At 71.7% G+C, this 54,436-nt stretch carries 58 protein-coding genes; 23 read left to right on the plus strand and 35 right to left on the minus strand.

The features are described 5' to 3' along the window. Nucleotides 1-518 precede the first annotated feature (518 nt). Entirely contained in the window at nt 519-1,160 is a 642-nt protein-coding gene (locus tag ACFY0I_RS23725) for a DNA-3-methyladenine glycosylase (protein WP_388899200.1), read from the minus strand. A 118-nt stretch (nt 1,161-1,278) separates the two neighbouring features. Here ACFY0I_RS23725 and ACFY0I_RS23730 point away from each other — a divergent pair, with 118 nt between their 5' ends. The 3 genes from ACFY0I_RS23730 to ACFY0I_RS23740 all read left to right on the plus strand — a co-directional run bounded on the left by ACFY0I_RS23730 (nt 1,279) and on the right by ACFY0I_RS23740 (nt 3,288). Then, a complete protein-coding gene (locus ACFY0I_RS23730; RefSeq protein WP_388899202.1) occupies nt 1,279-2,061 on the plus strand; it encodes a sporulation protein in 783 nt (260 codons plus the stop codon). 40 nt (nt 2,062-2,101) lie between these two features. Beyond that, nucleotides 2,102-2,635, plus strand: a complete 534-nt coding sequence (locus ACFY0I_RS23735) for a YbhB/YbcL family Raf kinase inhibitor-like protein (protein ID WP_388899205.1) — start codon at nt 2,102-2,104, stop codon at nt 2,633-2,635. 149 nt (nt 2,636-2,784) lie between these two features. Continuing rightward, on the plus strand, nt 2,785-3,288 hold the full coding sequence (locus ACFY0I_RS23740; RefSeq protein ID WP_362878067.1) for an HNH endonuclease: 504 nt from the start codon (nt 2,785-2,787) through the stop codon (nt 3,286-3,288). 60 nt (nt 3,289-3,348) lie between these two features. On the opposite strand, the gene ACFY0I_RS23745 is transcribed toward ACFY0I_RS23740, so the two are convergent. From ACFY0I_RS23745 to ACFY0I_RS23760, 4 genes are all read right to left on the minus strand, one after another. Continuing rightward, the gene (locus tag ACFY0I_RS23745) at nt 3,349-4,119 is read right to left on the minus strand and encodes a sulfite exporter TauE/SafE family protein (RefSeq protein ID WP_388899875.1); all 771 of its coding nucleotides are present in this window, start codon (nt 4,117-4,119) and stop codon (nt 3,349-3,351) included. A 95-nt stretch (nt 4,120-4,214) separates the two neighbouring features. After that, on the minus strand, nt 4,215-5,192 hold the full coding sequence (locus ACFY0I_RS23750; RefSeq protein WP_388899208.1) for an SPFH domain-containing protein: 978 nt from the start codon (nt 5,190-5,192) through the stop codon (nt 4,215-4,217). A gap of 85 nt (nt 5,193-5,277) precedes the next feature. Then, on the minus strand, nt 5,278-5,706 hold the full coding sequence (locus tag ACFY0I_RS23755) for an NfeD family protein (RefSeq protein WP_388899210.1): 429 nt from the start codon (nt 5,704-5,706) through the stop codon (nt 5,278-5,280). A gap of 57 nt (nt 5,707-5,763) precedes the next feature. After that, nucleotides 5,764-6,564 carry an ABC transporter ATP-binding protein gene (locus ACFY0I_RS23760; RefSeq protein ID WP_388899213.1) on the minus strand — a complete coding sequence of 267 codons (801 nt, stop codon included), beginning with the start codon at nt 6,562-6,564 and terminating at the stop codon, nt 5,764-5,766. A gap of 134 nt (nt 6,565-6,698) precedes the next feature. Between ACFY0I_RS23760 and ACFY0I_RS23765 the strand changes: the two genes are divergently transcribed. Next, nucleotides 6,699-7,481, plus strand: a complete 783-nt coding sequence (locus tag ACFY0I_RS23765; protein WP_388899216.1) for a hypothetical protein — start codon at nt 6,699-6,701, stop codon at nt 7,479-7,481. A gap of 154 nt (nt 7,482-7,635) precedes the next feature. Here the strand turns inward: ACFY0I_RS23765 and ACFY0I_RS23770 are convergent, their stop codons facing one another. From ACFY0I_RS23770 to ACFY0I_RS23780, 3 genes are all read right to left on the minus strand, one after another. Continuing rightward, nucleotides 7,636-7,881, minus strand: a complete 246-nt coding sequence (locus ACFY0I_RS23770; protein WP_388899878.1) for a chaplin — start codon at nt 7,879-7,881, stop codon at nt 7,636-7,638. Between the two features lie 171 nt (nt 7,882-8,052). After that, nucleotides 8,053-8,703: a response regulator gene (locus tag ACFY0I_RS23775; RefSeq protein ID WP_388899218.1), complete on the minus strand. Its 651-nt coding sequence runs from the start codon at nt 8,701-8,703 to the stop codon at nt 8,053-8,055. Next, the gene (locus ACFY0I_RS23780) at nt 8,696-9,850 is read right to left on the minus strand and encodes a GAF domain-containing sensor histidine kinase (protein ID WP_388899220.1); all 1,155 of its coding nucleotides are present in this window, start codon (nt 9,848-9,850) and stop codon (nt 8,696-8,698) included. The genes ACFY0I_RS23775 and ACFY0I_RS23780 overlap by 8 nt, the downstream gene beginning before the upstream one ends. Before the next feature lie 481 nt (nt 9,851-10,331). On the opposite strand from ACFY0I_RS23780, the gene ACFY0I_RS23785 reads away from it, so the two are divergent. Continuing rightward, a complete protein-coding gene (locus ACFY0I_RS23785; protein WP_388899223.1) occupies nt 10,332-10,979 on the plus strand; it encodes a transglycosylase SLT domain-containing protein in 648 nt (215 codons plus the stop codon). A gap of 108 nt (nt 10,980-11,087) precedes the next feature. Here the strand turns inward: ACFY0I_RS23785 and ACFY0I_RS23790 are convergent, their stop codons facing one another. Continuing rightward, the gene (locus tag ACFY0I_RS23790; RefSeq protein WP_388899226.1) at nt 11,088-13,607 is read right to left on the minus strand and encodes an FHA domain-containing protein; all 2,520 of its coding nucleotides are present in this window, start codon (nt 13,605-13,607) and stop codon (nt 11,088-11,090) included. Between the two features lie 315 nt (nt 13,608-13,922). On the opposite strand from ACFY0I_RS23790, the gene serB reads away from it, so the two are divergent. The 5 genes from serB to ACFY0I_RS23815 all read left to right on the plus strand — a co-directional run bounded on the left by serB (nt 13,923) and on the right by ACFY0I_RS23815 (nt 19,277). Next, on the plus strand, nt 13,923-15,122 hold the full coding sequence (serB, locus tag ACFY0I_RS23795; protein WP_281208310.1) for a phosphoserine phosphatase SerB: 1,200 nt from the start codon (nt 13,923-13,925) through the stop codon (nt 15,120-15,122). Nucleotides 15,123-15,423: 301 nt separating this feature from the next. Further along, nucleotides 15,424-16,236 carry an SDR family NAD(P)-dependent oxidoreductase gene (locus ACFY0I_RS23800; RefSeq protein WP_388899229.1) on the plus strand — a complete coding sequence of 271 codons (813 nt, stop codon included), beginning with the start codon at nt 15,424-15,426 and terminating at the stop codon, nt 16,234-16,236. Continuing rightward, the gene (locus ACFY0I_RS23805) at nt 16,233-17,537 is read left to right on the plus strand and encodes an aminotransferase class I/II-fold pyridoxal phosphate-dependent enzyme (protein ID WP_388899232.1); all 1,305 of its coding nucleotides are present in this window, start codon (nt 16,233-16,235) and stop codon (nt 17,535-17,537) included. Before ACFY0I_RS23800 ends, ACFY0I_RS23805 begins: the two co-directional genes overlap by 4 nt. Then, nucleotides 17,534-18,481: a diiron oxygenase gene (locus ACFY0I_RS23810; RefSeq protein ID WP_388899234.1), complete on the plus strand. Its 948-nt coding sequence runs from the start codon at nt 17,534-17,536 to the stop codon at nt 18,479-18,481. Before ACFY0I_RS23805 ends, ACFY0I_RS23810 begins: the two co-directional genes overlap by 4 nt. Then, a complete protein-coding gene (locus ACFY0I_RS23815; protein ID WP_388899237.1) occupies nt 18,474-19,277 on the plus strand; it encodes a tryptophan 2,3-dioxygenase family protein in 804 nt (267 codons plus the stop codon). The genes ACFY0I_RS23810 and ACFY0I_RS23815 overlap by 8 nt, the downstream gene beginning before the upstream one ends. A gap of 127 nt (nt 19,278-19,404) precedes the next feature. On the opposite strand, the gene ACFY0I_RS23820 is transcribed toward ACFY0I_RS23815, so the two are convergent. The 5 genes from ACFY0I_RS23820 to ACFY0I_RS23840 all read right to left on the minus strand — a co-directional run bounded on the left by ACFY0I_RS23820 (nt 19,405) and on the right by ACFY0I_RS23840 (nt 22,713). Beyond that, nucleotides 19,405-19,926, minus strand: a complete 522-nt coding sequence (locus ACFY0I_RS23820; protein ID WP_388899240.1) for a SixA phosphatase family protein — start codon at nt 19,924-19,926, stop codon at nt 19,405-19,407. 88 nt (nt 19,927-20,014) lie between these two features. Then, nucleotides 20,015-20,245 carry a hypothetical protein gene (locus tag ACFY0I_RS23825; RefSeq protein ID WP_388899243.1) on the minus strand — a complete coding sequence of 77 codons (231 nt, stop codon included), beginning with the start codon at nt 20,243-20,245 and terminating at the stop codon, nt 20,015-20,017. Nucleotides 20,246-20,390: 145 nt separating this feature from the next. Beyond that, nucleotides 20,391-21,235, minus strand: a protein-coding gene (locus ACFY0I_RS23830) for an IS5 family transposase (RefSeq protein ID WP_388899245.1) whose coding sequence is annotated in 2 segments (ribosomal slippage) — nt 20,391-20,905 and nt 20,905-21,235 — 846 coding nt in all. Because the reading frame shifts where the segments join, the coding sequence is not laid out codon by codon here. Between the two features lie 69 nt (nt 21,236-21,304). Next, nucleotides 21,305-21,424 carry an SGM_5486 family transporter-associated protein gene (locus ACFY0I_RS23835; RefSeq protein ID WP_281208317.1) on the minus strand — a complete coding sequence of 40 codons (120 nt, stop codon included), beginning with the start codon at nt 21,422-21,424 and terminating at the stop codon, nt 21,305-21,307. 5 nt (nt 21,425-21,429) lie between these two features. Further along, a complete protein-coding gene (locus ACFY0I_RS23840) occupies nt 21,430-22,713 on the minus strand; it encodes a CynX/NimT family MFS transporter (RefSeq protein WP_388899247.1) in 1,284 nt (427 codons plus the stop codon). Nucleotides 22,714-22,919: 206 nt separating this feature from the next. On the opposite strand from ACFY0I_RS23840, the gene ACFY0I_RS23845 reads away from it, so the two are divergent. Next, the gene (locus ACFY0I_RS23845; RefSeq protein WP_362878084.1) at nt 22,920-23,591 is read left to right on the plus strand and encodes a FadR/GntR family transcriptional regulator; all 672 of its coding nucleotides are present in this window, start codon (nt 22,920-22,922) and stop codon (nt 23,589-23,591) included. Between the two features lie 16 nt (nt 23,592-23,607). Here the strand turns inward: ACFY0I_RS23845 and ACFY0I_RS23850 are convergent, their stop codons facing one another. From ACFY0I_RS23850 to fabG, 3 genes are all read right to left on the minus strand, one after another. Continuing rightward, the gene (locus tag ACFY0I_RS23850) at nt 23,608-24,045 is read right to left on the minus strand and encodes a hypothetical protein (protein WP_388899249.1); all 438 of its coding nucleotides are present in this window, start codon (nt 24,043-24,045) and stop codon (nt 23,608-23,610) included. A gap of 220 nt (nt 24,046-24,265) precedes the next feature. Continuing rightward, nucleotides 24,266-25,036, minus strand: a complete 771-nt coding sequence (gene fabI, locus ACFY0I_RS23855) for an enoyl-ACP reductase FabI (protein ID WP_281208321.1) — start codon at nt 25,034-25,036, stop codon at nt 24,266-24,268. A gap of 4 nt (nt 25,037-25,040) precedes the next feature. After that, nucleotides 25,041-25,760, minus strand: a complete 720-nt coding sequence (fabG, locus tag ACFY0I_RS23860; protein WP_362878087.1) for a 3-oxoacyl-[acyl-carrier-protein] reductase — start codon at nt 25,758-25,760, stop codon at nt 25,041-25,043. A 146-nt stretch (nt 25,761-25,906) separates the two neighbouring features. On the opposite strand from fabG, the gene ACFY0I_RS23865 reads away from it, so the two are divergent. The 3 genes from ACFY0I_RS23865 (at nt 25,907) to tyrS (ending at nt 30,269) form a co-directional block, all read left to right on the plus strand. After that, entirely contained in the window at nt 25,907-27,469 is a 1,563-nt protein-coding gene (locus ACFY0I_RS23865) for a TldD/PmbA family protein (RefSeq protein WP_388899251.1), read from the plus strand. A gap of 91 nt (nt 27,470-27,560) precedes the next feature. Further along, entirely contained in the window at nt 27,561-28,952 is a 1,392-nt protein-coding gene (locus ACFY0I_RS23870; protein ID WP_388899253.1) for a metallopeptidase TldD-related protein, read from the plus strand. 51 nt (nt 28,953-29,003) lie between these two features. Beyond that, nucleotides 29,004-30,269 carry a tyrosine--tRNA ligase gene (gene tyrS / locus ACFY0I_RS23875; protein ID WP_388899256.1) on the plus strand — a complete coding sequence of 422 codons (1,266 nt, stop codon included), beginning with the start codon at nt 29,004-29,006 and terminating at the stop codon, nt 30,267-30,269. An 88-nt stretch (nt 30,270-30,357) separates the two neighbouring features. On the opposite strand, the gene ACFY0I_RS23880 is transcribed toward tyrS, so the two are convergent. Next, nucleotides 30,358-30,633, minus strand: coding sequence for a GlsB/YeaQ/YmgE family stress response membrane protein (locus ACFY0I_RS23880; protein ID WP_281208326.1), 276 nt, complete (start codon nt 30,631-30,633; stop codon nt 30,358-30,360). Nucleotides 30,634-30,864: 231 nt separating this feature from the next. Here ACFY0I_RS23880 and ACFY0I_RS23885 point away from each other — a divergent pair, with 231 nt between their 5' ends. Together ACFY0I_RS23885 and ACFY0I_RS23890 are read left to right on the plus strand one after the other, a co-directional pair. Further along, nucleotides 30,865-31,143: a DUF3099 domain-containing protein gene (locus tag ACFY0I_RS23885; RefSeq protein ID WP_388899881.1), complete on the plus strand. Its 279-nt coding sequence runs from the start codon at nt 30,865-30,867 to the stop codon at nt 31,141-31,143. A gap of 157 nt (nt 31,144-31,300) precedes the next feature. After that, nucleotides 31,301-31,555 carry a hypothetical protein gene (locus tag ACFY0I_RS23890; protein WP_388899259.1) on the plus strand — a complete coding sequence of 85 codons (255 nt, stop codon included), beginning with the start codon at nt 31,301-31,303 and terminating at the stop codon, nt 31,553-31,555. A gap of 75 nt (nt 31,556-31,630) precedes the next feature. Here the strand turns inward: ACFY0I_RS23890 and moaA are convergent, their stop codons facing one another. The 3 genes from moaA to ACFY0I_RS23905 form a co-directional block, all read right to left on the minus strand. Further along, nucleotides 31,631-32,620, minus strand: coding sequence for a GTP 3',8-cyclase MoaA (gene moaA, locus ACFY0I_RS23895; RefSeq protein ID WP_388899262.1), 990 nt, complete (start codon nt 32,618-32,620; stop codon nt 31,631-31,633). A 176-nt stretch (nt 32,621-32,796) separates the two neighbouring features. Then, nucleotides 32,797-34,422, minus strand: a complete 1,626-nt coding sequence (locus tag ACFY0I_RS23900) for a cation acetate symporter (protein ID WP_388899265.1) — start codon at nt 34,420-34,422, stop codon at nt 32,797-32,799. Next, on the minus strand, nt 34,419-34,784 hold the full coding sequence (locus tag ACFY0I_RS23905) for a DUF485 domain-containing protein (RefSeq protein ID WP_388899268.1): 366 nt from the start codon (nt 34,782-34,784) through the stop codon (nt 34,419-34,421). The genes ACFY0I_RS23900 and ACFY0I_RS23905 overlap by 4 nt, the downstream gene beginning before the upstream one ends. Before the next feature lie 258 nt (nt 34,785-35,042). Between ACFY0I_RS23905 and ACFY0I_RS23910 the strand changes: the two genes are divergently transcribed. Next, the gene (locus tag ACFY0I_RS23910) at nt 35,043-36,596 is read left to right on the plus strand and encodes a S8 family serine peptidase (RefSeq protein ID WP_388899271.1); all 1,554 of its coding nucleotides are present in this window, start codon (nt 35,043-35,045) and stop codon (nt 36,594-36,596) included. An 88-nt stretch (nt 36,597-36,684) separates the two neighbouring features. Here ACFY0I_RS23910 and ACFY0I_RS23915 read toward each other — a convergent pair whose 3' ends face one another. The 7 genes from ACFY0I_RS23915 to ACFY0I_RS23945 form a co-directional block, all read right to left on the minus strand. Continuing rightward, nucleotides 36,685-37,728, minus strand: coding sequence for a zinc-dependent alcohol dehydrogenase family protein (locus ACFY0I_RS23915; protein WP_388899275.1), 1,044 nt, complete (start codon nt 37,726-37,728; stop codon nt 36,685-36,687). A 40-nt stretch (nt 37,729-37,768) separates the two neighbouring features. Next, a complete protein-coding gene (locus tag ACFY0I_RS23920) occupies nt 37,769-38,470 on the minus strand; it encodes a lysoplasmalogenase (RefSeq protein WP_388899278.1) in 702 nt (233 codons plus the stop codon). Further along, nucleotides 38,467-39,414, minus strand: coding sequence for a sterol desaturase family protein (locus ACFY0I_RS23925; protein ID WP_388899281.1), 948 nt, complete (start codon nt 39,412-39,414; stop codon nt 38,467-38,469). The genes ACFY0I_RS23920 and ACFY0I_RS23925 overlap by 4 nt, the downstream gene beginning before the upstream one ends. A 170-nt stretch (nt 39,415-39,584) precedes the next feature. Continuing rightward, entirely contained in the window at nt 39,585-40,805 is a 1,221-nt protein-coding gene (locus ACFY0I_RS23930) for an amidohydrolase family protein (RefSeq protein ID WP_388899284.1), read from the minus strand. Next, nucleotides 40,802-42,142 (minus strand): amidohydrolase family protein, encoded by a 1,341-nt coding sequence (locus ACFY0I_RS23935; protein ID WP_388899287.1) that lies wholly within the window; start codon nt 42,140-42,142, stop codon nt 40,802-40,804. Before ACFY0I_RS23935 ends, ACFY0I_RS23930 begins: the two co-directional genes overlap by 4 nt. Before the next feature lie 10 nt (nt 42,143-42,152). Continuing rightward, nucleotides 42,153-43,037, minus strand: a complete 885-nt coding sequence (locus ACFY0I_RS23940; RefSeq protein ID WP_388899289.1) for an SDR family NAD(P)-dependent oxidoreductase — start codon at nt 43,035-43,037, stop codon at nt 42,153-42,155. A 1-nt stretch (nt 43,038) separates the two neighbouring features. Beyond that, entirely contained in the window at nt 43,039-43,836 is a 798-nt protein-coding gene (locus ACFY0I_RS23945; protein WP_388899292.1) for an acetoacetate decarboxylase family protein, read from the minus strand. A 113-nt stretch (nt 43,837-43,949) separates the two neighbouring features. Here ACFY0I_RS23945 and ACFY0I_RS23950 point away from each other — a divergent pair, with 113 nt between their 5' ends. The 6 genes from ACFY0I_RS23950 to ACFY0I_RS23975 all read left to right on the plus strand — a co-directional run bounded on the left by ACFY0I_RS23950 (nt 43,950) and on the right by ACFY0I_RS23975 (nt 50,530). Then, on the plus strand, nt 43,950-44,573 hold the full coding sequence (locus ACFY0I_RS23950; RefSeq protein ID WP_388899295.1) for a TetR/AcrR family transcriptional regulator: 624 nt from the start codon (nt 43,950-43,952) through the stop codon (nt 44,571-44,573). Between the two features lie 215 nt (nt 44,574-44,788). Continuing rightward, entirely contained in the window at nt 44,789-47,401 is a 2,613-nt protein-coding gene (locus ACFY0I_RS23955) for an MXAN_6230/SCO0854 family RING domain-containing protein (RefSeq protein WP_388899298.1), read from the plus strand. 49 nt (nt 47,402-47,450) lie between these two features. Beyond that, nucleotides 47,451-48,419 (plus strand): DEDDh family exonuclease, encoded by a 969-nt coding sequence (locus tag ACFY0I_RS23960; protein ID WP_388899301.1) that lies wholly within the window; start codon nt 47,451-47,453, stop codon nt 48,417-48,419. 118 nt (nt 48,420-48,537) lie between these two features. After that, a complete protein-coding gene (locus ACFY0I_RS23965) occupies nt 48,538-48,798 on the plus strand; it encodes a hypothetical protein (RefSeq protein ID WP_388899304.1) in 261 nt (86 codons plus the stop codon). Nucleotides 48,799-48,966: 168 nt separating this feature from the next. Beyond that, nucleotides 48,967-49,764, plus strand: coding sequence for an SURF1 family protein (locus ACFY0I_RS23970; RefSeq protein WP_388899306.1), 798 nt, complete (start codon nt 48,967-48,969; stop codon nt 49,762-49,764). Nucleotides 49,765-49,774: 10 nt separating this feature from the next. Next, nucleotides 49,775-50,530: an SDR family oxidoreductase gene (locus tag ACFY0I_RS23975; protein ID WP_388899309.1), complete on the plus strand. Its 756-nt coding sequence runs from the start codon at nt 49,775-49,777 to the stop codon at nt 50,528-50,530. 55 nt (nt 50,531-50,585) lie between these two features. Here the strand turns inward: ACFY0I_RS23975 and amaP are convergent, their stop codons facing one another. The 7 genes from amaP to ACFY0I_RS24010 form a co-directional block, all read right to left on the minus strand. Next, the gene (gene amaP, locus ACFY0I_RS23980) at nt 50,586-51,152 is read right to left on the minus strand and encodes an alkaline shock response membrane anchor protein AmaP (RefSeq protein ID WP_388899312.1); all 567 of its coding nucleotides are present in this window, start codon (nt 51,150-51,152) and stop codon (nt 50,586-50,588) included. Then, nucleotides 51,149-51,724 (minus strand): DUF6286 domain-containing protein, encoded by a 576-nt coding sequence (locus ACFY0I_RS23985; protein WP_388899315.1) that lies wholly within the window; start codon nt 51,722-51,724, stop codon nt 51,149-51,151. The genes amaP and ACFY0I_RS23985 overlap by 4 nt, the downstream gene beginning before the upstream one ends. Beyond that, nucleotides 51,721-52,065 carry a hypothetical protein gene (locus ACFY0I_RS23990; RefSeq protein WP_388899318.1) on the minus strand — a complete coding sequence of 115 codons (345 nt, stop codon included), beginning with the start codon at nt 52,063-52,065 and terminating at the stop codon, nt 51,721-51,723. The genes ACFY0I_RS23985 and ACFY0I_RS23990 overlap by 4 nt, the downstream gene beginning before the upstream one ends. A gap of 82 nt (nt 52,066-52,147) precedes the next feature. Continuing rightward, a complete protein-coding gene (locus ACFY0I_RS23995) occupies nt 52,148-52,351 on the minus strand; it encodes a hypothetical protein (protein WP_388899321.1) in 204 nt (67 codons plus the stop codon). 18 nt (nt 52,352-52,369) lie between these two features. Continuing rightward, complete coding sequence (locus ACFY0I_RS24000) at nt 52,370-52,801, minus strand: Asp23/Gls24 family envelope stress response protein (protein WP_388899324.1); 432 nt, start codon at nt 52,799-52,801, stop codon at nt 52,370-52,372. Between the two features lie 206 nt (nt 52,802-53,007). Continuing rightward, nucleotides 53,008-53,787 (minus strand): enoyl-CoA hydratase/isomerase family protein, encoded by a 780-nt coding sequence (locus tag ACFY0I_RS24005; RefSeq protein ID WP_388899327.1) that lies wholly within the window; start codon nt 53,785-53,787, stop codon nt 53,008-53,010. Nucleotides 53,788-53,970: 183 nt separating this feature from the next. Further along, nucleotides 53,971-54,192 carry a helix-turn-helix domain-containing protein gene (locus ACFY0I_RS24010; RefSeq protein ID WP_007263382.1) on the minus strand — a complete coding sequence of 74 codons (222 nt, stop codon included), beginning with the start codon at nt 54,190-54,192 and terminating at the stop codon, nt 53,971-53,973. Nucleotides 54,193-54,436 lie beyond the last annotated feature (244 nt).

Here is a 54,436-nt window from a genome sequence, read left to right on the forward strand (position 1 = left end):
CTCATCCACCGAAGTGGACGGGGTATCAACTTTTGGCGTTGATTTTTGGCACGCTGTTGAGTTCTCAAGGAACGGACGCTTCCTTTGTACTCACCTCAGTAACACTTACTGGGGCTTTCCTCCGGGCTTCGTTCTGTTCTGTTCTTGCGTTTCCGACTCTATCAGACTCTTTCGGGCCCGATTTCCTCGGCGCTTTCCAGGTCCTGCGCTTTCGCGCTTTCCCTTTCCGGCGATTCCAACTCTACCAGATCATTTCCCGGCCCTGCTTCTCGAAAGTCGCAGTCGGCTTGGATTTGAATTCGGTGACCATTGGGGGTCTTTGGCCTTTCGGCGCTCCGCTACGTTAGCGCTTTCCCCTCGCGGCTCATAATCGAGCCGGCCGGCGAGTAATTCGGGCATGCCGAACAGGACCCCGCCAGGGGTAAGTCGTAGGTAGTGGTTTGGCCGTTCTGGGGGTCTGCTGAGGCAGTGCCCCGTTCAAGCGGCTCGGGCTACGTTAGGCGTCCGGAAGGGCTGAGTCAAGTTGTCCGTCGGCGTGGTGCGTGGGCGCGGTACGGGCTGACCGTCGGGTCGTCCGTGATCCAGTAGCGGTACGGGTGGGCCGCGCCGGCGCCGCCCACTCCCGTGCGCGGGCCGTTGCTCACCAGGTCGGCCGGGGTGGCCGTGCCGGTGAGGAGGGACAGGGGGGAGTCCGGGCCGGCGCAGAGGTCGGTGCCGTCGAGTGAGCGGTCCACGTCCAGGGCGGTGGCCAGACGGGCCGGCCCCTTGGCCAGTTCACGCGGGTACTTGGCAGAGAGTCGACGTTTGGCGGCCAGGTCGGCTCCGGCGGTGATCTCGCCGGCCCGTAGGAGCACGCCGCTCGCATGGCCGGGCGGGCCGCAGACCAGGTTGAGGCTGAACCACATGCCGTAGATGAAATAGACGTACGCGTGTCCGGGCGGACCGAACATCGATGCGTTGCGGGCGGTGGGGCCGCGGTAGGCGTGGGAGCCGGGGTCGGCCCGGCCCTCGTACGCCTCAACCTCCGTGATGCGCAGTTCGAGGGGGCCTTCCGCGGTGCGGCGGACCAGGGTGCGGCCCAGCAGGTCCGGGGCCACCGTGCGGACCGGGCGGTCGAAGAAGGAACGGGGCAGGGGCGTACGGTCGGGACGCGCGCTCATCCGGTCGAGCGTAACGGAACGCTCCGCCCTGCAACCGGGGCCTAAGGTTCCGCGTTGGTAAAAGGGGTAGGCGCGTGAGTCGCCACATCCTTCGTACAGCCTTAAGGGGAGTTTGAGCATGGGGTTCAGGAAGCTGTTCGCGAGCCTGGGTGCCGGCGGTGCCTCGGTGGACACGATCATCACCGAGCCGAACGTGGTGCCGGGCGGGATCGTCCAGGGTGAGGTGCGGATCCAGGGCGGGTCCGTGGAGCAGCAGATCGAGGGGCTGTCCGTCGGGCTGCAGGCGCGGGTCGAGGTGGAGGGCGGCGACCAGGAGTACAAGCAGGACGTCGTCTTCTCGAAGCAGCGTCTCGGGGGTGCCTTCCAGGTGCAGGCCGGCGCGCTGCACGTGGTGCCGTTCGGGCTGGAGATCCCGGCGGAGACGCCGATCACCCACTTCGGGGGCCAGCCCCTGCACGGGATGAACATCGGGGTCAGCACCGAGCTGGAGATCGCGCGCGCGGTCGACGCGGGTGACCTCGACCCGATCAACGTGCACCCGGTGCCCGCGCAGCAGGCGATCCTGGACGCGTTCCGGCAGCTGGGCTTCTCGTTCCGCAGTGCGGACATGGAGCGCGGGCACATCCGCGGGACCCGGCAGACGCTGCCGTTCTACCAGGAGATCGAGTTCCTGCCGCCGTCGCAGTACCGCGGGCTGAACCAGGTCGAGCTGACCTTCGTCTCCGACGGGCGCGAGATGGACGTCGTGCTGGAGATGGACAAGAAGCCGGGGCTGTTCAGCGAGGGCAGCGACACCTACCGCTGCTTCCAGGTGGGGCTGCAGTCGTACCAGGAGACCGACTGGGCCGCGTACCTGAACCAGTGGATCGCGTCCGTCGGTTCGCAGCGCAACTGGTTCTAGGCTCGGGCCGGTACGCGCATTTCGATCAGGAGGTTCAGCAGTGGTTGAGCAGCACAGGGCGCCCCTCCCCCACGCCTTCCACCCGGAGGTCCCTTCCTTCACCGTGACGAGCGCCGATCTGGCGCCCGGCGCGGAGTTGGGCGGGGATCAGGTGTTGTCGGGCGGGAACGTCTCGCCGGCGTTGCGGTGGGAGGGCTTCCCCGAGGGGACGAAGAGCTTCGCCGTGACGTGCTTCGACCCGGACGCGCCGACGGGCAGCGGGTTCTGGCACTGGGTGCTGTTCGACCTGCCTGCCTCGGTGACCGAGCTGCCGGCCGGGGCGGGCGGCGGCCCGTTCGAGGGACTGCCCGCCGGGGCCGTGCACGTGCGCAACGACTACGGCACGAAGGACTTCGGCGGCGCCGCTCCGCCGGCCGGGGAGCGGCACCGGTACGTGTTCACGGTGTACGCGGTGGATCAGGAGAAGCTCGGGCCGGACGGGGACGTCTCTCCTGCCGTGGTCGGGTTCAATCTCCGCTTCCACACCCTCGGGCGGGCCCACCTGATCGGTGAGTACGAGGAGCCCGCGGGCTGATCGTTCGCCGAGCGTTTGCCCGGTCCTGGTCTAAAGACGGCCAGGACCGGGCATTTTTATTGCGTTGTCCCGCGTGGCGCGCGCGGCCAGAGTGGTGACGGGCCCTGCCGCCGGTGTGGTCGCGGGCCTGCACACGGGAGGTGGGCGAGATGCGGGACACGCTGGTGCTGAATGCGAGCTTCGAGCCGCTGTCGACGGTGACCTTGAACCGGGCGGTGGTGCTCGTGCTCCAGGACAAGGCCGTGGTCGAACAGTCGCATCCCGAGCTGCGTGTGCGGGCTGCCACCATGGAGCTTCCGATGCCGCGGGTGATCAGGCTCTGCCGGTACGTGCGGGTGCCCTTCCGAAGACATGCTCCCTGGTCACGGAGGGGGGTGTTGGTCCGGGACCAACACCGTTGCGCGTACTGCGGGAAGCGCGCGACGACCGTGGACCACGTACTGCCGCGTGCCCAGGGCGGTGGGGACTCCTGGCTGAACACGGTGGCCTCCTGCGCCGAGGACAACCACCGCAAGGCGGCGCGGACTCCCGAGGAGGCGGGGATGCCTCTGCTGCGCAAACCCTTCGTACCGTCACCCGCGGACGCGATGCTGCTCGCGCTGGGAGTGGGCGGGCGGGACCCGCTGCCGGAGTGGCTGTCGCGGTCCGCCTAGTCGACCGCCCCGCGCGCCCGGTTGCCGGGTGCGCGGGGCGACGTATTTCCCCTACGTCGTTCAGCGGAGCAGGATCTGGACGATGGCGAGGATTCCGACCGTCACGATGACTCCGCGCAGGACGGTCGGCGAGAGACGGCGTCCGACCTTCGCGCCGATCTGTCCGCCGAGGGTGGAGCCGACGGCGATGAGGAGGACGGCCGTCCAGTCGAACTCCGCGACGAAGAGGAAGAAGACGGCGGCGATGCCGTTCACGAGGGCGGCGATGACGTTCTTGACCGCGTTGACGCGTTGCAGGTCCTCGTGGAGCAGCAGACCCATGAGTCCGAGGTAGAGCACGCCCTGGGCGGCCCCGAAGTAGCCTCCGTACGCGCTGGAGAACAGCATGCCGGTGAGGAGGGCGGGGCCGCCCTCGCGTTCCGTCGTGTCGACGCCGGCGGCTTCCCGGCGGCGGCGCAGGGACGCGGCGAGGCGGGGCTGGAGGACGACGAGGACGAGGGCGAGTCCGATGAGGACGGGCACGATCGTGTCGAAGGACTCCGGGGGCAGGACGAGGAGCAGGACCGCGCCCGCGAGGCCGCCCACGAGGGAGACGGCGCCGAGGCGCAGGATGCGGTCGCGCTGCCCCTTGAGTTCGTTGCGGTAGCCGATGGCGCCGCTGATGGAACCGGGCACCAGGCCGAGGGTGTTGGAGACGTTGGCGGTGACCGGGGGCAGGCCGGTGGCGAGGAGCACCGGGAAGGTGATCAGGGTGCCGGAACCGACGATGGTGTTGATCGTGCCGGCGCCGATTCCGGCGGCGAGGACCGCGAGCGATTCCCAGATGGACATGGACATGGACGGAGCCATCCCCTTTGCGTGAGTGAGTCGCCTCCCCGCCATGAAGGTCGAGGGGCCTCACCGATCATGCACGAGGGGAGGGCGGCTCAGTCGATGGGGGGCTGTTCGCGCCGGTCACCGGCGCTCGTCGTGTCGTTGCCGCCCTTGCCGGCGTTCTGCGGGTTGAAGCCGCTCGGGCTGCCGCCGCCCATGGGGCCGAAGTTGCCCATGGCGCCCGAGAGGCCCTTGAGCGCGTCCCCGATCTCGCTGGGCACGATCCAGAGCTTGTTGGCGTCGCCCTCGGCGATCTTCGGGAGCATCTGGAGGTACTGGTAGGCGAGGAGCTTCTGGTCGGCGTCGCCGGCGTGGATGGACTCGAAGACCGTACGGATGGCCTGGGCCTCGCCCTCGGCGCGCAGGGCGGCGGCCTTGGCATCACCTTCCGCGCGCAGGATGGAGGACTGCTTCTCACCCTCGGCGCGCAGGATCTCGGACTGCCGAACGCCTTCGGCCTGGAGGATGGCGGCGCGCTTGTCGCGGTCGGCGCGCATCTGCTTCTCCATCGAGTCCTGGATGGAGGTCGGCGGCTCGATGGCCTTGAGCTCGACGCGGTTGACGCGGATGCCCCACTTGCCGGTGGCCTCGTCGAGGACCCCGCGCAGGGCCGCGTTGATCTCCTCGCGGGAGGTGAGGGTCCGCTCCAGGTCCATGCCGCCGATGATGTTGCGGAGGGTGGTGACGGTGAGCTGCTCGATGGCCTGGATGTAGCTGGCGACCTCGTACGTCGCGGCTCGGGCGTCGGTCACCTGGTAGTAGATGACGGTGTCGATGTTGACGACCAGGTTGTCCTGGGTGATCACCGGCTGCGGCGGGAACGGCACGACCTGCTCGCGCAGGTCGATGCGGTTGCGGATGGAGTCGATGAACGGGACGACGATGTTGAGGCCCGCGTTGAGGGTGCGGGTGTAGCGGCCGAAGCGTTCGACGATGGCGGCGCTGGCCTGCGGGATCACCTGGATCGTCTTGACCAGGGCGATGAAGACCAGAACCACCAGGATGATCAGGACGATGATGATCGGTTGCATGCGGTTCCCCGTGCCCTTCCGGCTGTCTGTGCTGCCCCGTTGAGCGGAGTCTCGCAGACCCCGGGGCCGCGGGTCGGCTGCTTTCTCACATCACGACGGCGGTCGCTCCGTCGATGTCGACGACGTCGACGGACTGGCCGGGTTCGAAACTCGTGTCCGCGTCCAGGGTGCGGGCGGACCAGACCTCGCCGGCCAGTTTGATCCGGCCGCCGCTGCCGTCGACGCGTTCCAGGACGACGGCGGTCCTGCCCTTCAACGCGTCGATGCCGCTGCGGTGTTGGGGTCGTTGGTTGCGGTGCCGGTTGGCGATCGGACGGACCACGGCGATGAGCGCCACGGACACGATCACGAACACCAGGACCTGGGCGACCACTCCCCCGCCGAGGGCCGCCGTGACGGCGGCCGCCACCGCGCCGACGGCGAACATGCCGAACTCCGGAAGGGCGGTGAGGACCAGGGGGATGCCCAGTCCGACCGCGCCGATGAGCCACCACACCCATGCGTCGATGTCCACATGGTCATGGTAGGTCGGGTGGGCGCGGTCGGGACAGGGCGCGAGCGGTACGGACCGCTAGCGCAGGGGCAGGCCCTGGGCGGTCCAGCGGTCGTGGTCGTTGCGCTCGACGACCAGCGGGAGGCCGAAGCAGAGCGAGAGGTTGCGCGAGGTGAGTTCGAGGTCGATGGGTCCGGCGGCGACCACCTTGCCCTGACGGATCATCAGGACGTGGGTGAAGCCGGGGGCGATCTCCTCGACGTGGTGGGTGACCATGATCATGGAGGGGGCGAGCGGGTCGCGGGCGAGGCGGCCGAGGCGGCGTACGAGGTCCTCGCGCCCGCCGAGGTCGAGGCCGGCGGCGGGCTCGTCGAGGAGGAGCAGCTCGGGGTCGGTCATCAGGGCGCGGGCGATCAGGGTGCGCTTGCGCTCGCCCTCGGAGAGCGTGCCGAACTTGCGCTCCAGGTAGTCGGTCATGCCGAGGCGGTCGAGGAAGGCGCGGGCGCGCTGCTCGTCGATGTCCTCGTACTCCTCCTGCCAGGTCGCGGTCATGCCGTAGGCGGCGGTGAGCACGGTCTGCAGGACGGTCTGCCGCTTGGGCAGCTTGTCGGCCATGGCGATGCCGGCCACACCGATGCGGGGGCGCAGCTCGAACACGTCGGTACCCGGCTTGCCGAGGGTGCCGCCGAGGATCGTGGTGGTGCCCTTGGTGGGGTACAGGTAGCTGGAGGCGAGGTTCAGCAGTGTGGTCTTGCCGGCGCCGTTGGGGCCGAGGATCACCCAGCGCTCCCCCTCCTTCACCGACCAGGAGACCTGGTCCACCAGAGCCCGGCCCTCGCGGACCACGGATACGTCCACCAGCTCCAGAACATCGCTCATGAGCGTGTTGTCACCCCTTGCAGTCACGGTTCTCTGTGCGCCGGCAGGCGCAGCCCCTGGGGGAAAACCTACGCCACTCGGGGAGGGGTCCGGTTCCGGGGCCGGGTGCCGGGCCCGATCCGTAAAGTGGGGGGATGCTTTTCGAACCACGTTCAGGGCGGCTGGCCGCCTGGGGGAACGCGCTGCTGGCCGGTTTGGTGTCGCCCGACGAGGCCGCGTCGTCGATCGTCGGTGAGGACGCCGTGCACCGGGTGTCCGGTCTGCCGGGGGAACCCGGTCCGGTGGGGCTCACGCTGGCGCTCGGCCGGTTGCGGGTGCTGGGGGTGAGCGGACTGCGGGTGGCGCTGCCCGCCCCGGGGCACCCGTTGGGGCTGAGCGGGCCGGCGGAGTTCAACGCGCGGGCGTTGGAGGCCGAGGAGGCGGTGGTCGCGGTGGGGGCGGCGTTGGGGCTGGTGCCGGAGGTGGCGGAGGCCGGGCCGGCCGGGGACCTGCACGTCTCGGTGACCTGGCACTGCCTGCCGGTACGGGAGGCTCCACCGGCGGACGTGCCGTCGCTCGGTGAGGCGGAGCGGGAGCTGGCGGAGGCGCTGCGCGAGGCGACGGGCGTACTGACCCGGCTGGACGTGGCGGGGTCGGGGCCGGTCGCGGAGGCGGCCCTGTCGGCGTACCGGGCGCGGGCCGAGGCGGGGCGTGACGTGCTGGCCCCGGGGTATCCGCCGCGGGCGGTGCGGGTGCTGGCGCTGGCGCAGCGGGTGGACCTGATGGTGTCGCTGGCGTACGAGAACGGGCCCGGGGGCGCGGTGGCCGCCTCGGAGATGGCGGCGCGGTCGGAGGCCCTGCGCCCGGTGGAGCGGGTGGCGCGGCGGGCGCTGGTGGCGGCGTACAACGCGGCGGTCGAGGAACGCGAGCGGGGCTGACGCGGAGCCCGGGCCCGGGAGCGGTGGGGTCGGCCGGTGGGGTCCGGGGTCCGGGTGGGTCGGGGCCGGTGCCGGGGTGGGGGTGGCGATCGGGGGCGAACGCCGCGGCCCCGCTTCCCGGGGAGAGGTGGGGAAGCGGGGCCGAGGGGGTGGGTCAGTGGTTGACGCCGAAGTTGCCGAAGGCGGGGTTGAGCAGGCCGATCACGTTGACGGTGTTGCCGACGACGTTCACGGGGACGTGGACGGGGACCTGGAGCAGGTTCCCGGAGGCCACGCCGGGCGAGTGCTGGGCCACGCCCTCCGCGGACGCACCGCCGTGCGCCGAGGAGACACCCGCGCCGGCGGCGACGAGGCCGCCCGCGATCATGGTGACGGCTGCGGCCTTCTTGAAGTTCTTCACGTTCTCGTCCTCCAGTACGTCTGCCGCGACCAGCCGCCGCGACACGCCATGGAGAACGCCCCGCCCGACGGTCGGGATACGCCATGTGGGCTACATACACCCGACCGTATGAATCTCTGTTGAATCACGGCGCGCACACAGATGATCTGATGAGCGCGCCGACGTGCCCTCCTACTCCACCATTCCGTGCCTGACCGCCCACAACGCGGCCTGGGTCCGGTCGGAGAGGTCCAGTTTCATCAGGATGTTCGAGACGTGCGTCTTGACCGTCTTCTCCGACAGCACCAGCGCCCGGGCGATCTCCCGGTTGGAGCGGCCGTCCGCGATGAGGCCGAGGACCTCGCGTTCGCGGTCGGTCAGCGACCCGGGGCGGCCCGCGGAGGAGGGCTGGTCCTCCTGGGCGAGGAGGACCTGTGCCACCTCGGGCTGGAGCAGGACGTGGCCCGCGTGGACGGAGCGGATCGCTCCGGCCAGCGCGTCGGGGTCGATGTCCTTGTAGACGTACCCGGCCGCGCCGGCCCGCAGGGCGGGGACGACCGTGCGCTGCTCGGTGAAGCTGGTGACGATCAGGACCCGTGCCGGGTTGCCCAGGGCGCGCAGCCGGCGCAGGGCCTCGACGCCGTCGGTGCCGGGCATCTTGACGTCCATCAGGATGACGTCGGGCCGCAGCTCCTCGGCGCGCTCGATGCCCTCCTCGCCGTCACCGCCCTCGCCGACCACCTCTATGTCGTCCTGGACCTCCAGGAACGTGCGCAGGCCGCGCCGGACCACCTGGTGGTCGTCGACCAGCAGGACGCGGATGCGGGCCGGGTTGTCAGCCACCGGGTACCTCCATCTCGATCGTGGTGCCCTTGCCGGGCTCGGAGTGGACCTCCAGCCGTCCGCCGGAGCCGCTCGCGCGGTCCCGCATGGAGACCAGTCCGAGGTGTCGGCCCGCCCTGCGGACCGTGGACGGGGAGAAGCCGCACCCCCAGTCGCGCACGCGCAGGACCGCGCCGCCCGCGGGGGTCCGGGCGAGGGCGACCTCGACGCGGTCCGAGCCGGAGTGCCGCAGGGCGTTGTGGAGGGCTTCCTGGGCGACGCGCAGGAGTGCCTCCTCCTGGGTCGCGGGCAGGGCCCGTACGCCGTCACAGGTGAAGGAGACGTGCGCGGCGTGGGCCCGGTCCAGGACGCGGACGTGGTTGCGCAGGGTCGCGACGAGGCCGTCCTCGTCCAGTGCGGCGGGGCGCAGCTCGGTCACGGCGGCGCGCAGTTCGTCGGCGGCCTCCGCGGCCAGTACGGCGACCTGGTGGAGTTCGCCCTTGGCGCGGCCGGGGTCGCGGTCCACGAGGGCGGCGGCGGCCTGGGCGGTCAGGCGCAGGGAGAACAGCTTCTGGCTGACGGCGTCGTGCAGCTCGTGGGCGAGGCGGGAGCGCTCCTCGGCGATGGTGAGCTCGCGGCTGCGCTCGTAGAGGCGGGCGTTGGTGAGGGCGATGGCCGCGTGTTGGGCGAGGAGGGAGAGGAGCTCCTCGTCCTCGTCGGTGAAGCCGGTACGGGCGACCCCGCCGGCGGGGTCGCGGCGCTTGTTGGCGAGGAAGAGGGCGCCGAGGGTCTCCTCGCCGTCCTTGATGGGCATGCCGAGGAAGTCGGACATGTCGGGGTGCGCGGCGGGCCAGCCCCCGAAGCGCGGGTCCTGGCGTACGTCGGCCAGCCGCTCGGGGGCGTCCTTGTGGAGCATCGCGGCGAGGACCCCGTGCTGGCGGGGCAGGGGGCCGATGCGGCGCCACTGTTCCTCGCTGATGCCGTCCACGACGAACTGGGCGAAGCCCCCGTGGTCGTCGGGGACGCCGAGGGCGGCGTATTCGGCGTCGAGGAGCTCGCGGGCCGAGGCGACGATGGTGCGCAGTACGTCGTGGACCTCCAGGCGACGGCTCATGGCGAGCAGCGCGGTGCTGACGGCAGCGAGTCCCGTACAGGGTCCGTAGTGCATGGGGTCACCGTACCGGCGGCCCTGACCTGCGGGATCGGGCTTCGGGTCTAGGTCGGGCGGCCCGGGACGTACGGCGGAGGGGGGGCGGCGGAGCCGCCGGCTCTGCCTTCGGGACGAGGCGGGCCGGGTGCGGGTCCTCCTTGAGGAGGAGCCGGGCGGGCCGGCGGTCACGTTGCGCGTTGCTGCCGCAACTCCTGGTGAGACCGTTACGTGCCCGATGTGAGCCCCGGCATAGGACCCACATCACTTACGAAGCTGCGTAGTGGACAGGTAAAGGTCCTGTCAGGTCGGTTGCGCCTAGTGCGGTGCCCGTCATTCCGGATTCGTCCCGGGGCCCTGATCCACTAAGCGGGATCGTACGTCACACCTTTGCCAGGCGTTTTTGCCACCGCTAAGAATGTCGACGTCGCACAGCGCCGCGGATCCCGGATCCGAGCGGCGCCTTCCTGCGACTCCCGCTATTCGAAGAGGTTGCCCCGCCATGTCTGCTTCCAGCACTCCCGGTCACAGTCGTCTGACGAAGGCACACAAGCTGTCCGTTGCCGGTGTCGCCACGCTCGGTGCCGCCGCGCTCGCCTTCTCCCTCGTCCCGGCCGGTGCCGCGGAGACGCAGCAGGCGGTGACGATCAACGCCGCCCCCGTGGCGTGGACCCCGTCCGTACAGCAGCACCTCGGCGCGCAGCAGGCCGTCGCGAACAAGCTGGCGAAGGACACGGCGGCCGCGAAGGCCAAGGCCGCTGCCGCCGCCAAGGCGGAGCGCGACAAGACGGCGGCGGCGAGCCGGTCCGCCGTCCGCACTCCGGTCTTCGCGAACAACCTCGACGGTTGGATCAAGGAAGCGCTCTTCATCATGAAGCGCGAGGGGATTCCGGGCACGTACTCCGGTATCCACAAGAACGTCATGCGCGAGTCCAGCGGCAACCCGCTGGCGATCAACAAGTGGGACATCAACGCCCAGAACGGCATTCCCAGCAAGGGTCTGCTCCAGGTCATCTACCCGACCTTCAAGGCGTACCACGTCAAGGGCACCAAGTTCGACCAGTACGACCCGGTCGCGAACATCGTCGCCGCCTGCAACTACGCGGCCGACCGCTACGGCTCGATGGACAACGTCAACAGCGCCTACTAGGCCGCCGACGCCCCAGAACCCCCATGCGCCTCAGGGCGGCCCCCGGAACTCCGGGTGCCGCCCTGAGGCGTTTTCCGTGCGGGCGCGCGGCCCGGGTGCGCGGGGCCCCTACTTGCCGGCGCGCATGACCTCGGGCTCGTGGCGGCGCAGCAGTCGCTGGACCAGGAAGCCGCAGGCGACGCCGATGAGCAGCAGGACGATGATGTTCAGGCTCCACTGCCCGACGGTGGCGTCCCAGAGCGGGTCGGTGTTCGTCGGGTTCTCCCGGTCCCACGGCGGCATGAGCTTGCCGAGGTTCAGCGTGCTGCCGGCGGCGGCGACGGCCCAGCGGGACGGCATCAGCCAGGCGAACTGCTCCAGGCCCGGGGAGTCGTAGAGCTGGAAGAGGATGCCGGTGAAGACGACCTGGACGATCGCGAACATGACCAGCAGCGGCATGGTCTTCTCGGCGGTCTTGACCAGCGAGGAGATCACGAGGCCGAACATCATCGAGGTGAAGCCGAGGGCGATGACCGACACGCACAGCTCGACGGCCGGCGGCATCAGCAGGCCCTCGGTGGGCAGATCGCGCGGGAAGAAGCCGATCGCGCAGATGACCACGCCCTGGATGGCCGTGATGACTCCGAGGACGATCACCTTCGACATGAGGTACGCGGACCGGGACAGGCCGGTCGCGCGCTCACGCTCGTAGATGACGCGTTCCTTGATGAGTTCTCGGACCGAGTTCGCGGCGCCCGAGAAGCACATGCCGACCGCGAGGATCAGCATGATCGTGCCGGCGTCGCCGTTGAACTGGGACGGCGGTCGCGGGGGCGCGAGGCCGAAGGTCGCGGGGATGACCGTGGAGACCACGCCCAGCACCGCGGGCAGGATCAGCATCAGGCCGATGAAGCCCTTGTCGGAGGCGATCACCGAGACGTAGCGGCGGATCAGTGTCCAGAGCTGCGAGCCCCAGCCCTGCGGCTTGGGCGGGCGCATCTGCTGCGGCGAGGGGAAGGCGACGGACTGCGGGGCGACCGCGTCGATGTCGGCGGCGTACAGCTGGTAGTGCTGCGAGCCCTTCCAGCGGCCGGCCCAGTCGTAGTCGCGGAACTCCTCGAAGGCGGAGAACACGTCGGCCCAGGTGCTGTAGCCGAAGAAGTTCAGCGCGTCGTCCGGCGGGCCGAAGTAGGCGACCGAACCGCCGGGCGCCATGACCAGCAGCTTGTCGCAGATGGCCAGCTCGGCGACGGAGTGGGTGACGACGAGGACCGTACGGCCGTCGTCGGCGAGGCCGCGCAGCAGCTGCATGACGTCGCGGTCCATGCCCGGGTCGAGGCCGGAGGTCGGCTCGTCCAGGAAGATCAGCGACGGCTTGGTGAGCAGCTCCAGGGCCACGGACACGCGCTTGCGCTGACCACCGGAGAGCGAGGTGATCTTCTTGTCCTTGTGGACGTCGAGCTTGAGCTCGCGCAGTACCTCGTTGATGCGGGCGACGCGCTCGGACTCGGCGGTGTCGCCGGGGAAGCGGAGCTTGGCCGCGTACTTGAGCGCGGTGCTGACCTTCAGTTCCTTGTGCAGGATGTCGTCCTGCGGGACCAGGCCGATGCGCTGGCGGAGCTCCGCGAACTGCTTGTACAGGTTTCGGTTGTCGTAGAGGACGTCGCCCTGGTCGGCGGGCCGGTAGCCGGTCAGCGCCTTCAGGAGGGTCGACTTGCCGGAACCGGAGGGGCCGATGACGCCGATGAGCGACTTCTCGGGGACGCCGAAGGTGACGTCCTTGAGGATCTGCTTGCCGCCGTCGACGGTCACGGTGAGGTGGCGGGCCGAGAAGGAGACCTCGCCGGTGTCGACGAACTCCTCCAGCCGGTCGCCGACGATGCGGAACGTCGAGTGGCCGACGCCGACGATGTCGTTCGGGCCGAGGAGCGCCGTGCCGGACTTGGCGAGCGGCTGACCGTTGACGTAGGTGCCGTTGTGGCTGCCGAGGTCGTGGATCTCGAAGCGACCGCCGGGCATCGAGCGGAACTCGGCGTGGTGGCGGGAGACCTGGAGGTCGGAGACGACCAGCTCGTTCTCCAGCGCGCGACCGATGCGCATGACGTGGCCCAGCGAGAGCTGGTGGAACGTCGTCGGGCTGCGGTGATCGTGGTGGCCGGGGTTCGGCGCGGTCTGCGCCGGGCCGCCGCCCTGCTGCTGCGGCACGTGCGGCTGCTGGGCCAGGTGCTGCGGCTGCTGGTGCTGCTGCTCCCAGGGCTGCTGCTGGACCGGGGCCTGGTAGGCCGGGGCCTGCTGGTGCGCCTGCCCCTGCGCGGCCGGGGCCCGGTAGGCCGGGGCCTGCTGGGCGGCGGCCTGGGCGGTGGCGGTCAGGTTCAGCCGCGGTCCGTCGGTCGCGTTGCCCAGGTGGACCGGCGTGCCGGCCACGAGCTCGGTCTGCTGGACCCGCGCTCCGTGCACGTAGGTGCCGTTGGTGCTGCCGTGGTCCTCGATGCCCCAATTCCGGCCGTTCCAGGTGATGGTGGCGTGCCGCCACGACACCCGGGCGTCGTCGATCACCACGTCGCCCTGGGGATCACGCCCCAGCGAGTACGACCGGGACGGATCCAGCGTCCAGGTCCTGCCATTCAATTCCAGTACGAGTTCCGGCACTCCAGCCCCACTTAAGTCCCCCGAGAATCCCCCTGACGTCAGGGAGTCTAGGGATGGCGAACATCCGGGGGAACTATTTCAGGCCTGCGGCCACATGTGGAATCGGGGCCCCGCGGGGGTGTCCGCGTCCGCCCCCGGGTGGGGGCAGAAGTCACCCGGAGAGTGAAATACGGGGACTTCTCACCCGGGATCCGCTCGGGTGGAGCGCCCGTCACGGGCCGGTGCGGAGCGCCGGGCGGCCCGTGCGAAGGAGTCGGCTCAGGGAGTGGGACGGATGTCCGTCCGCCGGAGCCGGGAAGATACGGTGAGAGCACCATGAGCGCTTCGCAGACCTCCGACGTCCCCACCCTCCTCGTCAAGATCTTCGGCAAGGACCGTCCCGGGATCACCGCCGGGCTGTTCGACACCCTCGCCGCCTATTCCGTCGATGTCGTCGACATCGAGCAGGTCGTCACCCGTGGCCGCATCGTCCTGTGCGCCCTCGTCACGAAACCGGCCGGCGCCGGCGAGGGCGAGTTGCGGGCCACCGTCCACAGCTGGGCAGAGTCGCTCAAGCTCCAGGCCGAGATCCTCTCCGGGACCGGCGACAACCGACCGCGCGGCAGTGGCCGCTCCCACGTCACCGTCCTCGGGCACCCGCTCACCGCGGAGTCCACGGCGGCCATAGCGGCTCGGATCACCGGGTCCGGCGGCAACATCGACCGCATCTTCCGGCTCGCCAAGTATCCGGTGACGGCGGTGGAGTTCGCCGTGTCCGGTGTGGAGACGGAGCCGCTGCGCACCGCCCTGGCCACCGCCTCCGCGCAGATCGGCGTCGACGTGGCCGTGGTCTCGGCGGGACTGCACCGCCGGGCGCAGCGGTTGGTCGTCATGGACGTGGACTCGACCCTGATCCAGGACGAGGTCATCGAGCTCTTCGCCGCGCACGCGGGCTGCGAGGCCGAGGTCGCCGAGGTGACCGAGCGGGCGATGCGCGGGGAGCTGGACTTCGAGCAGTCCCTGCACGCCCGGGTCGCGCTGCTGGCGGGGCTGGACGCCTCGGTGGTCGACAAGGTCCGCTCCGAGGTCCGGCTGACCCCGGGCGCGCGGACGCTGATCCGCACGCTGAAGACCCTCGGTTACCAGGTCGGTGTGGTCTCGGGCGGCTTCACCCAGGTGACGGACGACCTGCGGGAGCGGCTCGGACTGGACTTCGCCTCGGCGAACACTCTGGAGATCCTGGAGGGCAAGCTGACCGGCCGGGTCACGGGCGAGATCGTGGACCGCGCCGGCAAGGCCCGACTGCTGCGGCGCTTCGCCGCCGAGGCGGGTGTTCCGCTGGCCCAGACGGTGGCGATCGGGGACGGTGCCAACGACCTCGACATGCTGAACGCGGCGGGTCTGGGAGTGGCCTTCAATGCGAAACCCGTGGTGCGCGAGGCCGCGCACACGGCGGTGAACGTGCCCTTCCTGGACGCGGTCCTGTACCTGCTCGGCATCACCCGCGAGGAAGTCGAGGCCGCTGACCTGGCCTGACGGGCCAGAAGCACGACATCGGACTTCCATACCGCCCGGCCGGGTTCTTCCGGCCGGGCGGTCTTTCATATCCGGCCACCGAAGGCCCCTCCACGAGGCACCCGAACCGGCCATGACCGGTGTCCGGCGAGCCGTACGCGTCACGACGGATCAACGCCATGCGCCCGGACGCAAGAGCCATCTCGGACAACGGCCGCCCAAAGTCGCCCTATTCGCACTGCACTTGCGACAAATACTGTGACCGCGCTGTCGTGAACGCGACAGCGACCATCGGTCAGTCGTGATCGTTCAAGGGGAAACAATGGTGACTCGAAGTGTCCTCGTCACCGGGGGTTCGGGCGGTATCGGCCGGGCCTGCGTGGAGAGGTTCGCTCTGGAAGAGGACTGGACGGTCTGGTTCACCTATCGCAACGGCCGGGCCCGGGCCGAGGAGCTGGTGCACGAGCTGGCCCTCACCGGCCACGCCAAGGTGGAGGCCTTCCCCTTCGACCAGGGGAACTGGGAGGACCACGAACGGCTCCTGGACAGGCTCCCCGGCCCGGTCGAGGTCCTGGTGAACAACGCGGCCGTCGGATCCAAGACCATCGACCACTACACCGAAGGCGCCCGGCACGAGAAGGCCTCGGAGTTCTTCCGGATCAACGCGGTCGGCCCGCTGTGGCTCACCGAGCAGTTACTTCCCAGCATGCTGGACAACGGCTACGGAAAGATCATCAACGTTTCCAGCGTGGGCGGCGGGATCTTCCAGTTCCCCGGCTTCCACCCCGCCGACGGCATGAGCAAGGCCGCGCTCACCTACCTGACCCGCCACCTCGCCGCCGACCTGGTGCACAGCCCGGTGGACGTGTTCGCCGTCTGCCCCGGCGCCGTCGACACCGCGATGTTCCAGGCCAGCACCCTCGACCAGCTCTCCCCCGAGGACCTGGCGGACCTGACCTCCCGGCTGCCCAAGAGGCGCCTGATCCGCTCCGAGGAGATCGCGGAACTGGTCTGGTGGCTGGCGGGCGAGCACTCCACCTCGCTCCACGGCGCCGTCATCGACGCCTCCATGGGCCTCGGGGTCAACCCGGGACTGCTCACCGCCGCCGGCGTCGACAGCGGGAGGGCCCGATGATCTCCCACCAGGCCGCCCGCCTCCTCGCCGACACCCCGGCCATCGCCGAGGCCCACTTCCGCGCGGAGGCCGAGCCGTACGACGCGCTGCTGCGACCCGACGGCTACCTCAACCTGGGCACCGCCGAGAACCGCCTGCTCTGGGACCTGCTCCGCGACCGGCTGGCCGCCCTGCCCCCCATGGCCGAGGCCACGGCCCGCTACGCGCCGCTGCACGGCACCGACGTCCTGCGCGAGCGGATCGCCGACCTGCTCTCCGCGACCTGCCGCACCCCGCTGGACGCCGAGGACCTCGTGGTGATCAGCGGTGCGACCGGGGCACTCGACGCCATCGCCTCCGTACTGTGCGACCCGGGCGAGGCCATCGTGGTGCCCGCCCCCTATTACGGGGCCTTCGACACCGATCTCGGCGGCCGCTCCGGCGCCCGGATCCTGCCCGCCCCGCTGTCCCCCGAGGACGGCTTCCGGCTGACCGCCGACGCCGTCGACCGGGCCCTGAAGGAGGCCCGGTCCCGGGGCACGACGGTCCGCGCGGTCGCCCTGTCCTCGCCCTCCAACCCGATCGGCGAGGTCCACCCGCCCGAGGTGCTCGCCGAGCTGCTGCGCGTCGTCCGCGAGCACGACGTCGACCTGGTCTCCGACGAGATCTACGCCCACGCCGTCTTCGGCGACCGCGCCTTCACCAGCGCCGCCGACCCGGCCGTCAACCCGCACTGGGCCGAGCGCACCCACGTGGTGTGGGGCTTCGCGAAGGACTTCGGGCTGCCCGGACTGAAGACGGGCGTCCTGCACACCCGCGCCCCGCGCGTCCGGGACGCGGCGCGGGCGATGGCCTACTTCGCCCCCGTCTCCACCGCCACCCAGGGCACCCTCGCCGGGCTCCTGGCGGACCCGGCGTGGGTGGCGTCCTTCCTCGCGGCGGGCCGCACCCGGCTGGCCTCCTCCTACGGGCACCTCGTCGCGCTGCTCGACGCGCACGGCATCCCGTACGCCCCGGCGGAGGCGGGCTTCTCCGTCTGGCTGGACCTGCGCCGGTGGCTGCCCGGCACCGACTTCGAGGCCGAACGCCTGCTGTGGCGGGGGCTGTTCGAGACCGCGAAGGTCAGCATCCTGCCCGGCGGGGCGTTCCGCTCCCCGCAGCCGGGCTGGTTCCGGCTCTGTCACACCGTCGACGCGCCCCTGGTGGCCGAAGCGGTCCGGCGGATCGCCGCCCACCTGGGTCCGGCCGACGTGCCGGCGGCCCCCGCCGGCGAGGACCTCGCCGCCCCCCTCCCCCGCACACCGAACGGAAGACGCCCATGAGCACGGCCCCAGGTCCCCTCGACCGCTGGTACGAGACCGCGGGCGTCCGCGGCGGAGTCCGGCGGATCTTCCACGCCGAGGCCGAGCAGGGCCGGGTGTTCTTCCCCGACGCCCTGGTACCGCACCTGTCCCACCCCGAGGTGAAGGCCCTGGAACCGGCGCGGATCCGCGAGGTCTCCGTACGACACCTCTACCAGTTCCTGCACTCGACCACCCACCTGGAGACGCGGGTGGTCAACGGGGCAGCCGAGCCCGTCGCCAACGGCAACTCCGGCCTGCACTTCCCCACCGCGCTGCGCATGGACGCCTTCAAGGTGTACTGCGACGAGGGCTACCACGCCCTGTACAGCCTGGACCTGGCCGACCAGGTGTCGGCCGTCACCGGCATCGCCGTGCCCGACGTCGACTACGGCGGGTTCGTGACGGCGTTGCAGGACACCGGACGCCGACTGCTGCCCGACGACCCGGTCCTCGCCGGGCAGTTGCAGGCGGTCGTGTTCGAAACGTTGATCACCGCGGTGCTCAACGAGGTGCCGCAGGACCCGACGGTGGTGAGCACGGTGCGCGAGCTGATGCGCGACCACGCCAAGGACGAGGGCCGCCACCACCGCTTCTTCTCCGCCTTCTTCCTCGAGCTCTGGGCCCGTCTCGACCAGCGGCGGCGGATCCTCGCCGCCCGGGCCCTGCCCGCGATGATCCGCGCCGCCCTCGACTGGGACCTGGAGCCGGTGTACGACTCGCTGCGCCGCGCCGGTCTGGACGAGGACCGCACCGAAGCCGTCCTGACGGACACCTACGGCGGGGACGCGGGCATCGACCGCATCCAGACGATCTCCCGTTCCACGCTGCGGCTGTGCGCCCAGGTCGACGCCTTCGACCTGCCCGGCGTCACCGACGCCTTCGCCCTGTACGGACTGCACGCACCGGAGGACTCCGATGTCTGACACCGTCACCTACTCCGACTACCTGCGGCTGCCCGAGCTGCTGACGCTCCAGGTTCCCCTGGCCGACGGGGTGCGCGACGAGCGCCTGTTCATCACCGTCCACCAGGTGCAGGAACTGTGGTTCGGGCAACTGCTCGACGACCTGACCGACGCCCGGGACCGCATCCTGGACGGCGACCCCCGCGCCGCCCGCGCCCGGCTGGTCCGCGGCGCGGTGATCGCCCGGGCCCTGATCGCCGGGATCCATCCCCTGCGCTCCATGCCGCCGCGAGAGTTCCACGCCTTCCGCGGGGCGCTCGGCAGCAGCAGCGGCGCCCAGTCCGCGCAGTACGTGGAGATCTCGGCGCTGTCCGGGGCGGACTGGGTGCACGGTCCGTACGGGGCCCGCGTCGCGGCCGGGCTGAGCCCCGCCGAGCGGGAGCGGCTGCGGACGCGGCTCGAAGAGCCCTCGCTGTGGGAGGCCTTCGTCGGACTGCTGGGCAAGGCCGGGTTCGAGGTGGCGACGCAGGACGGCCGGCGGGCGGCGTACGCGCGCCTCGCGGACCTCCCGCGCGACGGGGACCCGGCCGAGCTCTCCGAACTGGCCGAGCTGGCGGAGGCGCTGGTCGACCACGACGAGGTCTGGACGGAGTGGCGGGCCTGCCACGCGTTGCTCGTGGAGCGGCAGATCGGCGGGCTGCCGGGCACCGGGGGCAGCACGGGCGTGGCCCACCTGCGGGCGGCGGTGTACCGGCGGTTCTACCCGGAGCTGTGGGAGGCGCGGGGCGCGGAACCGGTGGCGCTGCCCGACCGGTGACGGCTCGCGGACGCGCCGGAGCCCGGACCGCTCGCGAGGGCGGCCCGGGCTCCTCGGCGCTCGGGGTTCGTGCGGTGCGGGCCCGGCCCCGGCGGTGCCGGTCGGCAGCGCCGGTGAGCCGTCCCGCTTAGTGGTCCTTCGGGGTCCAGAAGTCCAGCAGCGTTCCCACCCCGTGCTCCAGCGACTTCCACGAGCCGGTGAAGGAGACGACGGCCAGGGCGGCGGTCGGGAAGCCGGTACGGGTCATCCGGGCCAGGGCGTCGCCCTCGGCGCGGGCGCAGAGGGCGTCGGCGAGGGCGTGCATGCCGGGGTTGTGGCCGATGACCAGCAGGTCGCGGACCTCGTCGGAGGTCTCGTTCAGCAGGGCGATGAGCTCGCCCAGCGAGGCGTCGTAGAGGCGTTCCTCGTACGAGGTCCTCGGCCGGTGCGGGAGTTCCTGGACGGCGAGCTTCCACGTCTCCCGGGTGCGGGCCGCGGTGGAGCAGAGGGCCAGGTCGAAGCTGATGCCGGACTCGGCCAGCTTGAGTCCGACGGCCGGTGAGTCCTTCCGGCCGCGTTCCGCCAGCGGGCGTTCGTGGTCGGCCACCTGGGGCCAGTCGGCCTTGGCGTGCCGGAGGAGGGCGATCCTGCGGGGTGTATCGGCGCTCATGACTCCCAGCTTCGCATGAAATGAGCCACGGGGCGCAGGGTGTTGGGAGCCTGCCGTCGGGTGGTGGAGCGCGGCCCGGCGCAAGGGGTCAGCCGACGGCGCGCAGCAGTTGCTGGGTGACCTGGATCAGCCCCGAGGGCTCCGCGGGGACCGCGTGGGCCTCGCCGGATCCGGCGAGGAGCAGCAGGAGCAGGCCGAAGGCGAGGGCGGGCAGGGCCAGCGCCCACCAGTGCAGTCGGGCGTTCGCGCCGGCGTGGGCCGGGGTGCGGCGGCGGGCGGGGCGCGCGGTGCGGGACGGGGTGTGTACGGGGGCCGACATGGCCGCCTCCGGGGGTGCTGGGCCGGGAGTGGATCGCTGCTTCGAATCTATTGATCCGAGGCGGCGGTTCCCATCCGGGGCGCACCCCAGTCGACCCTGAACCTGGCCCCCTAGGGGATGGTGGGGCTAGGCCGTTTCCTTCGGATCATCTTGCTGACCAGATGAAGATGGCGGCGAGGTGGAGTCCGGCGAGGTAGATGGTTGCGGTCTTGTCGTATCGAGTAGCGAGGCCGCGCCATTGCTTGAGCTTGTTGATGCACCGCTCGACGGTGTTGCGCTGTTTGTAGGTCTCGCGGTCGAAGGCGGGCGGGCGGCCACCTCGGCGGCCGAGCCGCTTACGGTTGGCGGCCTGGTCCGCGGGCTGGGGGATCACCGCCCGGATCCCTCGCTGTCGCAGATGGCGGCGGATCGCGCGGGACGAGTAGGCCTTGTCGGCCAGGACCGCATCGGGTGTGGTCCTCGGTCGGCCGGTCGGCCTGGGCACTCGTAATCGGGCCATGACCTGGGCGAATGCGGGTGCGTCCCCGGCTTGACCGGGCGTGATGACGAATGCGAGTGGTCGGCAGCTGCCGTCTGCGGCGAGATGGATCTTTGTGGTCAGTCCGCCGCGGGACCGCCCGAGGGCATGGTCGGCCGGCTCGCCGGCCGGGGCCCCTTTTGACGGGCCCCGGCGGCGTGCTGATGCGCGCGGACGATCGTGGAGTCGACCGCGACGACCCAGTCGAGGTCGCCTTCGGCATCGGCCTGCGCGAGCAGGGCGACGAAGACCCTCTCCCAGGTCCCGTCGGCGGCCCATTTCCGCAGCCGGTTGTGGGCGCCCTTCCACGAACCGAAGTGCTCTGGGAGGTCCATCCACGGTGTCCCGGTGCGGTACTTGAACGCGATCGCGTCGATCACCTGTCGGTGATCCCGCCACCGGCCACCCCGCTTCGGGGTCCGGTCCGGCAGTAACGGCTCGATGCGGGCCCACTGGGCGTCAGTCAGCGACACACATCAACAAACGATCCGATGATCTGAAGGAAACGGCCTAGCCCCACCCCCGCGGGAGCGGGTCGCGGTTCAGGGGGAGGCGATGGTCGCGATGACGGCGATGATCACGGTCACGGCGAGCATGGCGCCGAGCACCAGGCCCAGCTTCTTGCGGCCGTTCTGGGGGTTCGGTTCGAGTACGGGCGACATGCCGTTCAGTTTCGCATGCCGCATTCGTCCTCGATCGTGCGGTCCCGTCCCGCGAGGACGCCGAGGGCGATCTGCGGGACGAGCAGGCCCGCCATCAGGGCGAGGGGCAGGTCCCAGCCCCCGCTGTGCTGGTAGAGGGTGCCGATGACGAGCGGGCCGGGGATGGAGATGAGGTAGCCGGTGCTCTGGGCGAAGGCGGAGAGCTTGACGACGCCGGCCGGGGACTTGGCGCGCAGGCCGATCATCGTGATGACGAGCGGGAAGGCGCAGTTGGAGATGCCGAGCAGCAGCGCCCAGGCCCAGGCTCCGGCGGCCGGGGCGAGGTAGAGCCCGAGGTAGCCGGCGAACCCGAAGAGGCCGAGGACGACCGCGATGGGGCCCTGGTGGCGCATCCGTCCGGCGAGGCCGGGGATGACGAAGGCGAGCGGGACGCCCATGACCATGGTGACGGCGAGCAGGACCCCGGCGGTGGAGGCGGAGACCCCGGCGTCGCGGAAGATCTGCGGGAGCCAGCCCATGGTGACGTAGGCGCCGGTGGCCTGGAGGCCGAAGTAGCAGGCCAGGGCCCAGGCGGTGCGACTGCGGACGACGGAGGGGCCGCTGTCCTCGCGCGGCGCGGCGGGCGCGGCGGCCTTCTCGCGGCGGCTCGCGGCGGCGATGGGCAGCCAGGGCAGCACGGCGGCCGCGGCGAGGACGGCCCAGATCAGCAGGCCGGTGCGCCAGCTGCCCCCGAGGGCGGAGGTCAGCGGGACGGTCGCGGCGGCGGCCAGGGAGGTGCCGGCGGCCAGGGCCATGGAGTAGAGGCCGGTCATGGTGCCCACGCGGTCGGGGAACCAGCGCTTGACGATGACCGGGAGCAGGACGTTGGTCAGGGCGATGCCGGCCAGTGACAGGGCGCTGGCGGCGAGGAAGCCCGCGGCGTTGGTCGCGAAGGGGCGGATCAGCAGGCCCGCGGCGACGGCGGCCATGCCCGCGCAGACCACGGCGGCCGGCCCGAAGCGGCGGGAGAGCCGGGGCGCGGTGACGCCGAAGACGGCGAAGCAGAGGGCGGGGACCGAGGTGATGAGCCCGGCGACGGCGCCGCTCATGTGCAGGCCCGTACGGGTTTCCTCGAAGAGGGCGCCGAGGCTGGTGATGGCGGGCCGCAGGTTCAGCGCGGCCAGCACGATTGCGACGATGAGCACCGGACCGAGCCACTGGGGGGTGGTGTGGGCGGCGGGGAGCGTCCGGTCGGCAGGGCCGCGGACGGCCTGCGGGCGGTTGAGGGTCTGGATGTCTTCGTCGGGCATTCAACCATCATAGAATCATGGGATGATTAATTGTCCAGTCGCGCTCACGTCACGCTTGAGCTCACGTCACACTTGAGCTCACACCGCACTTGAGCTCACATCACCGCATGAGCTCACACCGCACTTGAGCTCACGTCACGCTCGGGCTCACGTCACGCTTGAGCCCAGGGCGCACCGGAGCGCGCGCCACCGCCCGAGAGGAACCCATGCCACTGACCTCGCCCCGCCGGTCGGCGCTCGTCGACCAGGTGATCACGCAGCTGAGGAACCAGATCACCTCCGGCGAGTGGCCGGTCGGCTCCCGCATCCCCACCGAGCCGGAGCTGGTGGAACTGCTGGGCGTCGCCCGCAACACCGTGCGCGAGGCGGTCCGCGCCCTCGCGCACAACGGCCTGCTCGACATCCGACAGGGTTCGGGTACGTACGTGATCGCCACCAGCGAGCTGGCCGGGGTGATGCACCGGCGCTTCGCCGGGGCCGACCCGCGGCACATCGCGGAGCTGCGCTCGACGCTGGAGTCCTCGGCGGCCCGGCTGGCGGCGGAGCGGCGGACCGCGCGGGACCTCGTCCAGTTGGACGCGCTGCTCGCGCGGCGCGAGGAGGCGTGGGAGAGCGGGGACGCGGAGCTGTTCGTGGCGGCGGACGTCAGCCTGCACATGGCGGTGGTGACGGCCTCGCACAACGACGTGCTGATCGAGCTGTACGCGGACCTCGGCGACCTGGTGGCCGACTGGCTGCGCACGGACGTGGGCACCGAGCTGACCCCGGCGTCCCACCTGGACCACGCCCGACTCATCGAGGCGATCCGCGGCGGGGACGCCGACGCTGCGGCCTCGGAGGCGGCGGGCTACCCGTTCGTCTGCCTGGGTCGGGAGTAGCGGGCGTCCGCGCGCCTCAGCCCCCCGGTCTGCGGTGGGTCACCCAGGCCGAGCGGACCTCCTTCCAGCAGCGGCCGCTGAGCCGGATGCGGCCCGCCGGGTCCAGGGCCACGGCCGCGGCGTCCCCGTCCACGTCCCACCAGCGGTCGCATTCCACGTGCAGCCGGATCAGGTCGGTCTCGGGGTAGGCGTTGTGGCAGTACGCCGTCACCTGCGAGCCCTCGATCTCGGTGTCGCAGTCGGCGCCGAAGAGGTCCCGACGGATGGACGGCGCGGGCTGCGCGGGGGGTTCCGCGGGGTACTCGGCGAGGTCCGCGACCGCCGGAGCCGCCGCCTCGGGTCCGGCGGCGGGGTCCTTGCCCGCGGGCTGCGCGACCGCTCCCGGCATCAGGAGTCCGGTCAGCACGACCGAGGTGACCAGCAGGGATACCGCTCGGTTCGGCCTCGCACGCACGCCGTACCTCCGCCCCGACCACGCCGAGAAGATCCCGACGAGGTCAGTTTGCAGTCATCTGTCCGGGTTTTCGAGTCGGAAAGATCCGGTCAGACGACGAACATCCGATCGAACCGGACCCGCATCCCGGGCCCCGCACGCGAGACGGCGGTGGCCGCGCCTCCCCCGAGGGGGAGGCGCGGCCACCGCCGTACGGACGCAGGACGCCGTGATCGCGGGATCAGGCACCCATCGCGTGCAGACCGCCGTCCACGTGGACGATCTCGCCCGTGGTCTTCGGGAACCAGTCCGACAGCAGGGCGACGACGCCCTTGCCGGTCGGCTCCGGGTCGCTCATGTCCCACTCCAGCATCGAGCGGGAGTTCCAGACCTCGGCCAGCTCGCCGAAGCCCGGGATGGACTTGGCGGCCATGGAGCCGATCGGACCGGCCGAGACCAGGTTGCAGCGGATGTTCTCCTTGCCCAGGTCGCGGGCGAGGTAACGGCTGGTGGCCTCCAGGGCCGCCTTGGCCGGGCCCATCCAGTCGTACTGCGGCCAGGCGAACTGCGCGTCGAAGGTGAGACCGACGATGGCCGCGCCCTCCGCCGGGAACAGCGGCTTGCAGGCCATGGCGAGCGACTTCAGCGAGAACGCCGAGACGTGCATGGCCGTGGCGACCGACTCGAACGGCGTGTTCAGGAAGTTGCCACCGAGGGCGTCCTGCGGGGCGAAACCGATCGAGTGCACGACGCCGTCGAGGCCGCCGAGCTCGTCACGGACGAGACCCTCCAGGCGGTCCAGGTGCTCCTGGTTGGTGACGTCGAGCTCGATCACCTTGACCGGCTTCGGCAGCTTCTTGGCGATGCGCTCGGTCAGCGACGGCCGCGGCCAAGCGGTCAGGATGACCTCGGCGCCCTGCTCCTGGGCCAGCTTGGCGGTGTGGAAGGCGATGGACGATTCCATCAGCACCCCGGTGATGAGGATGCGCTTGCCGTCGAGAATTCCGCTCATGTGATCAGTGACCCATGCCCAATCCGCCGTCAACGGGAATGACGGCTCCTGTGATGTACGCGGCGTCGTCGGACGCCAGGAAGCTCACGGCTGCCGCGATCTCCTCGGGCCGCGCGTACCGGGCCAGCGGCACCTGGGCCACGATGCCCGCGCGCTGCTCGTCGGTGAGCACCTTCGTCATGTCGGTGTCCACGAAGCCCGGGGCGACCACGTTGAAGGTGATGTTGCGGGAGCCGAGCTCTCGGGCGAGCGAGCGGGCGAAGCCCACCAGTGCCGCCTTCGAGGCAGCGTAGTTGGCCTGGCCCGCGGATCCCAGCAGCCCGACGACCGAGGAGATCAGGACCACGCGGCCCTTCTTCGCGCGGAGCATGCCGCGGTTGGCGCGCTTGACCACCCGGAAGGTGCCGGTGAGGTTGGTGTCGACGACGGACGCGAAGTCCTCCTCCGACATCCGCATCAGCAGCGTGTCCTTGGTGATACCGGCATTGGCCACCAGTACCTCGACGGCGCCCTGCTTGTCCTCGATCTCCTTGTAGGCCTGCTCCACCTGATCGGAGTCGGTGATGTCGCAGCGCACCGCCAGAACACCCAGCGAGGTGAGTTCCTCCGGCGGCTCGCCCGACCGGTACGTGATCGCGACCTTGTCGCCGGCCTGCGCGAACGCTCGGGCGATGGCGAGGCCGATGCCCCGGTTTCCTCCGGTGACGAGAACCGAGCGGCTCAACGGATCACCCTTTCGCTAGCTGTCTTGATTACCGAAAACCTATAGGCCGCCCGGGGCATCCGGAGAATCCGGCTCCGACAGGGCCTTGAGGCGGGCTCTGTCGAGTCCCTACAGAAAGATGTAGGCACAACTGCCTCGAGCGCGACATGATCGGGGCTACCGGCCCCGACCCCGGGAGGACTTCCGTGGCCCATTCCATCGACGCGGCTTTCACCGCGCTGCCCTTGCGGGCGCTCGCCGACGCGGCGCTCGCCCGGGCCCGCGCGCTGGGCGCCGACCACGCCGACTTCCGGCTGGAGCGCATCCGCAGCGCCTCCTGGCGGCTGCGCGACGCCAAGCCCTCCGGCGGCTCCGACACCACCGACCTCGGTTACGCGGTACGGGTCGTGCACGGGGGCAGCTGGGGCTTCGCCTCCGGTGTGGACCTGACCATGGACGCCGCCGCCAAGGTCGCCTCGCAGGCCGTGGCCATGGCGAAGCTGTCCGCCCAGGTGATCAAGGCCGCGGGCTCCGACGAGCGCGTCGAGCTGGCCGCCGAGCCGGTGCACGCCGACCGGACCTGGATCTCCGCCTACGACGTGGACCCGTTCGAGGTGCCGGACGGCGAGAAGGCGGCCCTGCTCGCCGACTGGAGCGCGCGGTTGCTGGCCGCCGACGGCGTCGCCCACGTCGACGCCTCGCTGCTCGCCGTCCACGAGAACAAGTTCTACGCCGACTCCGCCGGCACCTCCACCACCCAGCAGCGCGTGCGCATCCACCCGCAGCTCACCGCCGTCGCCGTGAACGGCGTGAGCGGCGAGTTCGACTCCATGCGCACCATCGCCCCGCCCGCCGGGCGCGGCTGGGAGTACCTGACCGGCACCGGCTGGGACTGGAACGCCGAGCTGGAGGAGATCCCCGGCCTGCTCGCCGAGAAGATGCGGGCCCCGAGCGTCGAGGCGGGGCGCTACGACCTCGTCGTGGACCCGTCCAACCTGTGGCTCACCATCCACGAGTCCATCGGCCACGCCACCGAGCTGGACCGGGCGCTGGGTTACGAGGCGGCGTACGCGGGGACCTCCTTCGCCACCTTCGACCAGCTGGGCAAGCTCAAGTACGGCTCCTCGATCATGAACGTGACCGGTGACCGCACGGCCGAGCACGGCCTCGCCACGATCGGCTACGACGACGAGGGCGTCGAGGCGCAGAGCTGGGACCTCGTCAAGGACGGCACCCTGGCCGGCTACCAGACCGACCGGCGGATCGCGAAGCTGACCGGGCTGGGACGTTCCAACGGTTGCGCCTACGCCGACTCCCCCGGGCACGTGCCCGTCCAGCGGATGGCGAACGTCTCCCTCCAGCCGGATCCGGGCGGGCTGTCCACCGAGGACCTCATCGGCGGGGTGGAGCGCGGGATCTACGTGGTCGGCGACCGTTCGTGGTCGATCGACATGCAGCGCTACAACTTCCAGTTCACCGGGCAGCGCTTCTTCCGCATCGAGAACGGCCGGCTGGCCGGGCAGCTGCGCGACGTCGCGTACCAGGCCACGACCACCGACTTCTGGGGCTCGATGGAGAAGGTCGGCGGACCGCAGACCTACGTCCTGGGCGGCGCCTTCAACTGCGGCAAGGCCCAGCCCGGCCAGGTCGCCGCGGTCTCGCACGGCTGCCCGTCCGCGCTGTTCCGCGACGTGAACATCCTCAACACCACGCAGGAGGCCGGCCGATGAGGGCAGACGGTCACTCCCCCGCCCCCCGGGGGTCCGGGGGTCGCCCCCCGGGACGGCACAGTCTCAACACCACGCAGGAGGCCGGACGCTGATGTCGACCCGAACCAAGCCGCACGAGATCGTCGAACGGGCCCTGGAACTGTCCACGGCCGACGGCTGCGTCGTCATCGCCGACGAGGAGTCGAGCGCCAACCTGCGCTGGGCCGGCAACGCGCTCACCACGAACGGCGTCACCCGCGGCCGGACCCTGACGGTCATCGCCACCGTGGACGGCAAGGAGGGGACGGCCTCGGGGGTCGTGTCACGCTCCGCCGTCACCGCCGCCGACCTGGAGCCGCTCGTACGGGCGGCCGAGGCGGCCGCGCGCGGGGCCGGTCCGGCCGAGGACGCCCGGCCCCTGGTCACCGGCACGCCGGCCTCCCCGGACTTCACCGACGCCCCGGCGGAGACCTCCTCGGCGGTGTTCGCCGACTTCGCGCCGGCCCTCGGCGAGGCCTTCGCCCGGGCCCGCGCGGGCGGCCGGGAGCTGTACGGCTTCGCCAACCACGAGCTGGTCTCCACGTACGTCGGCACCTCCACGGGCCTGCGGCTGCGCCACGACCAGCCGAACGGGACCCTGGAGGTCAACGCCAAGTCCCCGGACCGGCTGCGCTCGGCCTGGGCGGGACGATCCACCCGGGACTTCAAGGACGTCGACCCGACGGTGCTGGACGCGGAGCTCGCGGTGCGCCTGGGCTGGGCGGAGCGGAAGGTCGAGCTGCCCGCCGGGCGGTACGAGACCCTGCTGCCGCCGACGGCCGTGGCGGACCTGCTGATCTACCAGATGTGGTCGGCGGCCGCCCGGGACGCCGTGGAGGGCCGCACGGTCTTCTCCAAACCCGGCGGCGGCACCCGGCTCGGCGAGCGGCTCTCCCCGCTGCCGCTGACCCTGCGCAGCGATCCCCACGCGCCGGGCCTGGAGTCCGCGCCGTTCGTGATCGCCCACAGCTCCGGCGACGACGCGTCCGTCTTCGACAACGGTCTGCCGGTCCCGCCGACGGAATGGATCGCCGAGGGCGAGCTCAAGCGACTGACGACGACCCGCCACAGCGCCGCTCTGACCGGGCTGGACCTCTCCCCCGGCTTCGGGAACCTGATCCTGGACGGGGGCGGCGAGAAGTCCCTGGAGGAGATGGTGGCCGGTACCTCGCGCGGGCTGCTGCTGACCTGCCTCTGGTACATCCGGGAGGTCGACCCGGCCACGCTGCTGCTCACGGGCCTCACCCGGGACGGCGTCTACCTGGTGGAGGACGGGCAGGTCGTGGGCGAGGTGAACAACTTCCGGTTCAACGAGTCCCCCGTCGACCTGCTGTCGCGGGCGACGGAGGCCGGCCGGACCGAGAAGACCCTCCCGCGCGAGTGGGGCGACTGGTTCACCCGGGCCGCGATGCCGGCGCTGCGCATCCCGGACTTCAACATGAGCTCGGTCAGCAAGGGCGTCTGACCCACCTAGACTGACCATGGCAATTTCAGACATCGAAGGAGTCGAGAGACCGTGACGGACATCGTCGACGAACTGAAGTGGCGTGGGCTCTTCGCCCAGTCCACCGACGAAGAAGCGCTGCGCAAGGCGTTCGCGGACGGTCCGGTCACGTTCTATTGCGGCTACGACCCGACGGCGGCCTCGCTGCACGTGGGTCACCTGGTGCAGGTCCTGACCATGCGCCGGCTCCAGCTGGCGGGCAACCGTCCGCTGGCGCTGGTCGGCGGGGCCACCGGTCAGATCGGCGACCCGCGCCCGACGGCCGAGCGCACCCTGAACGACCCCTCGGTGATCGCGGAGTGGGTGAACCGGCTGCGCTCGCAGATCGAGCCGTTCCTGTCCTTCGAGGGCGAGAACGCGGCGGTCCTGGTGAACAACCTGGACTGGACGGCGGGCATGTCCGCCATCGAGTTCCTGCGGGACATCGGCAAGCACTTCCGCGTCAACAAGATGCTGACGAAGGACTCGGTCGCCAAGCGGCTGGAGTCGGACCAGGGCATCAGCTACACCGAGTTCAGCTACCAGCTGCTCCAGGGCATGGACTTCCTGGAGCTGTACCGGCGCCACGGCTGCGTGCTCCAGCAGGGCGGCTCCGACCAGTGGGGCAACCTGACGGCCGGCCTCGACCTGATCCACCGGGTCGAGCCGGGCGCGCAGGTGCACGCCATGGCGACGCCGCTGATGGTCAAGGCGGACGGCACGAAGTTCGGCAAGACCGAGGGCGGGGCCGTCTGGCTGGACCCGGAGATGACCACCCCGTACGCGTTCTACCAGTTCTGGCTGAACGTGGACGACCGGGACATCTCGACCTACATGCGGATCCTGTCCTTCCAGTCCCGTGAGGAGCTGGAGGCGCTGGAGGCGCAGACCGCCGAACGGCCGCAGGCGCGCGCCGCGCAGCGGGCGCTGGCCGAGGAACTGACCGCGCTGGTGCACGGCGCGGACCAGTGCGCCGCGGTGATCGCCGCGTCGAAGGCGCTGTTCGGTCAGGGCGAGCTGGCGGAGCTGGACGAGGCCACGCTGGCCGCGGCCCTGTCCGAACTGCCGCACGCGAAGGTCGCCGAGCCGGGCCCGATCGTGGACCTGCTCGCGGAGACCGGCCTGGTCGCCAGCAAGTCGGCCGCCCGGCGGACCGTGAAGGAGGGCGGCGCCTACGTGAACAACGTGAAGGTCACCTCCGAGGACGCGGTCGCCGCCGCGGAGGACCTGCTGCACGGCCGTTGGTTGGTGCTGCGGCGCGGCAAGAAGAACCTGGCCGCCGTCGAGGTCACCGGCTGACGCACCCCGCACGCGACGAGGGGCCGGTACGGACGCGTCGTCCGTACCGGCCCCTCGGCCGTCCGACCCCGGCTCGCGGGGGCCGGCGTCAGGCGGTGCGTTTGTTGCCCCGCAGCGCCATGTAGGCCATGTCGCCGAGGCCGACGATCAGGACCGCTCCGACCAGTTGCAGCAGGTGCCTGATCCAGTCGATGCCCTTGGTGTCGGCGACACCGATCCAGGTGGCGACGGCGTTGCCGAGGACGCTGCCGATGATGCCGAAGATCACGGTCAGCCAGAGGGGCTGGTGCTGCTTGCCGGGCAGGATCGCCCGGGCAATCAGGCCCAGCACCAAACCGACGATGATCGCCCACAACCAATGCATGTCGCCTCCTCCGGCGCGGTGTGCGCATGTCGCACCAGTCTCGATCCGTACAGCGAACGACGCATTTCGGACAGAGCCATTCGGGGGGCACCCCCTCACCACGCCGACCGGCGGGCGGCGTACGGTGGAAGGGTTCCGGACCGGGGTGCGTCCGGCTGGTGGATCAGGTGGTGGAACGTGCGGCTGACGAAGCGGAACGAGGCCGAGGTCTTCCGGATCACCGGGGCCCGGATGGGCCTCGCCGAGGACGTGCGGGGGCGACAGCGCCGGTACGTCATCTCGATGGCGATCAGGACCCTTTCCGTCATCGCGACGGTGGTCCTGTGGAACGTGGAGCGCCATGTGGCGATCGTGACGTTGGTCGCGGGCGCCCTGCTGCCGTACGTCGCGGTGGTCATCGCCAACGCGGGACGCGAGTCGACGCCCTCCCTGCCCTCGCACTTCGTGCCCGCGCCTGTGCGCCCCGCACTGGACGCCGAAAACCTCAATAAAAGCTCAGATCAATCCTGAAGTTCCGGTGCACCCGACCGGGTCCTGCGTGACATACTGCCTACGCGCTCCGCATCCCCCGTCGGAGCGACGGACCGACGCCGGGCAGCTCCCCCCGTGGCTGCCCGGCGTCGCCCATCCGAAGCTCTCCCGGGTGCGTGTTTGTAGGGTTGAGGCCGTGAACTCCCCTGAACCGAACGCACCGGACCCCGAGCCCGCCCCCACCTGCTCCGCCAAGGGCTGTCGCGACGCGGCCGTGTGGGTCCTCGCGTGGAACAACCCGACGCTGCACACCCCGCAGCGGCGCAAGACCTGGCTGGCGTGCGAGGAGCACCGCGAGCACCTCTCCCAGTTCCTCGGGGTGCGCGGCTTCCTCAAGGACGTCGTGAAGATCGACGAGTGGGTGCAGCCGGAGGGCTCGGAACGCGCCTGAGCCCCGGTCGGGACCGGGGCTCGGGCAGAGCTCGTTCGCGGTGGCGCGGCGGGTCGGACGCGGGTCCGGGCCCGCTCAGCCGCCGATCGCGGACATGGGGCGGTCGGGCTGGAGGAACGAGGGGTCGTCGAGGCCGGAGCCGGCCTTCTTGCCCCACATCGCCACCTTCCACAGGCGGGCGATCTCCTCGTCCGGGGCGCCGGAGCGCAGTGCCGCCCGCAGGTCGGACTCCTCGGTCGCGAACAGGCACGTACGGATCTGGCCGTCGGCCGTGAGCCGGGTGCGGTCGCAGGCGCCGCAGAAGGGGCGGGTGACGGAGGCGATGACGCCGACCGTGGCCGGGCCGCCGTCGACCACCCAGCGTTCGGCGGGGGCGGAGCCGCGCTCGTCGGCGCCTTCCTCGGTGAGCGTGAAGCGGGTGCGCAGGGACTGCAGGATGTCCCCGGCGGTGATCATGCCGTCGCGCTTCCAGCCGTGCTGGGCGTCCAGGGGCATCTGCTCGATGAAGCGGAGCTCGTACTCGTTCTCCACCGCCCAGGCGAGCAGGTCGGGGGCTTCGTCGTCGTTGAGGCCGGGCATCAGGACGGCGTTGACCTTGACGGGCGTCAGGCCGGCCTCGCGGGCGGCCGCCATGCCGTCGATGACGTCCTTGTGCCGGTCGCGGCGGGTCAGGGTCTTGAAGACGTCGGGGCGCAGGGTGTCGAGCGAAACGTTCACCCGGTCCAGGCCGGCCGCCTTGAGCGCCTGGGCGGTGCGCTTGAGGCCTATGCCGTTGGTGGTCAGCGACATCCGGGGGCGGGGCTCCAGGGCGGCGCACTGCTCGACGATCCCGACCAGGCCGGGTCGCAGCAGCGGCTCGCCGCCGGTGAAGCGGACCTCGGTGATCCCGAGCTCGGTCACGGCGATGCGAATCAGCCGGACGATCTCCTCGTCGCTCAGCAGGTCCGACTTGCCGAGCCACTGCAGTCCCTCTTCGGGCATGCAGTAGGTACAGCGCAGGTTGCACCGGTCGGTGAGTGAGACGCGCAGGTCAGTGGCCACGCGGCCGTACGTGTCGAGAAGCACTGTGGCCCCCCTCTCCTGTCCGGTTCAGCGAGTACGACGCCGTCGCGGGTACGCGGTAGCGCTGCCTTCGAGCCTACGCGACGCGCTTGGCGCTGAGGCGTGCCCGATTGAACGAGACGCGACGTGGCCGTGTCGTACGGAAGTACGACACGGCCACGCTGTGTGTTCGGCGGATCTCAGTGAGCCCCTGTTCCGGTGAGGGAACGCACTTCCAGCTCGGCGAACTTCTGGGGGTCGGCCTTCTCCTTGGTGAGGACGGTTCCCAGCCATCCGAGGAGGAAGCCGAGGGGGATGGAGATGATGCCGGGGTTCTCCAGCGGGAACCAGTAGAAGTCGGCGTCCTTGAACATCGAGGTGGGCTTGCCGGAGACCACCGGTGAGAAGAGGACCAGGCCGACCGCCGAGATCAGGCCGCCGTAGATCGACCACAGGGCGCCCTGGGTGGTGAAGCGCTTCCAGAACAGGCTGTAGAGGATGGTCGGCAGGTTGGCGGAGGCGGCCACCGCGAAGGCGAGGGCGACGAGGCCGGCCACGTTCAGGTCGCGGGCCAGGGCGCCGAGGCCGATGGCGACGGCGCCGATGACCACGGTGGACCAACGGGCCGCGCGGACCTCCTCCTTCTCGGTCGCCTTGCCCTTGCGGATGACGTTCACGTAGAGGTCGTGCGCGAAGGACGACGAGGACGCGAGGGTGAGGCCGGCGACCACCGCGAGGATGGTGGCGAAGGCGACGGCGGAGATCACCGCGAGGAGGATCGCGCCGCCGGTGGATCCCGCACCGCCGCCGATCTCCTGGGCGAGCAGGGGGGCGGCGGTGTTGCCGGCCTTGTTCGAGGCCAGGATGTCGGCCCGGTTGAGCAGGGCCGCGGCGCCGAAGCCGAGGGCGATGGTCATCAGGTAGAAGGCGCCGATGATGCCGATGGCCCAGTTCACGGACTTGCGGGCGGCCTTGGCGGTGGGAACCGTGTAGAAGCGGATCAGGATGTGCGGCAGGCCCGCGGTGCCCAGGACCAGGGCGAGGCCCAGCGAGATGAAGTCCAGCTTGCTGAGGGAGTCCTTGCCGTACTTGAGTCCGGGCTCCAGGAACTTGGTGCCCTGCCCGCTGTTCTCGGCGGCCTGGCCCAGCAGTGTGGAGATGTTGAAGTTGAACTCCAGCAGCACCAGGAAGGTGATCAGCAGGGCGCCCGCGATCAGCAGCACCGCCTTGATCATCTGGACCCAGGTGGTGCCCTTCATCCCGCCGATGGTCACGTAGACGATCATCAGGAGGCCGACCAGCGCGACCACGGCCACCTTGCCGCCGTCGCTGGTGATGCCGAGGAGCAGCGAGACCAGGACGCCGGCGCCGGCCATCTGGGCGAGCAGGTAGAAGATCGAGACCACGATGGTGGAGGTGCCCGCCGCGGTCCGCACGGGCCGCTGGCGCATCCGGTACGCGAGGACGTCGCCCATCGTGTAGCGGCCGGAGTTGCGCAGCGGCTCGGCGACCAGGAGCAGGGCCACCAGCCAGGCCACGAGGAAGCCGATGGAGTAGAGGAAGCCGTCGTAGCCGAAGAGGGCGATGGCTCCGGCGATGCCGAGGAAGGACGCGGCGGACATGTAGTCGCCGGAGATGGCCAGACCGTTCTGGAAGCCGGTGAACTGGCGTCCGCCCGCGTAGAAGTCGGCGGCGTCCTTGGTCTGGCGGCCGGCCCAGATCGTGATGATGAGCGTGGCGACGACGAACAGGCCGAACAGGGTGATGATCAGCGGGCGGTGCTCGGTGGCCCCGGCCGCGAGGGTCAACTGCGGGATCGCGCTCATTCTCCGGCCTCCATCCGGGCCTTGATGGCCTGGGCCTTGGGGTCGAGCTTGGCGGCGGCGTGCCGCGAGTACAGCCAGGCGATGAGGAAGGTCGTCGCGAACTGGGCGAGTCCGAGGACGAGGGCGACGTTGATGTTCCCGAAGAGCTTGGTCCCCATGAAGCCGCCCGCGTAGCTGGACAGCAGGACGTAGAGCAGGTACCAGGCGATGAAGGCGACGGTGAGCGGGAACGCGAAGGAGCGGTACGAGCTGCGCAGTTCGGCGAACTCGGGGCTCTGCTGGACGCGGGTGAAGTCTTCGGCCGTGGGACTCGCGGGGGTCGGTCCCGCGCCGCTGTGGGGCGGCGCTTCTTCGGTGGTCACGGGGGGCTCTCCTTGTGACGCGGGTGCGGTGGGGACGACGGACAAAACAACCTCCGTGTGGGGGGATGGTGGTGCCGATCCCCCCTGTCAACGGCACGGCCGGCGCGTCGGGACGGTTCAACACCTGTGACTACTTTGGAAACTGATTCCTCGAACTGATGGCGGAGAAGGGAACACCGGCACTAGGTTCGCGTGTCATGAACCCGTCCTGCGCAAACCGCGTGCGGACGGCTTTTTCACGGATGATGTGGAGAACCCATGGCGCATCTGGGGTCGCGTACCGCCCGGAAGAGCAATCGTCTTGCCGTACCGGTCGGACTGGCGCTCACCGCCTCACTCGCCTTCCTGCCCACGGTCGCGGCCTCCGCCGCCCCGCTCGGCAACACGGCGGCCACGGCCACGACGGCGAAGCCCGCCGCCGACGGCCCGAAGCTCTCCTACGTGGCGAACCTGACCGCGTACGGGACGGCCAAGCAGGCGAAGAAGGCCATCGAGCGGGCCGGCGGAACGGTGGTGACGGCCTATGAGCAGATCGGGGTCGTCGTCGCACACTCCCAGAACCCCGAATTCGCCAAGCAGCTGCGGTCCCAGCGCAGCCTCTTCGTGTCGGTGGGCGCCACTCGGACGGCCCCGCTCTCCGCGGTGCAGACCACCGAGGAGGGCGCGACGCAGAAGCTGAGCGCGGCCGACGCCGCCAAGGCGGCGGCGCAGGCGACGCCGGGGCAGGAGCCGCTGGAGCCCAACCAGTGGGATCTGCGGACGATCAAGGCCGACCAGGCTCACAAGATCAACGATGGCAGCCCGAACGTCACCGTGGGCGTCATCGACACGGGTGTGGACGACACCCACCCCGATCTCGCCCCGAACTTCTCCAAGGGCCAGTCCGCCAACTGTGTCGGTGGCGTCGCGGACACCTCCGAGGGCGCCTGGCGTCCGTACCCGGACGGCAGCGACCACGGCACGCACGTGGCGGGCACCATCGCGGCCCCGCGCAACGGCGTGGGCGTCAGCGGTGTCGCGCCGGGCGTGAAGGTCGCCGGCATCAAGGTGAGCGAGCCCGCGACCAGCCTCTTCTACACCGAGGCGGTCGTCTGCGGCTTCATGTTCGCCGCCGAGAAGGGGATAGAGGTGACCAACAACAGCTACTACGTCGACCCGTGGAACTACACCTGCAAGAACGACGACGACCAGAAGGCGCTGGTGGAGGCCCTCGCCCGGGCGACGAAGTACGCGGAGCGCAAGGGCGTGCTCAGCGTGGCCTCGGCCGGCAACTCCGACCACGACCTGGCCGGGGACTCCATCCTCGACGACACCAGCCCGAACGACAGCACCCCGGTGCCGCGGACCATCGACCCGAAGGTCTGCCTGGACCTGCCCACCCAGCTGCCGGGCGTGGTGACCGTCTCGGCCACCGGTGACCAGGGGCTGCGCTCGTACTACTCCAGCTACGGCCTCGGCGTCGTGGACGTCGCCGCTCCCGGCGGCGACAAGTGGCAGGTGCCGGCGACCCCGGACGCCAACGGCCGCGTCCTGTCGACCGTCCCGGGCGGCGGCTACGGCTACAAGCAGGGCACCTCGATGGCCGCCCCGCACGTCGCCGGAGTCGCGGCGCTGCTCAAGAGCGCCCACCCGTGGGCCTCGCCCTCGCAGCTCCAGGCGATGCTGAAGGGCCAGGCGACGAAGGTCGCGTGCCCGACGAAGATCTACGACGGCACCGGCAACCTGATCGACGCCACCACCTGCAAGGCCAAGTGGGGCCAGACCGGCTACTACGGCGCCGGCGTGGTCGACGCGCTCAAGGCCGTCAAGTAGCGGCGCTCGACGCCGTCGGGTGACACAGCGGCGGGCCGGCCCCGGGAGCGTCCCGGGGCCGGCCCGCCGGCTTGCGCACGCCGGAGCGTCAGGGCTTGATCAGGACCTTCAGCGCGCTGCGGTCGTCCATCGCGCGGTAGCCGTCCGGGACCTCGTCCAGGGACACGGCGCGGTCGAAGACGGGCGCCGGGTCGATCGCTCCGCTCAGCACGTCCACCAGCAGCTCCGGGATGTACGCGCGCACCGGCGCCACACCGCCGCGCAGGGTGATGTTGCGGTCGAACATCACCCCGAGGTCCAGGCCGGTGCCGCTGCCGTGCGGGACGCCGACGTAGCCGATGGCCCCGCCGTCACGGGTGATGTTGACCGCGGTGCGCATGGACTGCTCGGTGCCGACGGCCTCGATGACGCAGTGCGCGCCCCGGCCGCCCGTCAGCTCGCGGACGGCCGCCACGGCCTCGTCCCCGCGCGCGGCGACCACGTCCGTGGCGCCGAAGAGCTTGGCGATGTCCGTACGGACGGCGTGCCGGCCCAGGGCGATGATCCGCTCGGCGCCGAGCCGCTTGGCGGCCAGGACGCCGCACAGGCCGACCGCGCCGTCGCCGACGACGGCGACCGTGGAGCCCGCGCGGACACCGGCGCCCAGGGCGGCGTGGTGGCCGGTGCCCATGACGTCGGAGAGCGCGAGCAGGCCCGTCAGCAGGTGGTCGTCGGAGACGGCTTCGGCGGGCAGCTTCACCAGGGTGCCGTCGGCGTACGGGACCCGGACGGCCTCGCCCTGGCCGCCGTCGTGACCGACCGCGCCCCAGAAGCCGCCGTGCTCGCAGGAGGTGTACAGGCCCTCGGAGCAGTAGTCGCAGGTGCCGTCCGACCACATGAAGGGGGCGACGACGAGGTCCCCGGCGCGCAGGCCGGAGACGGCGGAGCCGGTCTCCTCGACGACGCCGAGGAACTCGTGTCCGATGCGCTGACCGGGCTGCCGCGCGGCCTCGCCGCGGTAGGCCCACAGGTCGCTGCCGCAGATGCAGGAGCGCAGGACGCGGACGACGGCGTCCTCGGGACGCCGGATCGCGGCGTCGGGCACCTCCTCCACGCGGATGTCGTGCGGGGCGTGGATGACGGTGGCGCGCATGGTGGTGCAGTCCTCCGGGGTGCGGTCCTGTATGACCGTCCTACCGTACGCCCGTCCCGGGATCGGGGCGGCCCGGGGACCGGCGCAGGGCCCCGCCGGCCAGCAGGTACTGGGCTGCCAGGTAGGTCGCCATGATCCAGAAGTCGGGCCGGGGCAGCTGGGGCCACTCGGCGACCCCGGTCGCGATGAGGGTGTCGGAGAGCAGGAACAGCGCCCCGCCCGCCCCGGCGACCCGGCCGAGGGCGCTCGCCCGGTAGGCCATGGCGGTGAGCAGCAGGCTGTAGCCCGCGACGGGGATCCGCAGGTCGGCCGGGAGGTCGCCCCACAGCAGGGCGACGGTCCCGATCAGGGCCGCGGCGTACGCGGCGCCGAGGAGCGGGCCGGTGCGGCGTCGCCCGAACAGGACGAGGTAGCAGACGTGCCCGGCGGCGAAGGATCCCATGCCGAGCAGGAAGGCGATCTCGGCGTCGAAGAGCAGCGCGAGGTCCCCGCCCCAGCCGAACAGCAGGGCGGCGACCAGCAGCCGGGGGGCGCGGCGGGTGATGACGTGGGCCACGAGCAGCGGCATCAGCAGCGGCTTGAACAGGACGTGCCCGAGGTGCCAGTCGGCGAGGAGGGAGCCGAGGTCGGCGACGGCCGCGACGGCGAAGGCCGCGAGCAGGATCCGTCCGGCGCGATCGGAGGCGGCGGCGGGTCCGGGGCGGGTCGCCCAGGAGGGCGTACGGGCTTCGATGGCGCTCACGCGGCCCGCTCCGGCTCCGCGGCGACGGTGGCCCGGGGGGCGGCGGGGGAAGCGGAGTCGGGCGCGGTGGCGGCGGGCGCGGCTTCGGCCGCTTCGGCGACGGCCGGCGCCGGGCGGGTGGGCTGCCAGCCGGGACCCGCGAAGACGCGTCCGGCGCGTTCGCGCCAGGTGTCGGCGGCCCGTACGTCGCGCGCGATGGCGGCGTACTCGTGGGTGGCCACCCGCAGCGGGTTGTGGGTGCCGATGTTCTTGGTGAGGCCGTAGACGGGACGCTCCGTCTCCCCCACCCAGGAGCCGAACATCCGGTCCCAGACGATCAGGATCCCGCCGAAGTTGCGGTCCAGGTAACCGCCCTGGGAGGCGTGGTGGACGCGGTGGTGGGAGGGGGTGTTGAAGACGTACTCATAGGCGCGGGGCAGCTTCCCGATGCGCTCGGTGTGGACCCAGAACTGGTAGAGGAGGTTGATCCCGTAGCAGAACGGGATCGCCGCCGGGTGCACGCCCAGGGCGACCATCGGCAGGTAGAACCACCAGGTGGTGGCGCTGGTCCAGGGCTGGCGCAGGGCGGTGGTGAGGTTGAACCTGCGGCTGCTGTGGTGGACCACGTGGCAGGCCCACAGAATGCGGATGACGTGGTGGAGCCGGTGCTGCCAGTAGTAGAGGAAGTCCTGGACGAGCAGCATCAGCAGGACCGTCCACCACAGGAACGGCACCCGCAGCGGGGTGAGTTCGTACACCGCCGTGAACACCGCGACGACCGGGATCTTCCACAGCAGGTCGAAGCCGATGCTGCCGAGCCCCATCGTGACGCTCGTGACGGCGTCCTTGGTGTCGTACCCGGTCGCGTCCTCGTCGGGATGCAGCCGGTAGCTCACCACCTCGATGACGGTGAGCAGCACGAAGGCAGGTATGGACCACAGCACGACATCGGGCAGGTTCGGCATGCCCCGCACCATAGAGCCGCCCCGGGGGGCGCCGCTAGGGGTTGTTACCGATCGGTATCCGACGGTGTTACCCCGGGTACCGGGAGGGCGCTCCGGCACCCCGGAGCGACCCCCGCGGGGCGGCTCCCCCACGCGCGGTGAGCGCGCGGGAGCCACCCCGCGGGGTCGGGTCACCAGACGCGGACCGAGGCGCCGCGGGCGAAGGCGGGGCTGGTGGCCCCGGCGGGGATCTCGCCGAGGGGCTCGGCGATCTCCTGGACGAGGGGACCGTGCTTGGCCGCCAGGGTGTCCAGGAAGGGGAGGTCGAAGCCGTAGACGCGGGCGGCGTTGCCACCCACCATGGCGGCGACCTCCTCCCGGGGCAGGCCCGCGTAGGCGATGCGCAGGCCTTCGCGGGAGAAGGGGGTGGTGCCCTCGTCGTGGGGGAAGTCGCTGCCCCACATGATCTTGTCGAGGCCGATCCGGTCCCGCAGCGGGACCTCGTGGGGACGCATGAAGCTCGCCCCGACGAAGCAGTTGTCCCGCCAGACCTCGCTCGGCCCCTTGCCCATGGACGCGGCCAGCCCCGCACCGAACTTGGCCTCGGCGGTGGACGAGGCCGCGACCAGGCGGCCGTGGTAGTAGTCCAACATCTCCAGCACGCCCGGGATCCAGCCGGAACCCTGCTCGGTCAGGACCAGCTTGAGGTTCGGGTGGCGCCGGAAGGCGCCGCCGAAGATCAGGTGCCACAGGGCCCGGTGCGAGAACCAGGTGGTCTCCACCATGAAGACGGCGCGGGCCGCCGGTTCGTCCCCCAGCGGGGGCGAGGCCGATCCGCCGTGGTGGTTGACCGGGACGTCCAGCTCGGCGCAGACGGCCCAGAGCGGGTCGTACGCCGAGGAGTACAGCTCGGGGACGGGTGAGCCCGGCGGGACGCCCGGCAGGAGGATACCGCCGGTCAGCCCGTCCGTCCGGGTGCGTCGGATCTCCGCGACCGCCGCGTCCACGTCGTTGAGGAGGATCTGGACGACGCCTGCCCGCCGGCCCGGCGCGTCGGCGCAGAAGTCCGCGAGCCAGCGGTTGTGGGCCTGGAGTCCGGCCCAGCGCAACTCGTACTCGTCGCGGGTGGGCGGCTGGGCCATCAGGGAGGCCTTGGGGAAGAACGGCGGGATCGTGTTCGGGAAGAGGACCTCGGCGACGATCCCGTCCGCTTCGAGTTCCGCCACGCGCCGGGCGGAGTTCCAGTTCAGGTCGGCGGTGTCGGCGAGGAGGTCCTCGTACGGGTTGACGTACGTGGCCGCCCAGGCGTCGAAGGCCTCGTGGTGGCGCTTGGCCAGGTACGGCCGGTAGTCCAGCAGGTCGGCGCCCGCGTGGCAGTCGGCCGAGATGACCGTGTAGCGGTCGTCCGTCACGGCGAGACCCCCAGGACCGGGAAGTCGTGCCCCGTCAGCCAGTGCCGGCCCGTTTCGCGCGAGCGGGCCCAGGAGGCCTCGACCGACGCCTGGTCCGAGGACTGGCCGAGCTCGGCCGGGGTGGGGCCGATGCGGCGGGCGATCGGGGCGAGGGCCTCGGTGTCGAAGCCGAAGACCTCGGCCGCCGCCAGCCCGAGCATGCGGCGGGTCTCGGCGACCGGGATGTCGTGGAAGGTGTTCCGCAGCCAGTTGCGGGTGTCGGGCCACGTCCCCTCGGGGTGCGGGAAGTCGGATCCCCAGAGGATGTTGTCCACGCCGATCTCGTACCGCTGGGCCAGTTCGCGGCGCTTGGTGTTGGTCGCGCAGACGAAGACCTGACGGTCCAGGTACTCGCTCGGCGGCCGTTTCAGCTCCTCGAACGGGGACAGCTTCTTTCCGCCGTGCGCGCCGAGGTAGAGCCGGTCCATGAACCAGAGCTGGTTGGGCAGCCACCAACAACCCGACTCGGCGACGCCGAACTTCAGGCCCGGGTGCCGTTCGAAGACCCCGGACCAGAGCAGGAACCACAGGGGGCGGGCGGGCCACCAGGTGACCTCGGAGACGAAGATGCCCAGGTGATCGCCGTACTCGTGACGGGGCGAGGAGCCGGAGTGGGTGACGATCGGCATCCGCGTCTCGGCGGCCGCCGCCCACACGGGGTCGTAGCGGCGGTCGTGGTACGGCGCCTTGTCCACCCACATGGCGGGGATCATCAGCGCGCCCAGACCGGACTCCTTGGCCCGGTGGATCTCGGCGACGACCCGCTGCGGTTCGCCGGTGATGGGGAGCAGGGCGACGCCGCAGTGGCGTGCCGCGTTTCCGGCAGGTCCGTCGGAGAGGAACTCGGCCAGCCACCGGTTGTGCGCCTGCGCGCCCGCCATGCCCAGTTCGGGGTCCTGGTCGCCGGAGAGGCCCAGGCCCACCCCGAAGGGGGCGGCGGTCTGGCTGTCGACGGCGTCCGCGTCGGGGAAGACGACCTCGCCGGCCACGCCGTCGCCGTCGAGTTCCTTCAGACGCTGTCCGATGTCCCAGCCTCCGCGCAAACCCTCCTCGTGGTCGTGGAACCACTTCTGGGCGAACGCCTCGTTGCGGACGCCGAGTCGGGTGGCCTCCTCGCGGCGGGCGTCGCGCTGACCGAGGAACTCGTCGAACGCGCGGTGGAAGCGGGAGTCGAGGTACGGGCGGTACCGCTCGGTCGGCAGGCCCGCGTGGCAGTCGGAGGAGATGATCAGGTACGGGTCCTCGAACCCATCCCCGGACCGCGCTGCGGCCGGGTCGTTCTCATGCGTGTCAGGCACGGCGGGCCCCTCAGTCGAGGATGAAGCTTTCCAGGTAGGCGGGGTTGGCGCGGTCGAGCATCGCCTGCGACCGGGCGCGGATCTGGCGGTCGCTGTGCTCACTGGCCGGGAGCATCCAGAAGCGGTCGGCGCGGATGCCGTCGACGACGTGTCCGGCGACCTCTTCGACCGGCGTGAACCGCACCTCGTGCCCGGCCTCCCGCATCGCGGCCTCGTACTGGTCGAGGGTGCGGTACGGGGACCTGCGCGGCCGCTCCTTCGCGTAGCGGTCGGGCCGGTTGCGGTGCGACTCCCACAGCCCGGTGCGCAGCATGTGCGGTCCGGGGAACAGGACGGACGCGCCGACGGACGCGCCCTCCGCCCGGAGGTGGGCGTACAGGGACTCGGTCATGGTGACGACGGCCGCCTTGGTGACGGCGTACACGGAGGCGGTGGGCAGCGGGGCGATGCCGCCGTCGCCGGACGAGGTGTTGACGACGTGCCCGGGGGCGCCGCCCGCGATCATGCGGGGGACGAAGGCCTGGATGCCGTGGAAGACGCCCCAGACGTTGACGGAGAATGCCCACTTCCAGTCGTTGGGCTCGTGTTCCCACATCCGGCCCTCCGCGCCGGAGCCCACGCCCGCGTTGTTGCACAGGACGTGGACGGCGCCGAAGGTCTCGTAGGCGGCGTCGGCGAGTGCGGTCACCGAGTCGCGGTCGCTGACGTCGACGGGCCGGGCGAGCACCTCGGCGCCGTCGGCGGCGAGTTCCTCGGCCGCCTTGCGCAGGGCGCCCTCCTCGACATCGGCGAGGACGACCTTCAGGCCCTCGGCGGCGAAGCGGCGGGCCATCGCGAGGCCGATGCCGCCGGCCGCCCCGGTGACGACGGCCACCTGTCCCGGTTCGAGCCGCATGTCACACCGCCCCTTCGGGGGGTCCGTCCAGGATCTGCAGGGGGTCGTCGTACCGCTGGTGGATGTACGGCAGGAGGGCCTGGGCGCTGACCCGCTCGACGACCCGGCCCTTCTGGTCGGTGGTCTTCTCACCGATGGTGATCTCCACGATGCGGCGCACCACGAGGTCGGCCACCGGGTCGAACATGGACTCGCGCAGGACGACGTCCCCGGTGATGTGCTCCAGCTTGCGGACCTTCTCGTTGCGCGTGCAGTGGACGAGGACCGGATCCGCGTCGAAGCCCGAACCATCGACCGCGGGCAGGAACTTGAAGTAGAAGTCGGTCTTCTGCGTGGGTTCGGGCAGCGGCAGCGCCCGGTCGACGGCGCCGCGGACCTCCACGAAGGCGATCCCGTGCCGGGCGAGGACGGCCCGGACGACGAGCCCGTCGCGCTCGACGGTGACCTCGCCCAGCTTCTTGGGCTCGCCGAACACCTCACGGCCACCGATCAGGGCGCGCTCGTGGGTCATCGGCATGACCAGCGGGTACCAGCCCTCGACCCCGCCGTGTTCGGCGGCGACGGCGACCGAGCCGGCGCCCAGCGGGTAGCCGGGCAGGTCGACCTTGCTGATGTTGGCCCGTACGAGGGGCCGTGCGGCGGGCTTGAGCGGCGGGGGCAGGACCGCCGCGACCACGTCGGGGTCGCTCTCCCAGACGGCGACCACCCCGGTGGACCAGATGTCGGGGAGCTTGGAACTCTTCTCGCGCGACGCCGCGATCTCGGCCTCGGTGCGCGCTCCGTACCGTACGCGTGCCATGTCTCGCACCACCCTTCGGTCGGTTCTGTAACACAGTTACACTGCCGTCGGTGAAGGGTAAAGACCCCTGCACGCACAAGATCTGACGATGCGACAGGTAAGGCGGCCCGCCGATGACGAGGAACGCGCTGACCCGCGAGGAGGTACTGGAGGCCGCCGCGTCCCTGGTCATGCGGGACGGCCCGGCCGCCCTCACCATGCGCGGCCTCGCCGCCGCCCTGGGCACGGCGGTGACCTCCATCTACTGGCACGTCGGCAACCGCGAGTCGCTCCTCGACGCGCTGGTGGAGCGGACCGTGCGCGAGGTGGGCGCGATCGCCCCGACCGGGACCACGCCCGCCGCCCGCATCCTGTCGGTGGCCCGGATCCTGCGCCGCGAACTGCGCACCCGTCCGCACCTGGTCGCGATGGTCCACGAACGCGGCCTGACCGACCGGATGTTCCTGCCCGCCCAACAGGCCCTGGTCCACGAGGTGCACGCCGCCGGACTGCGCGGTGCGCGGGCCGCCGACGCCGTGCGCGTCATCCAGTTCCAGATCGTCGGGTTCCTGCTCGTCGAGCGCAACCGCGAGCGCTCCCCCGCCCAGTCACCCGCCGAGGGCGAACTGTGGGACCCGACCGCCGCGCCCGACGACCCGGCGCTCGCCCGCGCCCTGGCCCGCCCGGCCGACCCGGAGCGGCTGTTCCTGCTGTCCGTACGGGCGCTGACCGAGGCCCTGCTGAAACCGGACGGGTAGCCGGGGCGGGCGGGCCTCCGGGCGGGCGGGTCATGGTCGCGGGCCGTCCGACGCACCGGGCGGATAATCCGTTTGCCGCCGCGCACGAACCCGTGATGGGATCGATGGTGCGGGGGCGGCTCCGCGGCGTGCATCCTTCTCCACTCCTTTCCGAAAAGATCCCGCGCGCCCACTCTCCGCCCCCGCTTTGTCGTTCGCGGAGGGGAACCAGAGCTGTGCCTGCCATCGAGTCCGTCCTGCTGCGCCGGCTCGGGACCGTCCACGTGGACCGGCCGCCGGCCGCCACCTCGCCCGGCCGTACAGGGGTGCGGCCCCTGGAGGGCGAGCTCCTGGAGCGCGGCCACGTGCTGAGCCCGGAGCTGCACGCGGCGCTGTCCGCGCTCGCGCCCACCGACCTCGCCGAGGAACGCCTGCGGCTGCTCGCGATGGTGGACGAGCTCATGGGCGCCGACCGGGTGCACAAGCCGCTGTTCCGCCGCTTCCCCTTCTCCGTCCCGCACGACACCGAGCGCTGGTACGTCCGCCGCGTATTCGCCCTGCTGGCACAGGAACCCGAGCAGCCGTGCGTGCTGTGCGGCGAACCCGGCACGGTCCACGCCGTGGACCCGTGCGCCCACCTCGTCTGCCGCGCCTGCTGGGACGGCACGGACCTGACCGGTTGCCCGGTCTGCCACCGGCGCGTCGACCCCGCCGACCCCTTCCTGCGCCCCGAGCCCGCCAAGCCCGCCGAACGCCGGTCCCGCAAGGACCGCAAGCTGCCCCCGGGCCCGCTGCGCCTGCTCCGGCTCTGCGCCGACCCGGCCGCCGGGGCGACCTCCGTCGTGGCGGCGCTGCTCGCCCGGCGGACCCCGCTCGCACCCCAGGACCTCGCGGACCTGTCCGTCCTGCTGCCCGCCACCCCGGCCGACCCGCACTGGCTCCCCGAGGACATCCCCGCACGGGAGACCAAGGCGTTCGTCCTGGGCGGGCTGCTGCGCCGCACCGAGGACCGGGCGCCGCTGCTGCGCCGGCTCACCACCGCCACCGACGTGCTGCGGCTGCTGGCCGTGCTCTCCTGCGGCGACGCCGGCCTGCGCCCACTGCCCCGCTTCGCGAACGTCGACCGGCGACTGCGCCGCGAACTCCTCGGCGTACTCGACGCGTTGCCCGTGCCGTACCTGGTCGAGGACGTGCTGCGGCACCCGGCCGGCTGGAAGCGGGCCGGCGAGAGCCTGCACCCCTTCGAGAAGCCCGCCCGGCACCCGCGGGCCGCGCTCGCCTTCGCCGTGCTGCGCGCCACCACCGTGTCCCCCCTCACCCCCTTCGGCGCCGCCCTGCTGGAGACGGCCGCCGCGCACCCGGACGCGGTCCGCGTGGACGGGGACCGCATCCGCCCCGCCACCTGGGCCGGCCGGCTGGAGCAGGCCCTCGGCGAGGGCGACGCGGCCACCGCGACCGCGCTCGCCGGGCAGCGCCCCGGTGAACTGCTGCGCCGCCTCGACCACCTGCTGCGCCTCCACCCGGGCGAAGCGCCCCTGCCCGAACTGGAGACGGCCCTCGACCACGGGCTGCCCGGCGTCGGCGCCGGCCCCCTGTTGTCGGCGCTCGGCGCCCTGCGGGTGCGCGCCGAGGACCGCACCGGTACCCGACGGGTGTTCTTCCCGGCCGGGCAGGTGGCATCCGCCCTGTCGGTGGTCGAGGAACGACCGCCGCTGCCCGGCCCGCTCGTCACGTCGGTCGTGGCCCGACTGGAGGCGGAGGTGCTGCGCAGGTTCGCCGGCGTCGACGGGGACCCGTACGACCTGGCCGTCCTCGACTCGGCCCTGTCGGACCTGATGGCGCCCTTCGCCGAGCGGACGGCGGCCCGGGCCCTGGTCGCCGTACCGAGGGGCAGTACGCAGGGCCTGCCGGAGGGCGAGGTGCTGCGGTTGTTCCTGCACTGGACGGAGCCCGCGGGCGAACGCACCGACCTGGACCTGTCCGTGGCCTTCTTCGACGCGGACTGGAAGTACACCGGACGGTGCGACTACACGAGGCTGCGCCACGGGGGCGGGGCGGCCGTGCACTCGGGCGACCTGACCTCGGCGCCCGCCCCGGACGGCGCCACCGAGTACGTCGACCTCGACCTGGCCGCCCTCGCCGGGCGCGGTGACGCCTTCGCCGTGCCGATGGTGTTCAGCTTCAACAACGTGCCCTTCGACACGCTGCCGGACGCCTTCGCCGGGTTCATGACCCTGCCCGCGGACCGCCCGCGCGGCTCCTCCTACGACCCGCGCACCGTACGTCAGCGCTTCGACCTGGCCGGTAGGTCGCAGGTCTGCATGCCGATGGTGGTGGACCTGACCGCCCGCCGCGCGCTGTGGACGGACGTCCATCTGCCGCCGTCCGGCGGCTTCCAGAGCGTCTCCTCCCACGGGGACCGGCTGGGCGAGGTGGCCCGCGACGTCAGCGAGCACTTCGCCTCCGGCTCCCGCACGACCCTGTGGGACCTGGCGGTGTGGCGGGCCGCGGCCCGGACCCGCGAGGTGGCCGTCGTACGCCGGGCACCGCTGCCCGGCCTCATCGACGAGGTGTGGCTGTACCGGGCGCGGCCCGCCGAGGCACCGGCCGCCTTCGCCGCGCGGATCTCCGCCCTGGAGGCCCCGGAGGCCCGCAGGCCGCGTCCGGACTCCGACGGGCTCGCCGCCGAAATGGCGGCGGGCCGACGGGTGTTCCTGGCGACGGTCCATGCGGGCGTGGCGCCGGCCGGGGCGTCGGGGACCTCGTACCGACTGTTCCCGGGACCGGTCGAAGTGCCGGACTCCTTCGCCCGGGTGAGCGCCGGTGACCTCGTGGCCGAGCTGGGCTGAAGGGGCGTCGGGCCACGGCTGTCGGTCGGGCCCGATATCCTCTGTGACCATGCTCGCCGACCGTACGACCGCAGAGACGACCTGGCCGACCGCGTACCCACAGGGGTACGCGGTCGTCGACGTGGAGACCACCGGGCTCGCTCGCGACGACCGGATAGTGTCCGCAGCCGTCTACCGGCTCGACGCTCAGGGCAACGTGGAGGACCACTGGTACTCCCTCGTCAACCCGCGCCGCGATCCTGGACCGGTCTGGATCCACGGCCTGACGAGCGACGTGCTCCGGGACGCGCCCCTCTTCGAGGACATCGCCGAGGAGTTCGCCGGTCGGCTCGACGGCCGGGTGCTGGTCGCGCACAACGCCATCTTCGACTGGCAGATGATCGCCCGGGAGTACGCGCGGGCCGCGGCGACCGCGCCGGTCCGTCAGCGGCTGTGCACCATCGCCCTGTCGAAGGAACTGAACCTGCCGCTGCCCAACCACAAGCTGGAGTCCCTCGCCGCGCACTTCGGTGTGGTGCAGCAGCGCGCCCACCACGCGTTGGACGACGCCCGCGTGCTCGCCGAGGCCTTCCGCCCGTCCCTGCACGCGGCAGCCCGGGACGGCGTGCGGCTGCCGCTGCTGGAGTGCCGTCCGCTCACGGAGTGGTCGGACACCCCCGCCGCGCCCCGGATCGGCCGGCAGGCCTCGTACGGCGGGGGCAGCTGGCGCGCCTCGCGCAAGCGGCCGCCGTGCCCCCACCCGAACCCGGGGCGGTTCGAGGACGGCAAGCCGCTGAAGCAGGGCATGCGCATCGCCTTCTCCGGTGACACCTCGGTGGACCGGGAGCTGTTGGAGGACCGGGCGGTGGAGGCGGGCCTGCACATCGCGACGAGCGTGTCGCGGCTCACCAGCATGCTGGTGACGAACGACCCCGACTCGGCGACCTCGAAGACGGTCAAGGCCCGCTCGTTCGGCACTCCGGTCGTGGACGAGGCCGCCTTCACCCAGCTCCTGCGGGACGTCGCGCCGGCCGACTGAGTCCGCGGGCGGCGCCCGCGCCGCCCGTCCCGGGGCTGCTACGCCAGCCGGGTAGAAGTTCTCCGACGACACGAGGACGTCCGCCCACCCGGGCGGCCCGAGCCTCCACGATGCCGCCATGGCACGTTGCGAAGTATGCGGAAATGACTACGACCTGGCGTTCTACGTGGAGACCCAGGACGGTGCGCGGCACGTCTTCGACTCGTTCTCCTGCGCGATCCACCGGATGGCACCCATCTGCGAGCACTGCCGGGTGCAGATCATCGGCCAGGGCGTCGAGGCGGACGGTCACTGGTACTGCGGGGCGCACTGCGCCCGCGCCGAGGGCAAGGCGGGCATCATCGACAGGGTGGGCAGCGCCGCCGGCGCCGTGGGCTGACCCCGGCGGCGCCCGACGGCCTCCGCGCCCGACCCGGAGGGTGCCGTCCTGCGTCCGGCCCCCCTCCGTCCTCATCCCGTCCTCGTCCCTCCTCCTCCCTTCCCCCTCGCGGCCCCGGAGGGCCACCCGGCCACCGGGGTCGTCGCCGCTGGGGGTACCGTCGTGGACGTGTACCGCTTTGTACTGACCCGGCAGTGGGTGTGCCTCACCCTCGTCGCCCTCGCCCTCATCCCCGCGATGATCAAGCTGGGCTTCTGGCAGTTCCACCGCCATGAGCACCGGGTCGCCCAGAACGAGCTGATCGCACGGAACCTGTACGGGAAGCCCGTGCCGATGACCGGGCTCACCTCGCCCGGCCACACCGTTCCGCGGTCCGACTTCTGGCGTGCCGTCACCGCCACCGGTACCTACGACCCCGCCCACGAGGTGGTCGTGCGGATGCGGACCTCGAACGACGACAAGGTCGGCTTCCACGTCGTGACCCCGCTGGTCATGGCAGACGGCCGGGCCGTCCTGGTCAACCGGGGCTGGGTGGCGGGCGGCGGCGACGCCCGGGCCTACCCGCCGGTGCCGGCCGCGCCCACGGGCGAGGTGACGGTCACCGGCCGGCTGAAGGCCGACGAGACGAGCGGCGGCAGCGGCATCAAGGACCGCAAGGGCCTGCCCGACCGCCAGGTGATGCTGATCAACAGCGAGCAGCAGGCCGCGTCCCTGGGCCGGCCCGTCCTCGGCGGGTACCTGGAACTCACCGCCCCGGCCCCCGCCGACGGGAGCCCGGAGCCGGTGGGCGAGCCGGACCACGACTCGATCGGCGCGCACATGGCGTACGCCGTGCAGTGGTGGCTGTTCGCGGCGGCCGTGCCGGTCGGCTGGCTGGTCCTGGTCCGCCGGGAGCGGCGCGACCGTGAGGAGGCCGCGGCCGTCGCGGCGGCGAAGGCCGTGTCCCCGGAGCCCGCTTCGGCGTAGCGTGGCCCGCATGGATCTTGGACTGAAGGACCGTGTCTACGTCGTCACCGGAGCCACCCGCGGCCTCGGCTTCGCCTCCGCGAGGGAACTGACCGCCGACGGGGCGAAGGTCGTGGTGACGGGCCGCGACGCGAAGCGGGCGGCGGACGCCGCCGCCGCGCTCGGCCCGAACGCGGTGGGCGTCGCGGCGGACAACGCCGATCCGGCGGTGGCCGCGCAGCTGGTGGCGACCGCGAAGGAACGCTTCGGCCGGTTCGACGGCGTCCTCATCAGCGTGGGCGGCCCGGCCCCGGGCCTGTCGGCCGACAACACCGACGAGCAGTGGGCGGCGGCCTTCGAGTCGGTGTTCCTGGGCGCGGTGCGGCTGGCGCGGGCGGCCGCGGCCGAGCTGGGCGAGGGCGGCGTGATCGGCTTCGTGCTGTCGGGCTCGGTGCACGAGCCGATCCCCGGGTTGACCATCTCCAACGGCCTGCGGCCGGGCCTGGCCGGCTTCGCCAAGTCGCTGTCGGTGGACCTGGGACCGCGCGGGATCCGTGTCGTCGGTCTGCTGCCGGCGCGGATCGACACGGACCGGGTGCGCGAACTGGACGCCCTGTCGGGCGACGCCCGGGCGGCGCGGGCGGGCAACGAGTCCCGCATCCCGCTGCGGCGGTACGGCGCCCCGGAGGAGTTCGGCCGCACGGCGGCGTTCCTGCTCTCCCCGGCCGCGTCCTACCTGACGGGTGTGATGGTCCCGGTCGACGGCGGTTTCCGGCACGGCTTCTGACCCACCGCCCCTGCGGCGGGGTCCGGATATCCGGACCCCGCCGCGGGGGGTCCGATCAGGTCACGCGCTGCGCGTGGTGCGAGGAGACCTTGAGGCGGGCCTCCACCGGGAGCCCGGGCAGGCCCGCCGAATCCCGGGCGTGCGCGAGGACCGGCCCGCGCAGCGCGGCCAGCGCGTCGGCCGGGACGGCGTACGGCTCCAGTTCCAGCGCGATCCGCAGGGCCGGGGCGTCCCGCCGACCGCGCAGGGCGACCCGGCAGCGCGCGACCCCGTCCAGGGCCTCCGCCTCGGCGGCCACCGCCGATTCCAAGGCCCGGCCGCGCAGCAGGGCGAAGCCGCCGTCCCCGGTGTCCACTTCGAGGGCCGCGAGGCGCGGGCGCCGCAGTTGCGCCAGCAGCCACCACAGCGCCAGCAGCACGCACAGCCCCAGCGCGGCGACCACCGCCCACCACCACCAGCCGTCCGGGTCCCCGTACCGGTGTCGGGTACGCGCCGTGAGCAGCGGCGCGTACCGGCCGCCGAGCGGCCGGTACGCCGTCAGCAGCATGACGCCGGCCGCCACCGACGCGAGACCGATGATCCCCAGCAGGGTCCGGTTCACCTTCCCCAGCACCGCGCTCACCTCCTGACCCTGATCCGGGGCCGCGGCGCTCGCGCGAGGCCCAGTTCCTCGATGCCGACGGCGAGCACCTCGTCCAGGTCGGCCCGTACGTCGTCCAGTTCGCGGAAGTGCGAGGTGGCCAGGACCCCGACGCGGGAGCGGCGCACCTTCACCCGGACCGACCGGACGCCGGCGACCTCCATGGCCCGGTCCCGGAGCACCATCGCGGCGGCCCGGCGGCCGAGCCCGGCCCGCAGCCCGCTCCCGGCGTCGGTGCCCGCTCGGCCGTCGGCGCGCCCGGTGTCGGTGTCCGCCCGCATCATCAGCAGTCCGCGCAGCCCCGGGGCCACCGCGAACAGGAGCAGCAGCGCCCCGACGGCCGCCAGGATCCCGCCGCCGACCAGCACCTCCGTGTCGGCCGGGGTGTGCAGTTCCAGCCATCGGGCGAGTTCCCGGCGCCACCGCATGCCGGGTCGGTGGGCGCGTACCGCCACGAGGTCGTAAAAAAGCAGTCCGGCCACCGCGATGACGGCCAGGGCGGTGAGTGCGGCCGGGATCCGCCGGGTGGACCGGATGCGGCGGGGCGCGCTCACCTCAGCCCCCGGTCCCGGCCCGTGGGGACCGGCCGGGCGTGGGCGGAGTGCAGGCGTTCGATGTCGACGCCCACCTCGGGGACCGACATCGCGACGCACTCCTCGATCCGCCGGGCGACCTGGTGGCGTACGGCGGCGCACTGGGCGGCGAGGTCGGAGGGGTAACCGAGTTCCAGGCTGACCCGTACCCGTGCGATGTCGTGGTGCACGGTGACCGTGGCGTGCGGGACGGCGCCGGGTGCGGGCGGTCCGTCCACGAGCGCCTCGCGCGCCGCCTGCGCCGCGATCTTGGCGACGACCCGGTCGGCGATGCGGGTGGCGCCGCGGTCCGCGGCCGGCACCCGGGACGGTACGGCACGGGGCGCGGGCCGCGGGGTCGGCGGAGTGGGTGGTGGGGTGGGCTGCGGCGTTTTCACCGGCCGCTCACAGGGGCCGGTCGTCCCGGCCGCGGGGCCGGGAGCGCGGACGGAACAGTTCGCCGGGGTCGAGGTCCCCGTCCAGGAACCGGCCGACGACGAAGCCGACGGCGCCGAGCGCCGCCACCAGGAGGAAGGCCCCGAAGCCGCCGAAGTACCCGGCGAACCCCAGTGCCATGCCGGCCAACAGGCCGGCGACCGCCATGCTCATGTGTAGGGCTCCTCTCGGTTACTGGAGCCGGGATTCCGGTTCTTCGTCTTCCTCATCGGGCAGTTTGACGTCGCTGACCGCGATGTTGACCTCGACGACCTCCAGGCCCGTCATCCGCTCGACCGCGGAGACGACGTTCTCCCGGACCGCCCGGGCCACGTCGCGGATCGACACTCCGTAGTCGACGACGATCTCCAGGTCGAGGGCCGTCTGCACCTCTCCGACCTCGGCCTTGACCCCGCGGCTGACCGAGGCCCGGGCCCCGCCGGGGACCCGGTCGCGCACGGCCCCGAAGGTACGGGAAAGGCCGCCGCCGTTGCCCATCGCGTGGACGCCGATCACCTCCCGGGCGGCCAATCCGGCGATCTTCTCGACCACCCCGTCGGCGATGGTGGTGCGGCCTCGGTCGGCCGGGGCCTTGGCGGCGCCCCCTGGTACGGATTCGGTCATCGCGGGTCCTTGGCTCGGGAGACGTCCCGGGGACCGGCGGCCCCCGAGGGGCGGCGAGCACCTTCGCGTGCCGCCCACTTCCGTCCACGGTATGCGCGGGTCACCTTCCGCGCTCCCGAAACCACGCCGGTCGGCCGTAACAGGCGCGGCCCGCCGGCTGCCCGGAGGCATGCCGGCGGGCCGACCGTGGGAGCTCGTGGGTCGGGTCAGTCGGACAGCCCCGCGAGGTCGCGCAGCCGGCGGCCCTGCGCGGCGCGCTCGGCGGTGCGCTGGGCGTCGTACGACCGGGACGTGGCGTCGCGGAGCAGCGCCTTGGTCTCGATGACCGCGTCGCGGGGCGGGGCGAGCAGTGCGGTGGTGAGGTCCTGGACGGCGGCGTCGAGTTCGTCGGCGGGGACGACCAGGTTGGCCAGGCCGACGCGCTCGGCTTCCTCGGCGTGCACGAAGCGACCCGTGGCGCAGATCTCCAGCGCCCGGGCGTAACCGACCAGCGCGGTCAGGGGCTGGGTGCCCCCGAGGTCGGGGACCAGACCCAGGCTGGTCTCGCGCATGGCGAACTGCACGTCGTCCGCGACCACCCGCAGGTCGCACGCGAGCGCGAGCTGGAAGCCGGCGCCGATCGCGTGCCCCTGCACGGCGGCGACGGAGACGATGTCATTGCGTCGCCACCAGGTGAAGGCCTCCTGGTACTCGGCGATGGTGGAGTCGAGCAGGTCATCCGCACCACGTGCCAGATCGAGGAAGGACGGCTCGCCCTCGAAACCCTCGGGAGCGAACGCCTGCCGGTCGAGCCCGGCGGAGAAGGACTTGCCCTCGCCGCGCAGGACCACGACCCGGACGGTGCCCGGCAGTGACTGTCCGGCTTCCGCCAACGCCCGCCAGAGCGCGGGGGACTGGGCGTTTCGCTTGGCCGGATTGGTCAGGGTCACCGTGGCGACCGAGTCGTCGATGGTGAGCCGTACGCCGTCCTTGTCGAGCAGAGCCATCTGGTGCCTCCGGGTGCAGTCGGCCGCATGCTCGGCCTAAGTGACTGCACAGTAACCACCCGATCGGCCACAGGGCCGACCGGGGGGTCACCGAAGGAACCGTGCGTGGAACAGAATCGTCAACCCATCAAGCATGGAGCCGTCGAGCTTCTCCGGCACCGCCCCGGGCCTCCCGGCACGGGGTCAGGCCGCAGCCGCCTTCTTGCCGCGTGTCGCGCCTCCGCGACCGCGCAGCGTGACTCCGGACTCGCTGAGCATCCGATGGACGAATCCGTAGGACCGGCCGGTCTCTTCGGCCAGCGCCCGGATACTCGCACCGGAGTCGTACTTCTTCTTCAGGTCTGCCGCGAGCTTGTCGCGCGCGGCGCCGGTTACCCGGCTGCCCTTCTTCAGAGTCTCGGCCACCCGTGCCTCCTCATGGGAAGTGCGCTCTGGACTTCTCATGATCACCCCTCTCCGGCTTCCTGGCCACCCATTCAGCAAGGTCGGTACGACGGCATTTCCCGAGGGGTGGACACCCGAGCAGAACGGAATCTTCTCTTCCGATGCATGACCTCCGTCACACTTGCCGGCCGGACGGGGGAATCACCAGGTCAGGGGCCGAGCGCGGGAAAACGACGACCCCGGTCGCGCATCCTGGGGGATGCGG

The organism is Streptomyces sp. NPDC001568 (genome assembly GCF_042893755.1).
Taxonomy (GTDB): domain Bacteria; phylum Actinomycetota; class Actinomycetes; order Streptomycetales; family Streptomycetaceae; genus Streptomyces.

What these genes read in the sequence shown, in the direction of transcription:
- serB (WP_281208310.1), top strand. Translation starts at nt 13,923, where the DNA reads ATGAGCGCTTCGCAGACCTCCGACGTCCCCACCCTCCTCGTCAAGATC.
- ACFY0I_RS23805 (WP_388899232.1), top strand. Translation starts at nt 16,233, where the DNA reads ATGATCTCCCACCAGGCCGCCCGCCTCCTCGCCGACACCCCGGCCATC.
- ACFY0I_RS23915 (WP_388899275.1), bottom strand. Translation starts at nt 37,728, where the DNA reads ATGCGCGCCACCGTCATCCACGCCCCGCACGACATCCGCGTGGAGGAG.
- ACFY0I_RS23750 (WP_388899208.1), bottom strand. Translation starts at nt 5,192, where the DNA reads ATGCAACCGATCATCATCGTCCTGATCATCCTGGTGGTTCTGGTCTTC.
- ACFY0I_RS23815 (WP_388899237.1), top strand. Translation starts at nt 18,474, where the DNA reads ATGTCTGACACCGTCACCTACTCCGACTACCTGCGGCTGCCCGAGCTG.
- ACFY0I_RS23940 (WP_388899289.1), bottom strand. Translation starts at nt 43,037, where the DNA reads ATGCGGCTCGAACCGGGACAGGTGGCCGTCGTCACCGGGGCGGCCGGC.
- ACFY0I_RS23760 (WP_388899213.1), bottom strand. Translation starts at nt 6,564, where the DNA reads ATGAGCGATGTTCTGGAGCTGGTGGACGTATCCGTGGTCCGCGAGGGC.
- ACFY0I_RS23840 (WP_388899247.1), bottom strand. Translation starts at nt 22,713, where the DNA reads ATGCCCGACGAAGACATCCAGACCCTCAACCGCCCGCAGGCCGTCCGC.
- ACFY0I_RS23880 (WP_281208326.1), bottom strand. Translation starts at nt 30,633, where the DNA reads ATGCATTGGTTGTGGGCGATCATCGTCGGTTTGGTGCTGGGCCTGATT.
- ACFY0I_RS23780 (WP_388899220.1), bottom strand. Translation starts at nt 9,850, where the DNA reads ATGCACTACGGACCCTGTACGGGACTCGCTGCCGTCAGCACCGCGCTG.
- ACFY0I_RS23865 (WP_388899251.1), top strand. Translation starts at nt 25,907, where the DNA reads ATGATCGGGGCTACCGGCCCCGACCCCGGGAGGACTTCCGTGGCCCAT.
- fabI (WP_281208321.1), bottom strand. Translation starts at nt 25,036, where the DNA reads ATGAGCGGAATTCTCGACGGCAAGCGCATCCTCATCACCGGGGTGCTG.
- ACFY0I_RS23745 (WP_388899875.1), bottom strand. Translation starts at nt 4,119, where the DNA reads ATGTCCATCTGGGAATCGCTCGCGGTCCTCGCCGCCGGAATCGGCGCC.
- ACFY0I_RS24000 (WP_388899324.1), bottom strand. Translation starts at nt 52,801, where the DNA reads ATGACCGAATCCGTACCAGGGGGCGCCGCCAAGGCCCCGGCCGACCGA.
- ACFY0I_RS23995 (WP_388899321.1), bottom strand. Translation starts at nt 52,351, where the DNA reads ATGAGCATGGCGGTCGCCGGCCTGTTGGCCGGCATGGCACTGGGGTTC.
- ACFY0I_RS23800 (WP_388899229.1), top strand. Translation starts at nt 15,424, where the DNA reads ATGGTGACTCGAAGTGTCCTCGTCACCGGGGGTTCGGGCGGTATCGGC.
- ACFY0I_RS23845 (WP_362878084.1), top strand. Translation starts at nt 22,920, where the DNA reads ATGCCACTGACCTCGCCCCGCCGGTCGGCGCTCGTCGACCAGGTGATC.
- ACFY0I_RS23835 (WP_281208317.1), bottom strand. Translation starts at nt 21,424, where the DNA reads ATGTCGCCCGTACTCGAACCGAACCCCCAGAACGGCCGCAAGAAGCTG.
- ACFY0I_RS23945 (WP_388899292.1), bottom strand. Translation starts at nt 43,836, where the DNA reads ATGGCACGCGTACGGTACGGAGCGCGCACCGAGGCCGAGATCGCGGCG.
- ACFY0I_RS24005 (WP_388899327.1), bottom strand. Translation starts at nt 53,787, where the DNA reads ATGGCTCTGCTCGACAAGGACGGCGTACGGCTCACCATCGACGACTCG.
- ACFY0I_RS23825 (WP_388899243.1), bottom strand. Translation starts at nt 20,245, where the DNA reads ATGTCGGCCCCCGTACACACCCCGTCCCGCACCGCGCGCCCCGCCCGC.
- ACFY0I_RS23730 (WP_388899202.1), top strand. Translation starts at nt 1,279, where the DNA reads ATGGGGTTCAGGAAGCTGTTCGCGAGCCTGGGTGCCGGCGGTGCCTCG.
- ACFY0I_RS23910 (WP_388899271.1), top strand. Translation starts at nt 35,043, where the DNA reads ATGGCGCATCTGGGGTCGCGTACCGCCCGGAAGAGCAATCGTCTTGCC.
- ACFY0I_RS23925 (WP_388899281.1), bottom strand. Translation starts at nt 39,414, where the DNA reads ATGCCGAACCTGCCCGATGTCGTGCTGTGGTCCATACCTGCCTTCGTG.
- ACFY0I_RS23965 (WP_388899304.1), top strand. Translation starts at nt 48,538, where the DNA reads ATGGCACGTTGCGAAGTATGCGGAAATGACTACGACCTGGCGTTCTAC.
- ACFY0I_RS23960 (WP_388899301.1), top strand. Translation starts at nt 47,451, where the DNA reads ATGCTCGCCGACCGTACGACCGCAGAGACGACCTGGCCGACCGCGTAC.
- ACFY0I_RS23785 (WP_388899223.1), top strand. Translation starts at nt 10,332, where the DNA reads ATGTCTGCTTCCAGCACTCCCGGTCACAGTCGTCTGACGAAGGCACAC.
- ACFY0I_RS23725 (WP_388899200.1), bottom strand. Translation starts at nt 1,160, where the DNA reads ATGAGCGCGCGTCCCGACCGTACGCCCCTGCCCCGTTCCTTCTTCGAC.
- ACFY0I_RS23765 (WP_388899216.1), top strand. Translation starts at nt 6,699, where the DNA reads ATGCTTTTCGAACCACGTTCAGGGCGGCTGGCCGCCTGGGGGAACGCG.
- ACFY0I_RS23900 (WP_388899265.1), bottom strand. Translation starts at nt 34,422, where the DNA reads ATGAGCGCGATCCCGCAGTTGACCCTCGCGGCCGGGGCCACCGAGCAC.
- ACFY0I_RS23740 (WP_362878067.1), top strand. Translation starts at nt 2,785, where the DNA reads ATGCGGGACACGCTGGTGCTGAATGCGAGCTTCGAGCCGCTGTCGACG.
- ACFY0I_RS23885 (WP_388899881.1), top strand. Translation starts at nt 30,865, where the DNA reads ATGGGCCTCGCCGAGGACGTGCGGGGGCGACAGCGCCGGTACGTCATC.
- ACFY0I_RS23950 (WP_388899295.1), top strand. Translation starts at nt 43,950, where the DNA reads ATGACGAGGAACGCGCTGACCCGCGAGGAGGTACTGGAGGCCGCCGCG.
- ACFY0I_RS23810 (WP_388899234.1), top strand. Translation starts at nt 17,534, where the DNA reads ATGAGCACGGCCCCAGGTCCCCTCGACCGCTGGTACGAGACCGCGGGC.
- ACFY0I_RS23975 (WP_388899309.1), top strand. Translation starts at nt 49,775, where the DNA reads ATGGATCTTGGACTGAAGGACCGTGTCTACGTCGTCACCGGAGCCACC.
- ACFY0I_RS23870 (WP_388899253.1), top strand. Translation starts at nt 27,561, where the DNA reads ATGTCGACCCGAACCAAGCCGCACGAGATCGTCGAACGGGCCCTGGAA.
- ACFY0I_RS23820 (WP_388899240.1), bottom strand. Translation starts at nt 19,926, where the DNA reads ATGAGCGCCGATACACCCCGCAGGATCGCCCTCCTCCGGCACGCCAAG.